General features: G+C 68.7%; 51 protein-coding genes and 10 pseudogenes (1 of these 61 cut by a window edge). 35 read left to right on the forward strand and 26 right to left on the reverse strand.

Annotation, left to right across the window (positions count from 1 at the left end; translation table 11 throughout):
* Positions 1-209: 209 nt before the first annotated feature.
* From ACWDO5_RS11265 to ACWDO5_RS11310, 10 genes and pseudogenes are all read left to right on the forward strand, one after another.
* Positions 210-392 carry an SHOCT domain-containing protein gene (locus ACWDO5_RS11265; protein WP_450530069.1) on the forward strand — a complete coding sequence of 61 codons (183 nt, stop codon included), beginning with the start codon at positions 210-212 and terminating at the stop codon, positions 390-392.
* A 205-nt stretch (positions 393-597) separates the two neighbouring features.
* Positions 598-936: pseudogene (locus ACWDO5_RS11270) on the forward strand (chloride channel protein); the annotation flags it as partial.
* Positions 937-1,078: 142 nt separating this feature from the next.
* Positions 1,079-1,243, forward strand: a complete 165-nt coding sequence (locus tag ACWDO5_RS11275; protein ID WP_450530124.1) for a hypothetical protein — start codon at positions 1,079-1,081, stop codon at positions 1,241-1,243.
* Positions 1,244-1,372: 129 nt separating this feature from the next.
* On the forward strand, positions 1,373-1,807 hold the full coding sequence (locus tag ACWDO5_RS11280; RefSeq protein ID WP_450530117.1) for a DUF7144 family membrane protein: 435 nt from the start codon (positions 1,373-1,375) through the stop codon (positions 1,805-1,807).
* 44 nt (positions 1,808-1,851) lie between these two features.
* The gene (locus tag ACWDO5_RS11285; protein ID WP_450530118.1) at positions 1,852-3,351 is read left to right on the forward strand and encodes a gluconokinase, GntK/IdnK-type; all 1,500 of its coding nucleotides are present in this window, start codon (positions 1,852-1,854) and stop codon (positions 3,349-3,351) included.
* A gap of 103 nt (positions 3,352-3,454) precedes the next feature.
* The gene (locus ACWDO5_RS11290; RefSeq protein ID WP_450530070.1) at positions 3,455-4,405 is read left to right on the forward strand and encodes a cyclase family protein; all 951 of its coding nucleotides are present in this window, start codon (positions 3,455-3,457) and stop codon (positions 4,403-4,405) included.
* Positions 4,406-4,557: 152 nt separating this feature from the next.
* Complete coding sequence (locus ACWDO5_RS11295) at positions 4,558-6,138, forward strand: GMC oxidoreductase (protein ID WP_450530071.1); 1,581 nt, start codon at positions 4,558-4,560, stop codon at positions 6,136-6,138.
* A 215-nt stretch (positions 6,139-6,353) separates the two neighbouring features.
* Positions 6,354-7,193, forward strand: a complete 840-nt coding sequence (locus tag ACWDO5_RS11300) for an SDR family oxidoreductase (RefSeq protein WP_450530072.1) — start codon at positions 6,354-6,356, stop codon at positions 7,191-7,193.
* A gap of 34 nt (positions 7,194-7,227) precedes the next feature.
* A complete protein-coding gene (locus tag ACWDO5_RS11305) occupies positions 7,228-8,712 on the forward strand; it encodes a cytochrome ubiquinol oxidase subunit I (RefSeq protein WP_450530073.1) in 1,485 nt (494 codons plus the stop codon).
* On the forward strand, positions 8,709-9,764 hold the full coding sequence (locus ACWDO5_RS11310; protein ID WP_450530074.1) for a cytochrome d ubiquinol oxidase subunit II: 1,056 nt from the start codon (positions 8,709-8,711) through the stop codon (positions 9,762-9,764). The genes ACWDO5_RS11305 and ACWDO5_RS11310 overlap by 4 nt, the downstream gene beginning before the upstream one ends.
* A 57-nt stretch (positions 9,765-9,821) precedes the next feature.
* Here the strand turns inward: ACWDO5_RS11310 and ACWDO5_RS11315 are convergent.
* Positions 9,822-10,001 (reverse strand): annotated as a pseudogene (locus ACWDO5_RS11315) (DUF2252 family protein); the annotation flags it as partial.
* 103 nt (positions 10,002-10,104) lie between these two features.
* Positions 10,105-11,952 carry a glycoside hydrolase family 15 protein gene (locus ACWDO5_RS11320; RefSeq protein ID WP_450530075.1) on the reverse strand — a complete coding sequence of 616 codons (1,848 nt, stop codon included), beginning with the start codon at positions 11,950-11,952 and terminating at the stop codon, positions 10,105-10,107.
* Between the two features lie 376 nt (positions 11,953-12,328).
* Between ACWDO5_RS11320 and ACWDO5_RS11325 the strand changes: the two genes are divergently transcribed.
* Entirely contained in the window at positions 12,329-13,642 is a 1,314-nt protein-coding gene (locus ACWDO5_RS11325; RefSeq protein WP_450530119.1) for a DUF2254 domain-containing protein, read from the forward strand.
* 154 nt (positions 13,643-13,796) lie between these two features.
* Entirely contained in the window at positions 13,797-15,158 is a 1,362-nt protein-coding gene (locus tag ACWDO5_RS11330) for a hypothetical protein (protein ID WP_450530076.1), read from the forward strand.
* A gap of 120 nt (positions 15,159-15,278) precedes the next feature.
* Here the strand turns inward: ACWDO5_RS11330 and ACWDO5_RS11335 are convergent, their stop codons facing one another.
* Positions 15,279-15,470 carry a hypothetical protein gene (locus tag ACWDO5_RS11335; protein ID WP_327326814.1) on the reverse strand — a complete coding sequence of 64 codons (192 nt, stop codon included), beginning with the start codon at positions 15,468-15,470 and terminating at the stop codon, positions 15,279-15,281.
* A gap of 141 nt (positions 15,471-15,611) precedes the next feature.
* Here ACWDO5_RS11335 and ACWDO5_RS11340 point away from each other — a divergent pair, with 141 nt between their 5' ends.
* Complete coding sequence (locus ACWDO5_RS11340; RefSeq protein ID WP_450530077.1) at positions 15,612-16,745, forward strand: glutathione-independent formaldehyde dehydrogenase; 1,134 nt, start codon at positions 15,612-15,614, stop codon at positions 16,743-16,745.
* Positions 16,746-16,860: 115 nt separating this feature from the next.
* On the opposite strand, the gene ACWDO5_RS11345 is transcribed toward ACWDO5_RS11340, so the two are convergent.
* From ACWDO5_RS11345 to ACWDO5_RS11355, 3 genes are read right to left on the reverse strand one after another with little or no spacing between them, the layout of a single operon-like run.
* Entirely contained in the window at positions 16,861-16,989 is a 129-nt protein-coding gene (locus ACWDO5_RS11345) for a hypothetical protein (protein WP_450530078.1), read from the reverse strand.
* A gap of 55 nt (positions 16,990-17,044) precedes the next feature.
* Positions 17,045-18,469 carry a HAMP domain-containing sensor histidine kinase gene (locus ACWDO5_RS11350; protein ID WP_450530079.1) on the reverse strand — a complete coding sequence of 475 codons (1,425 nt, stop codon included), beginning with the start codon at positions 18,467-18,469 and terminating at the stop codon, positions 17,045-17,047.
* On the reverse strand, positions 18,466-19,200 hold the full coding sequence (locus ACWDO5_RS11355; RefSeq protein ID WP_450530080.1) for a response regulator transcription factor: 735 nt from the start codon (positions 19,198-19,200) through the stop codon (positions 18,466-18,468). Before ACWDO5_RS11355 ends, ACWDO5_RS11350 begins: the two co-directional genes overlap by 4 nt.
* A gap of 168 nt (positions 19,201-19,368) precedes the next feature.
* Here ACWDO5_RS11355 and ACWDO5_RS11360 point away from each other — a divergent pair, with 168 nt between their 5' ends.
* The 3 genes from ACWDO5_RS11360 to ACWDO5_RS11370 are packed head-to-tail and all read left to right on the forward strand — an operon-like array spanning position 19,369 to position 21,946.
* Positions 19,369-20,733, forward strand: coding sequence for a ferredoxin reductase family protein (locus tag ACWDO5_RS11360; RefSeq protein ID WP_450530081.1), 1,365 nt, complete (start codon positions 19,369-19,371; stop codon positions 20,731-20,733).
* Positions 20,734-20,745: 12 nt separating this feature from the next.
* Positions 20,746-21,186, forward strand: coding sequence for an FMN-binding protein (locus ACWDO5_RS11365; RefSeq protein ID WP_450530082.1), 441 nt, complete (start codon positions 20,746-20,748; stop codon positions 21,184-21,186).
* A 34-nt stretch (positions 21,187-21,220) separates the two neighbouring features.
* The gene (locus ACWDO5_RS11370) at positions 21,221-21,946 is read left to right on the forward strand and encodes an FAD:protein FMN transferase (RefSeq protein ID WP_450530120.1); all 726 of its coding nucleotides are present in this window, start codon (positions 21,221-21,223) and stop codon (positions 21,944-21,946) included.
* 204 nt (positions 21,947-22,150) lie between these two features.
* Here the strand turns inward: ACWDO5_RS11370 and merB are convergent.
* Positions 22,151-22,372, reverse strand: a pseudogene (gene merB / locus ACWDO5_RS11375) (organomercurial lyase); the annotation flags it as partial.
* 197 nt (positions 22,373-22,569) lie between these two features.
* Here merB and ACWDO5_RS11380 point away from each other — a divergent pair.
* Positions 22,570-22,899 carry a hypothetical protein gene (locus ACWDO5_RS11380; protein ID WP_450530083.1) on the forward strand — a complete coding sequence of 110 codons (330 nt, stop codon included), beginning with the start codon at positions 22,570-22,572 and terminating at the stop codon, positions 22,897-22,899.
* Positions 22,900-22,920: 21 nt separating this feature from the next.
* Here the strand turns inward: ACWDO5_RS11380 and ACWDO5_RS11385 are convergent, their stop codons facing one another.
* From ACWDO5_RS11385 to ACWDO5_RS11395, 3 genes are read right to left on the reverse strand one after another with little or no spacing between them, the layout of a single operon-like run.
* Entirely contained in the window at positions 22,921-24,012 is a 1,092-nt protein-coding gene (locus ACWDO5_RS11385; RefSeq protein ID WP_450530084.1) for an ArsO family NAD(P)H-dependent flavin-containing monooxygenase, read from the reverse strand.
* Positions 24,009-25,112 (reverse strand): ACR3 family arsenite efflux transporter, encoded by a 1,104-nt coding sequence (gene arsB, locus ACWDO5_RS11390; RefSeq protein WP_450530085.1) that lies wholly within the window; start codon positions 25,110-25,112, stop codon positions 24,009-24,011. The genes ACWDO5_RS11385 and arsB overlap by 4 nt, the downstream gene beginning before the upstream one ends.
* Positions 25,109-25,423, reverse strand: coding sequence for an ArsR/SmtB family transcription factor (locus ACWDO5_RS11395; protein ID WP_450530086.1), 315 nt, complete (start codon positions 25,421-25,423; stop codon positions 25,109-25,111). The genes arsB and ACWDO5_RS11395 overlap by 4 nt, the downstream gene beginning before the upstream one ends.
* A 92-nt stretch (positions 25,424-25,515) precedes the next feature.
* On the opposite strand from ACWDO5_RS11395, the gene ACWDO5_RS11400 reads away from it, so the two are divergent.
* Both ACWDO5_RS11400 and ACWDO5_RS11405 read left to right on the forward strand, forming a co-directional pair.
* Entirely contained in the window at positions 25,516-25,929 is a 414-nt protein-coding gene (locus ACWDO5_RS11400; protein ID WP_450530087.1) for an arsenate reductase ArsC, read from the forward strand.
* Positions 25,926-26,177: pseudogene (locus ACWDO5_RS11405) on the forward strand (FAD-dependent oxidoreductase); the annotation flags it as partial. The gene ACWDO5_RS11400 and the pseudogene ACWDO5_RS11405, both read left to right, overlap by 4 nt.
* Positions 26,178-26,884: 707 nt before the next feature.
* On the opposite strand, the gene ACWDO5_RS11410 reads toward ACWDO5_RS11405, so the two are convergent.
* The 4 genes from ACWDO5_RS11410 to ACWDO5_RS11425 form a co-directional block, all read right to left on the reverse strand.
* Positions 26,885-27,523, reverse strand: coding sequence for a VHL beta domain-containing protein (locus ACWDO5_RS11410; RefSeq protein WP_450530088.1), 639 nt, complete (start codon positions 27,521-27,523; stop codon positions 26,885-26,887).
* A gap of 171 nt (positions 27,524-27,694) precedes the next feature.
* A complete protein-coding gene (locus ACWDO5_RS11415) occupies positions 27,695-28,099 on the reverse strand; it encodes a DUF6262 family protein (protein ID WP_450530089.1) in 405 nt (134 codons plus the stop codon).
* On the reverse strand, positions 28,089-30,062 hold the full coding sequence (locus ACWDO5_RS11420) for a tyrosine-type recombinase/integrase (protein ID WP_450530090.1): 1,974 nt from the start codon (positions 30,060-30,062) through the stop codon (positions 28,089-28,091). The genes ACWDO5_RS11415 and ACWDO5_RS11420 overlap by 11 nt, the downstream gene beginning before the upstream one ends.
* 355 nt (positions 30,063-30,417) lie before the next feature.
* Positions 30,418-31,503 (reverse strand): tyrosine-type recombinase/integrase, encoded by a 1,086-nt coding sequence (locus ACWDO5_RS11425; RefSeq protein WP_450530091.1) that lies wholly within the window; start codon positions 31,501-31,503, stop codon positions 30,418-30,420.
* 139 nt (positions 31,504-31,642) lie between these two features.
* Here ACWDO5_RS11425 and ACWDO5_RS11430 point away from each other — a divergent pair.
* The 3 genes and pseudogenes from ACWDO5_RS11430 to ACWDO5_RS11440 form a co-directional block, all read left to right on the forward strand.
* Positions 31,643-33,409 (forward strand): annotated as a pseudogene (locus ACWDO5_RS11430) (Tn3 family transposase); the annotation flags it as partial.
* A gap of 511 nt (positions 33,410-33,920) precedes the next feature.
* Positions 33,921-34,928 carry a tyrosine-type recombinase/integrase gene (locus ACWDO5_RS11435; protein ID WP_450530092.1) on the forward strand — a complete coding sequence of 336 codons (1,008 nt, stop codon included), beginning with the start codon at positions 33,921-33,923 and terminating at the stop codon, positions 34,926-34,928.
* Positions 34,810-37,233 (forward strand): tyrosine-type recombinase/integrase, encoded by a 2,424-nt coding sequence (locus ACWDO5_RS11440; protein ID WP_450530093.1) that lies wholly within the window; start codon positions 34,810-34,812, stop codon positions 37,231-37,233. The genes ACWDO5_RS11435 and ACWDO5_RS11440 overlap by 119 nt, the downstream gene beginning before the upstream one ends.
* A 46-nt stretch (positions 37,234-37,279) precedes the next feature.
* On the opposite strand, the gene ACWDO5_RS11445 is transcribed toward ACWDO5_RS11440, so the two are convergent.
* A complete protein-coding gene (locus tag ACWDO5_RS11445; protein ID WP_450530121.1) occupies positions 37,280-37,873 on the reverse strand; it encodes a hypothetical protein in 594 nt (197 codons plus the stop codon).
* 156 nt (positions 37,874-38,029) lie between these two features.
* On the opposite strand from ACWDO5_RS11445, the pseudogene ACWDO5_RS11450 reads away from it, so the two are divergent.
* Positions 38,030-38,299: pseudogene (locus tag ACWDO5_RS11450) on the forward strand (Tn3 family transposase); the annotation flags it as partial.
* 19 nt (positions 38,300-38,318) lie between these two features.
* Here the strand turns inward: ACWDO5_RS11450 and ACWDO5_RS11455 are convergent.
* Positions 38,319-39,044: a dienelactone hydrolase family protein gene (locus tag ACWDO5_RS11455; RefSeq protein WP_450530094.1), complete on the reverse strand. Its 726-nt coding sequence runs from the start codon at positions 39,042-39,044 to the stop codon at positions 38,319-38,321.
* Positions 39,045-39,304: 260 nt separating this feature from the next.
* Between ACWDO5_RS11455 and ACWDO5_RS11460 the strand changes: the two genes are divergently transcribed.
* Positions 39,305-40,294 (forward strand): recombinase family protein, encoded by a 990-nt coding sequence (locus ACWDO5_RS11460; protein ID WP_450530095.1) that lies wholly within the window; start codon positions 39,305-39,307, stop codon positions 40,292-40,294.
* On the opposite strand, the pseudogene ACWDO5_RS11465 reads toward ACWDO5_RS11460, so the two are convergent.
* Positions 40,236-41,150, reverse strand: a pseudogene (locus tag ACWDO5_RS11465) (erythromycin esterase family protein); the annotation flags it as partial. The gene ACWDO5_RS11460 and the pseudogene ACWDO5_RS11465 overlap by 59 nt on opposite strands.
* A 19-nt stretch (positions 41,151-41,169) precedes the next feature.
* Between ACWDO5_RS11465 and ACWDO5_RS11470 the strand changes: the two are divergent.
* The 3 genes and pseudogenes from ACWDO5_RS11470 to ACWDO5_RS11480 all read left to right on the forward strand — a co-directional run bounded on the left by ACWDO5_RS11470 (position 41,170) and on the right by ACWDO5_RS11480 (position 43,084).
* The gene (locus ACWDO5_RS11470; RefSeq protein ID WP_450530096.1) at positions 41,170-41,961 is read left to right on the forward strand and encodes a TioE family transcriptional regulator; all 792 of its coding nucleotides are present in this window, start codon (positions 41,170-41,172) and stop codon (positions 41,959-41,961) included.
* A gap of 369 nt (positions 41,962-42,330) precedes the next feature.
* A pseudogene (locus tag ACWDO5_RS11475) lies at positions 42,331-42,714 on the forward strand (tyrosine-type recombinase/integrase); the annotation flags it as partial.
* Positions 42,715-42,853: 139 nt separating this feature from the next.
* Positions 42,854-43,084, forward strand: coding sequence for a hypothetical protein (locus ACWDO5_RS11480; protein ID WP_450530097.1), 231 nt, complete (start codon positions 42,854-42,856; stop codon positions 43,082-43,084).
* Positions 43,085-43,447: 363 nt separating this feature from the next.
* Here the strand turns inward: ACWDO5_RS11480 and ACWDO5_RS11485 are convergent, their stop codons facing one another.
* Complete coding sequence (locus ACWDO5_RS11485; protein ID WP_450530098.1) at positions 43,448-44,095, reverse strand: class I SAM-dependent methyltransferase; 648 nt, start codon at positions 44,093-44,095, stop codon at positions 43,448-43,450.
* Positions 44,096-44,159: 64 nt separating this feature from the next.
* Positions 44,160-44,807 (reverse strand): TetR/AcrR family transcriptional regulator, encoded by a 648-nt coding sequence (locus ACWDO5_RS11490; protein WP_450530099.1) that lies wholly within the window; start codon positions 44,805-44,807, stop codon positions 44,160-44,162.
* A 125-nt stretch (positions 44,808-44,932) separates the two neighbouring features.
* Between ACWDO5_RS11490 and ACWDO5_RS11495 the strand changes: the two genes are divergently transcribed.
* On the forward strand, positions 44,933-45,907 hold the full coding sequence (locus tag ACWDO5_RS11495; RefSeq protein ID WP_450530100.1) for a quinone oxidoreductase family protein: 975 nt from the start codon (positions 44,933-44,935) through the stop codon (positions 45,905-45,907).
* Between the two features lie 361 nt (positions 45,908-46,268).
* On the opposite strand, the pseudogene ACWDO5_RS11500 reads toward ACWDO5_RS11495, so the two are convergent.
* From ACWDO5_RS11500 to ACWDO5_RS11515, 4 genes and pseudogenes are all read right to left on the reverse strand, one after another.
* Positions 46,269-46,340 (reverse strand): annotated as a pseudogene (locus tag ACWDO5_RS11500) (hypothetical protein); the annotation flags it as partial.
* Positions 46,337-46,495 (reverse strand): hypothetical protein, encoded by a 159-nt coding sequence (locus ACWDO5_RS11505; protein WP_450530101.1) that lies wholly within the window; start codon positions 46,493-46,495, stop codon positions 46,337-46,339. The gene ACWDO5_RS11505 and the pseudogene ACWDO5_RS11500, both read right to left, overlap by 4 nt.
* A gap of 112 nt (positions 46,496-46,607) precedes the next feature.
* On the reverse strand, positions 46,608-47,063 hold the full coding sequence (locus ACWDO5_RS11510; RefSeq protein WP_450530102.1) for a YbaK/EbsC family protein: 456 nt from the start codon (positions 47,061-47,063) through the stop codon (positions 46,608-46,610).
* Between the two features lie 90 nt (positions 47,064-47,153).
* The gene (locus ACWDO5_RS11515) at positions 47,154-47,720 is read right to left on the reverse strand and encodes a helix-turn-helix domain-containing protein (RefSeq protein ID WP_450530103.1); all 567 of its coding nucleotides are present in this window, start codon (positions 47,718-47,720) and stop codon (positions 47,154-47,156) included.
* Positions 47,721-47,852: 132 nt separating this feature from the next.
* Here ACWDO5_RS11515 and ACWDO5_RS11520 point away from each other — a divergent pair, with 132 nt between their 5' ends.
* From ACWDO5_RS11520 to ACWDO5_RS11540, 5 genes are all read left to right on the forward strand, one after another.
* On the forward strand, positions 47,853-48,413 hold the full coding sequence (locus ACWDO5_RS11520; protein WP_450530104.1) for a GNAT family N-acetyltransferase: 561 nt from the start codon (positions 47,853-47,855) through the stop codon (positions 48,411-48,413).
* A 945-nt stretch (positions 48,414-49,358) separates the two neighbouring features.
* Entirely contained in the window at positions 49,359-51,296 is a 1,938-nt protein-coding gene (locus ACWDO5_RS11525; RefSeq protein WP_450530105.1) for an MFS transporter, read from the forward strand.
* Positions 51,296-51,793: an Hsp20/alpha crystallin family protein gene (locus ACWDO5_RS11530; protein WP_450530106.1), complete on the forward strand. Its 498-nt coding sequence runs from the start codon at positions 51,296-51,298 to the stop codon at positions 51,791-51,793. Before ACWDO5_RS11525 ends, ACWDO5_RS11530 begins: the two co-directional genes overlap by 1 nt.
* Before the next feature lie 95 nt (positions 51,794-51,888).
* Entirely contained in the window at positions 51,889-52,317 is a 429-nt protein-coding gene (locus ACWDO5_RS11535) for a DUF2267 domain-containing protein (RefSeq protein ID WP_450530107.1), read from the forward strand.
* A 27-nt stretch (positions 52,318-52,344) separates the two neighbouring features.
* Positions 52,345-53,694 (forward strand): FUSC family protein, encoded by a 1,350-nt coding sequence (locus tag ACWDO5_RS11540; protein WP_450530108.1) that lies wholly within the window; start codon positions 52,345-52,347, stop codon positions 53,692-53,694.
* Here the strand turns inward: ACWDO5_RS11540 and ACWDO5_RS11545 are convergent.
* Positions 53,646-53,749: pseudogene (locus ACWDO5_RS11545) on the reverse strand (BBE domain-containing protein); the annotation flags it as partial. The gene ACWDO5_RS11540 and the pseudogene ACWDO5_RS11545 overlap by 49 nt on opposite strands.
* Before the next feature lie 91 nt (positions 53,750-53,840).
* Positions 53,841-54,302 (reverse strand): ArsR/SmtB family transcription factor, encoded by a 462-nt coding sequence (locus ACWDO5_RS11550; protein WP_450530109.1) that lies wholly within the window; start codon positions 54,300-54,302, stop codon positions 53,841-53,843.
* Between the two features lie 367 nt (positions 54,303-54,669).
* Here ACWDO5_RS11550 and ACWDO5_RS11555 point away from each other — a divergent pair, with 367 nt between their 5' ends.
* Together ACWDO5_RS11555 and ACWDO5_RS11560 are read left to right on the forward strand one after the other, a co-directional pair.
* Positions 54,670-54,837 (forward strand): hypothetical protein, encoded by a 168-nt coding sequence (locus ACWDO5_RS11555; RefSeq protein ID WP_450530110.1) that lies wholly within the window; start codon positions 54,670-54,672, stop codon positions 54,835-54,837.
* A 58-nt stretch (positions 54,838-54,895) separates the two neighbouring features.
* Positions 54,896-55,615 carry a DUF1775 domain-containing protein gene (locus ACWDO5_RS11560; RefSeq protein WP_450530111.1) on the forward strand — a complete coding sequence of 240 codons (720 nt, stop codon included), beginning with the start codon at positions 54,896-54,898 and terminating at the stop codon, positions 55,613-55,615.
* 338 nt (positions 55,616-55,953) lie between these two features.
* Here the strand turns inward: ACWDO5_RS11560 and ACWDO5_RS11565 are convergent, their stop codons facing one another.
* A protein-coding gene (locus ACWDO5_RS11565; RefSeq protein ID WP_450530122.1) for a cation diffusion facilitator family transporter crosses the window boundary here: on the reverse strand, positions 55,954-56,410 show its 3' portion. The gene runs 617 nt beyond the window's last position; the window shows 457 of its 1,074 coding nt (coding positions 618-1,074); the start codon falls outside the window, past its right edge; it ends in the stop codon at positions 55,954-55,956.

Below are 56,410 nucleotides of genomic sequence, written 5' to 3' on the forward strand. Positions count from 1 at the left end.
CCCGCTCACCGCTTGACCGGGTGCGGCCCTCTCCGCCGGCCGCCCGTGGTGGCCCGCCGAGAGGGCCGCAGCCGCCGGGACACCGGAAGTGCGAAGCCCTCCGCGGGGTGTTGCAATGGCCTGGAGGGCTGTCCGCCGGCTGAAAGCAACGCCGCGCGGACCGTCCCCGCGGCGGTCCGCGCCGCACGCACCGTGGGAGATGAGTGAACATGCCCGGGAAGGACAACGAGCAGAAGGCCGCCGCCCCGGCCCCCGAGGGCGCGTCGCCGACTTCCCCCGTCGACGACATGAGCAACAAGATCGACAGGCTCAAGCAACTGAGCGACCTGAAGGCCCAAGGGGCGCTGACCGAAGAGGAATTCAAGGCACAGAAGCGCCAGATTCTCGGCTGACACCGGACATGGGGGACTGGGAAGGGACGACCCCATGACGGAGCCGAGTCCGCGGCCGGCCGCACCCGGCGGCGGAACGCAGCCGCAGGAGGCGGACCGGCTGCGCGACATGTTGCGCAGCCCGGGTTATCTCAAGGCACTCGTGTTCCGCGCCCCATCGGTATTCCGGTGTCGCTCGCCGCTTTCTGGTTCCTCGTCGCGCTCCATGAGCTGGAGCAACCTGGGCCCGGAAGCTCCGCTGATCGCCCTCGGCGGTGGCCTGGCGCTTCTCTTCAGGCACCTCGCCCGCGCGCCGGCCACCCCGCAGAGCACGGTGCTCCTGAGCGTGGCCGGGGCCGCGGCCGCCCTCTCGGCGATCTTCGGGAACCCGCTGATCGCCGCCGTGCTGCTCATGGAGGTGGCGGGGGTCGGCGGTCCGCAACTGTTCGCGGTCATGTTGCCGGCGCTGCTGTCCAGCGGGGTGGGTTCGCTCGTGTTCACCGGCTTCGGCAACTGGACCGGCTTCTCGACCGGCAGTCTGTCCCTGAAGCTGGGCGCACCTCCGCGTCTCGACGCCGGAGACGTGCTCTGGTCGGTGCTGATGGCCGTCGCGATCGGTGCCGCCGTGCGTCTGGGGGTCGTACCGGGACTGGCCGCGGGCATGGCGGCCAGTCCCGGCCAGTGCCCTGCGGCTGCCGGTCAGCAGCGTGGTGCTCGTCGTCCTGCTGCTCGGCAGCGCCGCCATGATCCCCGTGGTGATCCTGGCGGCCGTCGTGGCGTTCGTGACCACCGAGCTGCTTCCTCCCGGCCGCGCTGCTGCGCCGGTGGGCAAGCCCGCCGGATCTCCGCCCGCCGACGCCGGACCGGCCTGAGAGCGGCGTCAGGCCGCCGCGGAACAGTCCCCGAGGTGCGAAGCGGATCGCATGGGCCGATGTTGGAGGTAACCCGATCGGCCGCACGGGAGACCGTCCGGCCGGTCGTACGAGATGAAGGAGCGCACCATGACGAGTCATGTGAGCGGAACCCGGGCGGGCGCCGCATCGCGGAGTTCGACGAAGAGCGGCCTCGGCAGCGGGTGGTTGGTCTTCGCCGGTGTCCTGATGGTTTTCGGCGGTTTCATGACGCTCTTCGCGGGCATCGCCGCCATCGCCAACGACGACGTGTTCGTCGCCACCAACAACTACGTCTACCAGTTCGACCTCACCGGTTGGGGCTGGATCCATCTCATCCTCGGCGTCGTGATCGTTCTCGCCGGTTTCGCCCTGTTCCAGGGCACCACGTGGGCGAGGGTCGTCGGTGTGGTGCTGGTAGGTCTGGGCATGATCGCGAACTTCCTGTGGCTGCCCTACGCGCCGTTCTGGGCGATCGTGCTGCTTGCCATCGACGGCTTCATCATCTGGGCGCTGTGCGCGGCTCCGAGTCCATCGGAGAGCTGAGGCGCGGGACTCCACCGGCTCCGGCGCGTGCCGGAGCCGCAGGGGTGCCTGCGGCCTTGGTGCTCGTCATCGGCGCGTCGGGATCGGGTAAGTCCACGGTGGCCCGGCTGCTCGCCGGCCGACTCGGCCGGACCTTCCGGGACGCGGACGATTTCCAACCCCCGGCCAACCGCGCCAAGATGGCGGCCGGTGAACCGCTGACCGACGCGGACAGGCCACCGTGGCTGAACGCCATCGCCGCCTGGATGGACCAGCAGATCGCGGCACGGCAACCGGCCGTCGTCACTTGCTCCGCGCTCAAGCGCGCCTACCGGGACCAACTGCTCGGCGGAAGGCCCGGGGTGCGCCTGGTGTACCTGCACGGTTCGCGGGAGCTCATCCGCTCCCGACTGGCCGCCCGGCCCGGCCACTTCTTTCCGGCCGGATTGCTGGACAGCCAGTTCGCGGATCTTCAGGAGCCGGAGCCTGACGAACACCCATGCGTTGTGGAGATCGACCAGCCGCCGGAAGCCGTCGTCGAGGCCATCGTCTCCTTGCTGCGCGTGGATTCTGCCCAGGATCACCCGCCCACCGGCGTGGCAGCGGCCCGCACCGCCCCGACCGAGGAGCCGCTCATGCCCCCACCCGCGACAGGGGAACAGTGGCAGCTGCGCCACGGCGGGCAGACGGCCGTCGTGGTCGAGCTGGGCGGAGCCCTGCGCCACTACGAGGTGGACGGCCGGCAGCTGCTGGACGGGTTCACCGCCGACGCACGGATCACCGGCGGCCGAGGGCAGCTTCTCGTCCCCTGGCCCAACCGGGTGGGCGGCGGGCGCTACCACTTCAACGGTCAGGGCCTGCAACTCCCGCTGACCGAGCCGGAGAAGCACAACGCCATCCACGGACTGCTGCGCTGGACCCCGTGGCAGCTGCTCGCCCGCAGCGACGACGGAGTCAGGGTGGGCACCACGCTCTTCCCGCAGCCGGGATATCCCTTCCACCTGGAGGTATTCGCCGAGTACCGGCTGGGTCCTGAGGGGCTCGAGGTCACCGTCACCGCGACCAACGTAGGGGACACCGCGGCACCCTTCGGTGTGGGCCAGCACCCCTATTTGACGGTGGGCACCGGTCCGGTGGACACGGCGCTGCTGACCGTGCCTGCCCGCTACCGGCTGCGCACCGACGAGCAGGGTCTGCCGACCGGCCAGGAACCGGTCGAGGGCACTGAGTACGACTTCCGCACCCCTCGCCCCATCGGCGAGGCGCAGCTGGACACCGCCTTCGGCGGACTCGACCGTGACGGCTCCGGCCGGGCCGCGGTGCGGCTGGCCCACCCCTCGGGCCTCCATGGCATCGACCTCTGGCTCGGTGAAGGCAGCCGATACGTACAGGTGTACACCGGTGACACGCTGCCCGAGCCCGAGCGGCGGCGGCGCGGTGTCGCCGTGGAGGCCATGTCCTGCCCGGCGGACGCCTTCCGCAGCGGTACGGATCTCACCACCCTCGAGCCGGGCGGCAGTCATGTGCTCCGGTGGGGACTCGGCCCGTGGGAGACCAGCGGCTGAGGCCGGCGCCGCTGTCGCGGCCCCCGACCGGCCGATCGACAATGAGGCCGATCGACAATGAGACGGCCGTACGCACAACTCGTCGGCGGGAGGCAGCATCGTCATGACCCCGCGCACGGAACCACCGGCCCCGCAGTCCCTGACCACGGACGCCTTCCGGGCGCTGTACGAGCAACTGCGCGACGGGGCTCGGCGCAGTCCCGACGACCGGCTCGGGGCGCTCGGCCACCTGACGCCCGAGCGCGTGGTGGCAGCCGCCGCCGAGGTCCGGTCCGGCCGTACGGTGTCCCTCGCCGCGCCCATCGAGACCCGGCCCGGGCCGGACAATCCTGAACCCGCGGACCACCGGATGACCGGAGCCGCTGCCGGTGGCATCGGCGCGGGCGGGCTGCACTTCGCCGTCGACCGGTTCGCGATGAACGTGCACGGGGACGCCGACAGCCATCTCGACGCGCTCTGCCACGTGCTGTTCGACGGTGAGCTCTACAACGCGGTCCCCGCGAGCAGTGTGACACCGGACGGCGCCGGTTCACTCTCCCTCGACGTGGTTCGGGACGGCATCGTCGGCCGCGGGGTGCTCCTGGACATCCCACGACTGCGCGGCGTGCCCTGGCTGGAGCCCGGCGATCATGTGACGGCCACCGACCTGACCGCCGCCGAGGCCGCCCAGGGGGTCCGGGTCGGCCCGGGGGACCTGCTGCTCGTCCGGGTGGGTCACCGCCGCCGGCGCCGCGAACTCGGGGCTTGGAACACGGCGCAGGCCCGGGCCGGCCTTCATCCGACAGCGGTGCGGTTCCTGGCCGAGCGGCAGGTCGCGGTGCTCGGCTCGGACGGCAACAACGACACCGCCCCCAGCGCGGTGGCGGACATCGCCTTTCCCGTGCATGTGCTGGCCATACACGCCATGGGGCTGCACCTGATGGACTATCTGCAGTTCGAGGAGCTGGCTCCCGCGTGCGAATGCGAGGGCCGTTGGAGCTTCCTGTGCGTGGTGGCCCCGCTTCGGCTGCCCGCCGCCACCGGCTCTCCGGTGAATCCGATCGCCGTCCTGTGAACGCGGCCCGACGGCCGCGGCAGCGGCGGTCCGGTCGCCGTGAACCGAAAGGGCGGATAAGTTCGAATGGGTGGGACGGCTGCTTTTCCGCAGCGCGCAGTAACAGGTCCCGGCGGGAGCGCAGGGCCGCGAGCGCAAGGACGGTGGTCGCCGTGGGCGATGCCCCTCACTACGACGTCATCATCATCGGTACTGGCGCCGGCGGCGGTACGCTCGCCCACCGGCTCGCCCCCTCCGGAAAACGCGTGCTCATCCTCGAGCGCGGTGACTTCCTCCCGCGTGAGCGGGACAACTGGGACTCCACCGCCGTGTTCGTCAAGGGCAAGTACCGGGCCCCGGAGTTCTGGTTCGACAAGCACGGCAACGAGTTCCCGCCCGAGGTCAACTACTACGTCGGAGGCAACACCAAGTTCTACGGCGCCGCCCTCTTCCGGCTGCGCCCCGAGGACTTCGGCGAACTCCGCCACCACGACGGCATCTCGCCCGCATGGCCGATCCGCTACGAGGACCTGGAGCCGTACTACACCCAGGCCGAACACCTCTACCTGGTGCACGGGCGGCACGGCGAGGATCCCGGCGAGGGGCCGGTGAGCGCGCAATACGCGCACCCGCCCGTCGAACACGAGCCGCGCATCCAACAGCTCAGCGACGACCTCGAGAAGCGCGGACTGCATCCGTTCCACCTGCCCATCGGCGTCAATCTGAGCCAGGACGGAAACGGCCGGGCGACCCATTCCAGCGTCTGTATCCGCTGCAACCGGGTGGACGGCTTCCCGTGTCTGGTGCGTGGCAAGTCCGACGCCCAGGTGATCTGCGTCGAGCCCGCACTGCAGCACCCGAACGTCGAGATGATCACCAACGCCCGGGTGGCCAGGCTGGAGACCGACCCGGCCGGGCGCAGCGTCAGCACGGTCGTCACCCGGCTCGCGGATGGCTCCGAGGCCCGGTTCGAGGCGGACGTTGTGGTCGTCGCGTGCGGGGCGGTCAACTCCGCAGCTCTGCTGCTGGCATCGGCCAGCGACCGGCACCCCCGAGGACTGGCCAACAGCTCCGACGTAGTCGGCCGTCATTACATGCGGCACAACAACCTGGCGTTGATGGCCTTGTCGAAGGAGCCCAACGACACTCAGTTCCAGAAGACCCTCGCCCTCCACGACTGGTACTTGGGAGCGGACGACTGGGACTACCCGCTGGGCGGCATCCAGATGCTCGGCAAGTCGGACGCCGAGCAGATCCACGGCGAGGCCCCGCGCTGGGCCGGAGCCGTGACCCCGGATCTGCCGTTCGAGGTGATGGCACATCATGCCGTCGACTTCTGGCTGTGCGGCGAGGATCTGCCTCTTCCGGACAGTCGCGTCACCCTGGATGCGGACGGCAGGATCCACCTGTCCCTCGACGAGAAGAACAACGTCGCCGGGCTGAAGCGCCTGCAGCACAAACTGCGGGGAATGCTTGGCCACTTGGGCATGCACGAACACCAACTGCTGTCGCACAGCATCTATTTGCACAAGGGCATGCCCATCGGCGCCACCGCGCACCAGGCCGGCACTGTCCGGTTCGGCGACGACCCGAGCAGCTCTGCCCTGGACGTCAACTGCAAGGCTCACGACCTGGACAACCTGTACGTGGTCGACACGAGCTTTTTCCCGAGCATCGGTGCGGTCAATCCGTCGCTGACGGCCATGGCCAACGCCTTGCGGGTCGGCGACCACATCGTTGACCGGCTGACCTGACCTGACCTGACCTGACCGGCTGACCTGACCTGACCGGCTGACCTGCCCGCCGGCCGACGGCTGGGCCGACCGGGCGAAGATCGTCGGCCCAACGGCCCAACGGGAACTCGCAGAGCGTGCCACCCCCCGTCCGCCGGTGGTTCTGTGACGAGCCGGGCTCGACCGGCGCTGCGGCCCGCGGGACCGGGGGCCATGCACCGAGGAGGCAGGCAATCGTGAATCCCACCGCCGGCGCAGCACAGGGCGTAATCCCAGCGCAACTGCTGAAAGGCCAGAAAGCGCTGGTCACCGGCGCCAATTCCGGTATCGGCAAGGCGACGGCCATCGGTCTGGGCCGGGCAGGCGCCGACGTGGTCGTGAACTACGTGGCCGACCGTGAGGCCGCCGAGCAAGTGGTCAAGGAGATCACCTCGTTCGGTGTGCGTGCGGCGGCGTACGAGGCGGATGTGTCCAAGGAGGACCAGGTCGTCGGCATGGTGGACCGGATGGTCCAGGAGTTCGGGACGATCGACATCCTCGTCGCCAACGCCGGTCTGCAGCGCGACGCCCCGTTCATCGAGATGACCCTCGCCCAGTGGCAGAAGGTGCTGGACGTCAACCTGACGGGTCAGTTCCTGTGCGCCCGTGAGGCGACGAAGGAGTTCCTGCGGCGCGGGGTCGTCCCGGAGGTGTCGAGCGCGGCAGGAAAGATCATCTGCATGAGCTCGGTCCACCAGCTCATCCCGTGGGCAGGGCATGTTAACTACGCCTCCTCCAAAGGCGGCGTACAGATGATGATGGAGACACTGGCGCAGGAACTCGCACCGCAGAAGATCCGAGTGAACGCGGTCGCCCCGGGAGCCATCAAGACGCCGATCAACCGTAGCGCCTGGGAGACGCCGGACGCCCAGGAGGATCTGCTGCGGCTCATCCCCTACAAGCGCATCGGCGACCCCCAGGACATCGCCAATGCCGTCGTCGGCCTCGCGTCCGACCTTATGGACTACGTAGTGGGGACCACCCTTTACGTGGACGGCGGGATGACCCTCTTCCCCGGATTCGCCACCGGCGGCTGACCTCTCCTGAACGTCGCGAGCAGCAAAGGCATGTATGCACACCACGCTCCACCTGCTGGCGGACGCCCCGGCTCAACTGCTTCCGGCCAGACAGCTCATGGCATTCACCCTGGCCTCCCACATCATCCTGGTGCCCTTGGGGGTGGCGCTGCCGCTCCTCACCCTGGTGATGCACTATCGCGGCCTGCGCCGGAACGACCCCGTCGCCCTGCTCCTTGCCAGACGCTGGTCGGCCGTCATGGCGGTTCATTTCGCGGTCGGCGTCGTCACCGGCACCGTCCTGTCTTTCGAGTTCGGCCTGCTCTGGCCGGGCCTGATGGGCAAGTGGGGTGACGTCTTCGGCATCGGATTCGGTATCGAGGCCTGGGCCTTCTTCCTCGAAGCGGTACTCATTGCCATCTATCTCTACGGCTGGCGCAGACTGAAGCCGCGGACCCACTTCCTGCTTGGCCTGCCGCTTCCCGCAGCCGCACTGCTCGGGGCGTTCGGCATCCTGGCGGCCAACTCGTGGATGAATACGCCCCGAGGCTTCTCACTCGACTCCGACGGCAACCCCGTCGACGTCGACATCTGGTCGGCGATCTTCACCCCGATGTTCGGACCGCAGTACTGGCACTTCGTCGTGGCGATGCTGGTGACCGCGGGATACGTCGTCGCCGGCGTCTACGCGGTCGGCTGGCTGCGGGGCCGCAGAGACCGCTACCACCGGCTGGGTTTCACCCTTCCCTTCACCGTTGCCGCGGTGTTCACCCCGGTGCAGCTCATGCTGGGAGACTCCATCGCACGGTCGGTCTTCCACAAGCAGCCGGTGAAGTTCGCGGCGACGGAGATCGTCTGGGAGACCGACACCCATGTGCCGGAGTACTTGTTCGGACGCCTTCACCCGGACGGAACCATCTCCGGCGGCATCAAGATCCCCCAACTCGACTCCATCCTGGCCGGGTTCAGTCCCGACACCAAGGTGACGGGACTGGCGTCCGTACCGGCGAACGACCGGCCGACGGCCACTCAGGCCACCATCGCCCACTGGGCCTTCGACATCATGGTCGTGATCGGCTCGCTGCTGGTACTCCTCGCCCTCTGGTACGGCCTGGTCTGGCTGCGGCACCGCCGGCTGCCCGCCTCCCCGTGGTTCTTCCGCAGCGCGGCCTGTGCGGGAGTCGCCTCGGTCGTCGCCGTCGAATGCGGCTGGATCACGACCGAAGTGGGACGCCAGCCCTGGATCGTCTACCAGAACATGCGGGTCGCGGAAGCAGTGACATCGACCCGCTCCACCAGCCTGTGGATCATGCTCGGTGTGGTGATCGTGGTGTACGTGCTGATCTTCGGCTCACTGCTCGCCGTACTGCTCAAGATGCGTACCCGCTGGAGACTTGCCGACGAGGGCCGGGAGGCCGGGGAGCCGGGCGAGGGACCGGAGACGGACACGCCCTACGGGCCCCGCTCCCGGCCGCCCGCCGACGAGGCACTCGCCTCCCGTGGCGCCGGGTCCGGAGCGGACGCGGACGGGCTCTCATGACCGCGAACGTCATCGCCGCTGTACTGCTGCTCGCGGTGGCCGCCTACGCCTGCGCCGGCGGCACCGACTACGGGGCCGGGTTCTGGGACCTGGCCGCCGGCGGTGCGGAACGCGGCAAGCGCCCCAGATGGCTGATCGACCACGCCATGGCACCCGTCTGGGAGGTCAACAATGTCTGGCTGATCTTCGTCTTCGTCATCATGTGGACCGGATTCCCGACGCTGTTCCAGACCGTGTTCTCCGCGATGTGGCTGCCGCTGGCGCTCGCCGCCATCGGCATGGTCGTGCGCGGCGCCGGGTTCGCGCTGCGCAAACCCGCCCGGCGTCTGGCCCGTCGGCGCATCTTCGGGGCGGTGTTCGCCGTCGCCTCGCTGCTCACCCCCTTCTTCCTCGGCGCGGCCGTAGGCGGCATCGCCTCCGGCCGGGTGACGCCGGGAACCGAAGCCTCGACGGAAGCCTGGTCCAACCCCACTTCCATCCTCTTCGGGCTGCTCACCGTCGCATCGACGGCCTTTCTCGCAGCCGTGTTCCTGGCCAGAGACGCCGCACGCTTCGGCGCGCCCGACCTCGTCGGCTACTTCCGGCTGCGGGCGCTGGGCAGCCTCGCCGTCGTAGCCGTGCTGGGAGGGGCCGCGCTCGCCGTCACTCACGGCGACGCCCCCTATGTGTGGAACGGGCTCACGGGCGGCCTCGGCCTCGGGTTCGTCGTTCTGGCCGGAGTGTGCGCCGTCGCCACGGGCTGGCTCCTGCTCCGGGCGTCCGGGGCCTGGTCCCGCATCACGGCGGTCGGCGTGGTCGCGGCGGCCGTCATCGCTTGGGGGGTCGCCCAGCGCCCCTACCTCATCCCCACGTCCCTGACCGTGGCGGACGGCGCCGGCGCTCCCACGACGCTGCGCTGGCTCGGCGTCGTCACGCTCGTCGCCGTAGTACTCGTCGGGCCTGCCGTCGTCCTGCTCTACTGGCTGGACACCCACGGCGAGCTGGAACCCCTCACCGACGCCGACCTGCAGCGGAGCGCGCCCGGCGTCGCCGGCACGGCCGACGGCGACTGACCATCCGGCGCCCGCGGCAGGGTACGGAGGTACGCGGCAAGCCGTGTGCAGCGGCTGTCATGCGGGTGCGGCGGCCACCCGGCCGGCCTGTACCGCGTCGACCAGGGACCGGTGGTCGCGCTCGTTCTGGTCCGCGTAACTCTCCGCGAACTCCGTCAGCGCACGGTCGAAAGCGTCGCCGCCTCCCAGGTACGCGGCGATGGCGATCCGGTCCCCGGAGCGGGCGTGAGCGCGGGCCCCGCGCGCGGGTGACACCGTCGTGCTCCTCGGCCCCGGGCCGCCGGGCCCGTGATGCCGGTCCGACTCGTCCTGGGCGGCTGACCGTCGTACCCGGCGGCACCTATGACCCGTTGCCGCCGGCCCGGTTCAGCGTCGCGTCCAGGGTGATGGCCGCGTCAATGAGAGCGAGATGGGTGAACGCCTGTGGGAAGTTTCCCAGCTGCCGCCCGGTCAGGTCGATCTCCTCCGAGTACAGGCCGAGGTGATTGGCGTACGTCAGCATCTTCTCGAGGACGAGCCTGGCCTGATCGGTCCGCCCTGCCCGCGCCAGCGCGTCGACGTACATGAACGTGCACAGGGAGAAGGTTCCTTCGGAGCCGCGCAGGCCGTCGGGCGATGCCTCGGGGTTGTACCGGTACACCAGGCTGTCGGACACCAGCTCCCGGTCCATCGCGTCCAGCGTGGAGATCCACATGGGATCGTCCGGGGTGATGAAGCCCACGGTGGGCATCCGCAGCAACGACGAGTCGAGCACATCACTTCCGAAGTGCTGGACGAAGGCCTTGCGCCCGGCATCCCAGCCCTGTGTCAGGATCTGCTCGTAGATCTTGTTCCGCTCACCGGCCCAGCGCTCGACCGCGGCCGGCCGGCCGCTGGCGGCCGCCAGTCGCAGCGCACGGTCGAAGGCGACCCAGGACATCACCCGGCCGTAGGTGAAGTTCTTACGACCGCCACGGGTCTCCCACAGGCCCTCTCCGGGCTGGTCCCAGTGGTCGGTGAGCCATTCGAGGAGGGTGAGCAGCGAGGTCCAGCCCTTGTGGTCCAGCCCAATTCCGCGCTGGTGGGCGAAGTAGATGCTGTCCAGCGCCTCGCCGTAGATGTCCAGTTGCAGCTGGTCCGCGGCGCCGTTGCCGATGCGCACCGGGGCAGAGCCCTGGTACCCCTCCCAGTGCTCCAGGATCTCTTCGGTGAGGTCGGACGAGCCGTCGACCCGGTACATGATGTTCAGCGGTCCCGTGTCACTGGCACTGCCCGCCCTCTCTTTCACGCGGTCGCGCAGCCAGCCGATGAAGGAGGTCGCCTCCTCCTTGAACCCCAGTCCCAGCAGGGCGTACACGGAGAACGAGGCGTCGCGGATCCAGGTGAACCGGTAGTCCCAGTTGCGCTCGCCGCCCAGTTGTTCCGGCAGTCCCGCCGTCGGGGCGGCGACCAGAGCGCCGCTGGGTGCGTACGTCATCAGCTTCAGCGTCACGGCGGAGCGCTCCACCGCCTCCCGCCACCGGCCCGAGTAGCGGGACTGGCTCAGCCAGGACCGCCAGTACCGGACGGTGTCGTCGAAAAGCTTCTGGAACTCGGTGAGGCGGATCTCGCGTGGCGGTCCGTCGGCGGACGACTCCATGACCAGACCCCGCTCCTGACCGGCCTGCAAGGTCAGCGAGAAGTGCAGGTCCTGTTCGCCTGTGAGGGAGTTCACCAGCCGCTCGTCCTGCGGTTCCCGGACCGCGTGCACGGTCAACTCCAGTTCCTCCGCGGCGAACACCGCCCCGTGCTCGGTGAGGTGCAACTTGTGCGGCTTACGGCCGTAGTCGAACCGGGGGGCGATCTCGACCTCGAAGGTCATGCTGCCGCGGACGCACCGCAGCATGCGGACCAGACGATGGCGAGGGGTGGCCGTCCGCCCGGTCACCGGCATGAAGTCGACCACCTCGCCGGCACCCGCCTCGGTCATGAACCGGGTCACGAGAACCGCGGTGTCGGGAAAGTACAACTGCTTGGTCGCGTAGGTCTTCTGGGCCGGGGCGACCGTGAAATGCCCGCCCTTCTCACGGTCCAGCAAGGCGCCGAACACGCTTGGCGAGTCGAAGCGTGGACAACAGAACCAGTCGATGGTCCCATCGGTGGTCACCAGCGCCGCGGTCTGCAAATCACCGATCAGGCCGTGATTCTCGATCAGCGGGTAGTCGTCCATCGTGAGTCCCTTTCGGCCCGTGCCGAAAAACGCACCGCGTGCGCAGCCATCAGTACGGCTCCCTCGCATCGCGCATGTGAATCACCCATTTGCCGTTGCGCCGACCCGGTGCCACCCGGTGCCACCCGGACAGCTTAAGCAAGGAATTCCCCACGGGCCTGCCGAGGCGACGACGGCCCTTTGAGCGACGGAAACACGGCGCAGGATCGTAAGTGCGCAACACGGCGGAGCCGGACGGATTCCTGTCTCTGCGCCCGCCGAGGAGCGGCATTACCGTGGACGCGAAGGCCTGATCTCAGAACTGAACCCGGAGGGTGCCCGTGCTGTCGAGCCTCGCGCCTGTGCCCAGCAGGGGAAGGGTCCGCGCGTGCGGACGATGATGTCCTGGGCGACCGCGTTCCGGCTGCGGCAATACGCCAAGGCCAGCTTGTGGATCGTCCCGCTGTTGGGATTTGCACTCGGGGTGATTCTCGCGGAGTGTGCCGTGGCCGCGGACGCGGACTGGCTGCCGACAAACTGGCGGTATTCGGCGACAACGGCGAGCGGTGTGCTGAGTGCCATCGTCGGGGCCATGGTCGCCCTGCTCGGATTCGTCGTGACCATCGGCGTACTCGTCGTCCAGCAGGCCACGGGAACGCTGTCCCCCCGGTACATGCGCCTGTGGTACCGGGACCGTCTGCAAAAGGCCGTTCTGGCCACCTTCACCGGGACGTTCGCGTTCGCCTTCTCCCTGCTGCGCACCATCGAGTCGGACTCCGTCCCCGACCTGGGAGTCACCTTGGCCGGGATGCTCGTCGCCGTCAGCCTCCTGCTTCTGCTGGTCTACCTCAGCCGCTTCACCCACAACCTCCGGCCGGTGGCCATCGCCGACCTGGTCGGACGGATGGGGGAGGAGATCCTCATCCGCCGGGCGGCCAAGACCGGCGGCGCCGCGCTCCTCGACGATGAAACCGCGCTGCCGGGCGGCCCGGTGACGCGCATCCGGTCCGAACGCGGCGGAGCCATCCAGGCGTTCGACATGGCCGGGCTGACCCGCGCCGCGGTCCGCCACGACTGCACCTTCGTGGTCATCCACCCCGTCGGGGACTTCGTACCGCCCGGCGCCACCGTCGTGGAGGTCCATGGCGGGATCTCGGCGCCCGATCCGCGGCGGGTGACCGGACTCGTCGCCCTCGGCGCAGAGCGGACCATCGAGCAGGACCCCGCCTTCGCCCTGCGCATTCTCGTCGACATCGCCATCCGAGCCCTCTCCCCGGCAGTGAACGACCCCACGACCGCCGTCCAGGTGCTGAATCACATCGAGGCGTTCCTGTACACCGTCGGCAGGACCGAACTCCGCCGCCGCTATGTGCTCGGCGACGACCGTGGCCGACCGCGACTGGTGGTGCCGAGCCGGGGCTGGGAGGACTACCTTCAGCTCGCCGTCACCGAGATCCGTGAGTACGGGGCGAGGTCCACCCAGATCTGCCGGCGGCTGTGCGCTGCTGGAAGGCCTGCTGGATACCTTGCCGGCCGATCACCTGCCGGCGGTCCGCACGGAGCTCGAGCTCCTGGAGGAGGCGGTCGAGCGGGAGTTCACCGACCCTGTCCGCCGCGCCACGGCGCGCACGAGCGACCGTCAGGGCATCGGAGGCGGGCACCGACCGGCTGCACCGCCCGGATGAGCGGGCGGCCGCATCGGTCGATCTGAGCCCGGCCCGCCGCGGGGTGCCCAAGCGTCCGTCTGCCCTGACCAGGTGTGCCGCGTGGCGAGGCATGCACCCAAGCGGCCCAGGACAGCTCGCGTGTGCCCGGTCCGCGGGGGTCTGCTGGTATCCACCCATCCGTACGGGGAGGACGCGCGAATGCCCGACAATGGAGCGACTGGCCCAAACGCAGGCGCGGAGCACGCCGGGGCGCCGGGCGCGGACGACGCGCGCGCCGAAATGGAGCAGCTGCGCACTCGCGTCGCGTCGCTGGAGTCCGACGTGGCGTCCCGGGTTCCCCACCACCGGTGGAGGTCCTTCTTCGCGGCGCTGCTCATCGTCATCGGCTGCGTCCTAGCACCTCTCGGCGCCGTTGCGGCGTGGGCGGCGGACGAGGTCGGCGACACGGACCGGTACGTCGATACGGTCGCACCTCTCGCCTCCGACCCGGACATCCAGGCGGCCGTGGCGAACCGGGTCACCAACGCGGTGATGGAACACATCGACCTGGCGACCCTGCTGGAGGGTGCGGCCCCTGCGGACCGGCCCCTCCTGCAGAAGGCGCTCGGCATGCTGGGCGACTCGCTGGAGAACGCCGTCCGCAGCTTCGTCCACGACAAAACGCAGGAGATCGTCGCCTCCGAGACCTTCGAGAGGATCTGGACCGACGCCAACCGCCGGATTCACGCAGCCGTGGACAAAGCCCTGACGGGCAGCGCCGACAGCGCGGTGAAGATCAACAACGACTCGGTGACCGTCGATCTGGGCCCGGTCGTCGACCAGGTCAAACAGCGCCTCGTCGACGAAGGAATGACGGTGGCCGCAAAGATCCCCGAAGTGCACACCGACTTCACGATCCTGCGAGCCGACAACATCGGCAAGGTCAAGACCGCCTTCCAGCTCCTTGAGCTCGCCGGGTTCTGGCTGCCGGTGATGGCGGTGGTGCTGATCGCCGCCGGCGTCCTGCTCTCCGTCCACCGCCGGCGTACCCTCGCGATTTCCGCACTCGCCTTCGCCTTCGCCATGCTGATCCTCGGCATCAGCCTGGCCGTGTTCCGCGTGGTGTATCTGAACGAACTGCCGGAGAGTGTCTCGCAGCCTGCCGCCGGGTCCGTCTACGACACACTGACGCGCTACCTGCGCACCACGGTCCGCATGACCGTGGTGCTCGGCGTAGTGATCGCGCTGGCCGCCTGGCTGACCGGGCACGGCCGACGGGCAACGCTCGTGAGGCAGTTGTGGAATGCGGGCATCGGGGCGGTGCGCTCCACCGCCGACCGCGCGGGTCTGCGAACCGGGCCGGTCGGCCCCTTCGTCCGCCGCTACCGGACATGGATCACCTGGGTGCTGGTCGCCGCGGCCGTCCTGACCTACCTCCTGTGGAGCTACCCCACGGGCTGGGTCGTCGTCGGCATCGCGCTCGGGCTGCTCCTCGCGCTGGCAGTGGTGGAATTCCTGGCAGAGGGCGAGGCGGACGGAAGCACACCGGAGGTGGCGTCACAGGACTTGCCCCCACGGTGAACGTGGGGTCCCTCCAGCGGCCCGGAGGTCCCTGCCGTGCTGATAGCGCTTACGGCCTGGAAGTCCGTGGTCACCGTGGGTGATCCCGGGTCGGGGCTCCCTGGCGTGGGCGCGCCGGGGTCAGCGGTCGGCGATGTCCTCACGGAGGCCGTCCGAGAACTCCCACCACGACAGCGGAAGCCAGTCGCCGTTGACAAAGGCATCGACAGTCGCACCGCGACCACGTACAGCCACCGTCGTTCCGGGCGGGTACGTGGTGCCGGACAGGCCGGGTACAGGGACGAGTAGGGTCCCGAGCCGTTGTGCTGCCACTTCTCGCCCTCCTTTTCTCGGTACGACATCAGGGCGGGTCTTCCTGTCGAGATTACCGGGTTGTCTCTTGGCGCAGTCCGGAGAATCATGAGAGATAGGTCACGCGGAAATCACTGCATCGCCAAGCGGAGGGTGGCAGCCATGAAAGCCGTCGTGTACAAGGGACCGTTCACCGTGGCGGTCGAAGAGGTTGAAAAGCCCAAGATCCAGCACCCGAACGACGTGATCGTACGGATCACCTCCACCGCGATCTGCGGCTCCGACCTGCACATGTATGAGGGTCGTACCGCAGCCGAGCCCGGCATCGTCTTCGGCCACGAGAACATGGGAATCATCGAGGAAATGGGGCAGGGCATCACCTCGCTCAAGAAGGGCGACCGCGTGGTCTTGCCCTTCAATGTCGCCTGCGGGTTCTGCACCAATTGCGTCGAGGGATTCACCGGATTCTGTCAGACCGTCAATCCCGGCTTCGCGGGCGGCGCTTACGGATATGTCGCCATGGGGCCCTGGCCCGGCGGCCAGGCGGAATACCTGCGCGTTCCCCACGCCGACTTCAACTGCCTGAAGCTGCCGCCGGGAAACGAGCACGAGACCGACTTCATGCTGCTTGCCGACATCTTCCCCACCGGCTACCACGGCTGTGAACTCGCCCAGGTGCGCCCGGGCGAGAGCGTAGCCGTGTACGGCGGTGGGCCGGTCGGGCTCATGGCTGCCTACTCGGCCCTGCTGCGCGGCGCGAAGAAGGTGTTCGTCGTGGACCGGGTTCCCGAGCGGCTGGAGAAGGCCCGGGAGATCGGCGCGGTTCCGATCAACTTCGCCGAGGGCGATCCCGTGGAGCAGATCAAGGAGCAGACCGAGGGTGTGGGCACGGACAAGGGTGTGGACGCCGTCGGCTACCAGGCGACGGCGCGCGGCACTGACCGCGAGGAACCGGCGACCGTCCTGAACTCGCTCGTCGGCACGGTCCGGGCCACCGGAGCGCTCGGCGTGCCCGGTCTCTACGTCCCGGCCGACCCCGGAGGCCCTGACGAGCAGGCCAAGCACGGCATGCTCCTCGTCTCGATCGGCAAGCTCTTCGAGAAGGGCCTGCGGTTGGGGACGGGGCAGTGCAACGTGAAGCGCTACAACCGGCGCCTGCGGGACATGATCATCGAGGGCCGGGCGAAGCCGAGCTTCGTCGTCTCGCATGAACTGCCCCTGGACCAGGCGCCGACGGCGTACGACAAGTTCGACAAGCGGATCGAGGGCTACACGAAGGTGGTGCTGCACCCGTAGCGGAAGGTCCCACGGCAGCACGTATGAGCGGGGCTCCCACAACCGGCTGAGTGCCAGGTGTGCGCGGGCCCCGCCTTACCGCCGCCGATGAACCAGCGCGCCCGCGCCATTCGGGTCATGCGGCGGGCTGTCGGGAGGGCGCCCGTCCCTGTATGAAGACCTGGGCCGGCCGGTGTTCCTCGATGCTGTGCATGATCTCGAAGGTGTCGCCCATGCCGTGCAGCAGGTGAACGCCGTGGTTCACGTCGTCCACCTCGTTCCGGCCCGGACGGGGGCGTCCTGACGTGCGGTGGACGGGGTCAGTGAGGGAGTGTCACCTGGAAAGTGGTGTGCCCGGGGCTGCTGTTGACGTTGACGGTGCCGCCGTGTGCGGTGACCACGGCGTGGACGATGGCGAGGCCGAGGCCGGTGCTTCCCGTACTGCGTGAGCGGTTGTGGTCCGCACGGACGAAGCGGCCGAAGACTTCGGGCTGCAGTTCTCCGGGGATTCCCGGTCCGTTGTCGGTCACCGCCAGGCAGACGGCGGTGTCCTCGGCCGTGAGCGATACGGTCACTTCGGTGCCGTCCGGTGTGTGGGAGCGGGCATTGGCGAGGAGGTTGCCGATCGCCTGCTGGAGGCGGTGCGCGTCGCCGCTGACGGTCACGGGTTCTTCGGGGAGGTCGAGGTGCCATCGGTGGCCCGGCCCGGCGGCCCGTGCGTCGATTGTCGCGTTCAGGACCAGCAGGGTCAGATCGACCGTCTCTTGTTCGAGGGGTCGTCCCGCGTCGAGGCGGGCGAGGAGAAGCAGGTCGTCGACGAGCCGGGTCATGCGCTGCGACTCGGACTGGATGCGCTCCAGGGCGTGGCGGACCTCGGCGGGGATCGGGTCTTGGCGGCGCAGGGCGAGTTCGGCGTGGCCGCGGACGTTGGCGACCGGGGTGCGCAGTTCGTGGCTGGCGTCCGCGGCGAAATGCCGCAGCCGTTCCTCGCTCGCCTGGCGTCGGGTCAGGGCGTCCTCGACGTGGCCGAGCATGTGATTCAGTGCGGTGCTGACCTGGCCGACCTCGGTACGCGGATCGGCGTCGGGCAGTGGGCCGGGCATGGCGACCTCGCCGCTGGCGAGCGGCAGTCCGGCGACGTTGGCGGCTTGTGCGGTGACCCGCTGCAGGGGGCGCAGGGAGATCCGTACCCACACGGCGCCCGCGATGCCGGTCGCCACGAGGGCTGCGCCGAACACCACGGCCTCGACCGCTCTCAGCCGGTCCACGGTCTCTTCCACATGGTGAAGCGGCAGGCCGGTGATCAGGATGTCGCCGTCGTCGCCTTTGACTGCGTTGACACGGTAGGCGCCGAGTGCAGACAGGCGGATGTCGTGGCCGTGCCCATCAGCCGGTACGCCCGCCAGGGCATGGCGGTCGTCCGCGGTGAGCGGGATGCCGCGCTCGGCCGCGTCGGCGACCACTGCCGCCTGGGTCACAGCGCCGTTGAGCAGCCTGGCGCCGACGGTGGACTCGGCCTGCCCGCGCGTGTCGGGGCTGTTGTCGGCATCGGGTCTGGCTTCGTGTTCCAGGCTGGCGGCGAACCGGCCGCCGGACGCGGTCAACTGTTGGTCCAGGCGTTCCACCAGGAACCCTTTGAGGGCAAGTGCCGTGGTGACACCGACAGCGAGGCACGCCGCGGCGAGCAGCAGGACGAGTACGGCCGTGAGCTGGCCACGAAGGGTGTGCGGGGGCGGCCGTCTCACGAGGTCTCCGGCTTGAGGACATAACCGACACCCCGGACCGTGTGGATCATCGGGGTGCGGTTGGCGTCGATCTTCTTGCGCAGATAGCTGATGTAGAGCTCGACGATGTGGGCGCGACCGCCGAAGTCGTAGGCCCAGACCCGGTCGAGGATCTGGTCCTTGGACAGCACACGGCGCGGGTTGCGCATCAAGAACCGGAGCAGTTCGAACTCGGTCCGGGAGAGCTCGATGACCTCCCCGGCGCGCCTGACCTCCCTGGCTTCCTCATCCATCATGAGGTCGCCGACCGTCAGCCAGTTCTGGCCCGGCGCCGCGGCCATTCCTGCGCGGCGCAGCAGCCCGCGCAGGCGTGCCAGGAGTTCCTCCAGGCTGAAGGGCTTGGTGACGTAGTCGTCACCGCCCGCCGTGATGCCGGCGATCCGGTCCTCAACCGCGTCGCGTGCGGTCAAAAACAGCACACACACGCTCTGAGCCTCGCGCCGCAGTTCGCGCAGAACCTGCAGGCCGTCGATGTCGGGAAGCATCCAGTCCAGTACGACCGCATCGGGCCGGAAGTCACGCGCCGTCGTGAGCGCAGAGGCTCCGTCGGGGGCCGTACGGACCTGCCACCCCTCGCCGGTCAGCACACCCGCAAGCACTTCGGTCAGATCGGGTTCGTCGTCGACAACGAGGACCCGCACCGGTCCCCCGTCGGGGCGGCGCAGGAGGGGCTGGCTGCGGTGGTCGTCCATGGTCTGTCCAGCATCCCCCGGAGCCGCGCCCGGTGGGCTGTCGACTTTCTTTGAGTTTCCTCTGAATCCTCGCTGAGCGGGGCTCTGAGCCCGCGATTCACAAGGAACTCAGAGGTTTGGTTGTGACGCTGGCCGCCCATCGCCGGAGCGAGCCTTGCGAGGAGCCTCATGGCCACCCAGTTCACCTCCGCCACGAACGCGAGCCGCGGTATGCGCCACCGCCAACCTCGGCGAGACGTCGTGCCTCTTCTTGCCCAGCTGGCGATCTGGGCGGGGGGCGCTGCCGTGCTGGCCCTGTGGTGGAGCGACACCACTTCCGTCGTCGGGCCCGCGGGCTGGCTCACCAACGCGGGACGTATCACCGGCCTGCTCGCCGGCTACGCCTGTGCGGTCCTGCTGGCCCTGATGGCCCGCATCCCGCTCCTTGACCACAGCATCGGCAGCGACCGGCTGGCCCGCTGGCACGCCATGGGCGGCCGCTGCACCATTTCGCTTGCCCTCGCCCACACCTTGCTGATCATCTGGGGCTACTCCTTGAGCTCCCACACGAATGTGGTGAGCCAGACCTCAACCCTGGTCCTGGACTACCCGGAACTCCTCAAGGGCACCGCCGGCTTTCTGCTGTTCCTCGTCACCGGCATCCTCTCCGCCCGTGCCGCCCGCCGCAGGATGCGCTACGAGACCTGGCACTATCTGCACTTCGCCACCTACCTGGCGGTCTTCCTCACCTTCGGCCACCAGCTCGCCAACGGCGCGGACTTCGTCGGCAACGGCTCCGCACAATTCGCCTGGTACACGCTCTACATCGGCGTCGCGGCCCTGGTCGCCTGGTACCGCTTCGCCGTCCCCCTGCGCCGCGGCATGCGTCACCACCTGCGGGTCGCCGCGGTCCGTCCCGAGGCCCCCGGCGTGGTCTCGGTCCACCTCACCGGCGAACATCTGGAAGAACTCAGTGCCGAGCCGGGCCAGTTCTTCCGCTGGCGCTTCCTCGCCCCCGGACTGTGGTGGACCGCCAATCCCTACTCCCTGTCCGCCCCCGCGCATCCCCGCTTCCTGCGCATCACCGTGAAGACGGCCGGTGGACACAGCGCCGCGCTCGCACAGCTCGCCCCCGGCACCCGGGTGTGGGCCGAGGGCCCGTACGGGGCATTCACCGCCGCACGCCGCACGGCCCCCAAGGTCCTGCTGCTCGGTGGCGGCGTCGGCATCACACCCTTGCGCACGCTCTTCGAGACGATTCCGGGACAGGTGACGCTCATCTACCGCGCCAGACGCCCGGAGGACCTCGCCCTGCGCCCCGAACTCGACGCTATCGCCGCCCTCCGCCAGGCCGTCGTTCACTACGTCGTCGACGAACCGGCCCAGTACTCCTCGCCGCTCACCGCGCAGGCCCTGAGACGGCTGGTCCCGGACCTGGCCGCGCACGACGTCTACCTCTGCGGCCCGCCAGGCATGACGGAGGCCGCGATACGCGCCCTGCGCGACGCCGGCGTACCGCACCGCCGTATCCATCACGAGTCGTTCACATTCTGAAGGAGAACCGCCGTGCGCCGAGGCATGCTCATCACCGCCGCGACCAGTGCCCTGATCGTCGCGCTGCTGTCCCTCAAACCACACCAGCCTCCTGCCCTGGCCGGCGTGACACCCCGCCCAACAAGCACGTCGACCCCGAACACCACGACGAGCGCCCCGCCCGGCGCGCAATCCGGAACCGGCACGTTCACCGGCGATCCCATCTACACGCGGTACGGGACCGTGCAGGTGGCCGCCACCCTCGCGAATGGCAAGCTCACAGCCGTACGAGTGGTCCAAGCGCCCAACGAGAGCGGCCGGGACCAGGAGCTCTCCTCATACGCGCTACCGCGCCTGACCCAGGCAGCCCTGGGTGCCCAGAGCGCGCACATCGATGCCGTCTCCGGAGCCACCTACACCAGCGAGGGCTACATCCAGTCCCTGCAGAGCGCGCTGGACCAGGCCGGTGCCTGACAGTGGGCGTGGCCTGCGCCATGTCGAGCACGTGATGGGCACGGTGTTCTCCTTCGACATCCGCGACAAGGCCACCTCCGCGATCCACCGTGCCCTGGCCGAGGCCGTACGCGGACTGCACCACGTCGACGCCGTGTTCTCCACCTACCGCCCCGACAGCGTCATCAGCCGACTCGCCCGTGGCGCAACCGGCCTCCACGCCTGCCCGCCAGAGGTCCATGAGGTCCTCGCCCTGTGCGCGGGGGCAGCCCGGATCAGCGACGGCTGGTTCAGCACCACCCCGGGCGGCACCCTCGATCCCTCCGGACTGGTCAAGGGATGGGCGGTCGAAGGCGCCTCCCGACTCCTTCATGAGGCCGGTGCACTCAACACCTGCGTGAACGGCGGCGGCGACCTCCAGCTGCGCGGCGAAGCCGCCCCCGAAACCCCCTGGCGCATCGGCATCGCCCACCCCTTGCACCCCGCGGAGCTGGCCACGGTGGTGAGCGGACGCGACCTGGCCATCGCCACCTCAGGAACTGCCGAACGCGGCCCCCACATCCGCGACCCCCACAACGGCGAACCCGCCACCAGCCTCGCCTCCATCACCCTCACCGGCCCCCGGCTGACCACGACGGATGCCTACGCCACCGCGGCATTCGCCATGGGCGACGCAGCACGCACCTGGGTGGAATCGCTGGACGGATACGAGGCGCTCGCGATCACACCCGACGGGCAGGCATGGCATACCTCGGGTTTCACCAGCACGCAGTGCTGGTGAGTTGCGGACGGTGCCGGGAGACGTGGGGCGGTGAGCGCCGCAAGCATTTGACCGCCCAGGATGGTGCCGCAGCACTTGCCTGGGCCGGTGGATCAGTCGTCGGACAGCAGCGGACCGAAGGTCTGACGCCCGAGCTCCACGGCGCGCCTGGTCGATGACTCGACCGGTGACGTCCGGGTGCCGATTTGCCCATGCGGTTGCGGAGGCAGGGTCGGTGAAGAAGTTCAGTGCATCGCAGCAGACTGCGGCTGCGGGCCCTGAGCATGCGCGACGTCCGACGAATACAACTGCCGTCGCCGGCTCCCATGATGCTTGTCCGTCCTCGACGATGACGGTGACCGGCTCGCCGGTCACCGGGTCGGACGAGGAGATCATCAGGTCCTTTCCCAGCATGGCTTCGATGCCCAGTGCGTCGATGGCGCACATTGACCACACCTCGGGGCCGTCGGTGATCCGGACACGGTGCCGCGTGGGCTGGGCAGAGAACGGATACGCCGCCCTGATCCGGCCACATCCTCACCCGGCAGACCTGATGTTTCGGCTCTGCACGGTTCGCGGGGGTTGCATTCCGTACCCAGGTACAGATTTACCGTCGCAGACGAGAGAAGAGAGAGGGTCCGGCGATGACATGGGTGCCGGAGGTCTGCACACTGCCGACTGAGGAGCAGCCGCTTCGGGTGGCGGAGTTCGACGGGCTGTTCGCCGACGCGTTGCAACGCATCGAGCGCGTCGAGCCGGGGAGGCTGCGACTGGTGCTGGACGGGACGGCGGAGGAGCGCGCACGGGAGCTCGCCCAGCGTGAGAGCAGCTGCTGCTCGTTCTTCACCTTCAGCCTCGACCGTGACTCGTCCCGCCGGGCGCTGATGGACGTGGCCGTGCCGGCCGAGCACACCGCAGTGCTGGACGCGCTCGCCGTCCGTGCCGCAGCCGCGGCAGCGAAGAGGGCATCGTGACGGCCGAGGCGGGGGCCGTGATCATGTACGCGCCGCGCGGGCACTGACACGCGTCGGGACGCACAAGAGATCGGCGATGGCGCGGGCGGCGTCGCGCGCGGGGCGGCCGACGCCGATGAGGGTGGCGGAGGCAGGGCCGGTCCAGTCGCCGTAGCCGAGGAGGTGGAGCCGCGGTTCTTCCTCGGCTTGTGTGCCGATGGTGGGGATGTGGCCACGCGGCCCTCGCAGGCCGAGCGGGGCGAGGTGGGAGAGGGCGGGGCGGAAGCCGGTGCACCAGATGACCGCATCCGCCTCGGCGCTCGTGCCGTCGGCCCATTCGACTCCGGCCGGGGTGAGGCGACTGAACATCGGCTGAGCTTTGAGGAGTCCGGCGTCGCGGGCCTCGCGTACGGGCGGTACGGCGACGATGTCACCCAGCGACGCCACGCCCCCGGTGTCGGTCGAACCTTCGTCGAGAGCGCGGCGGCGTGCGGTGGCCGCGTCGAAGAGGGCACGGCCGTCGATGTCGTCGGCGAGGAAGCGGGGCGGGCGCTGGGCGACCCAGGTCAACTCCGTGTCGTACACGAGGTCGGCGGCGATCTGCGCGCCGGAGTTGCCGCCGCCCACCACGATGACGCGCTGTCCCGCAAGGTCCTGTGGTCTGCGGTATTCGATGGTGTGCAGCTGCCTGCCGCGGAACACCTCCCGGCCGGGCACGGCGGGCAGGAAGGAGCGCCACCAGGTACCGGTCGCGCTGATGACGGAACAGCCGTGCCACGTGCCCGAGTCGGTTTCCACACGCAGAAGTTGACCGTCGGGGTGCACACCCTGGACGCGTACAGGCCTATGGATCGGCAGCTCGTAACGCTGCTCGTATGTGGTGAGGTAGTCGACGGCATGGGCGGCGTCCGGATAGACCTCGCCGCTCTGTACGGGCATGGGGCGCCCCGGCAGCGAGGAGTACGCGGCTGGGGAGAACAGGTGCAGCGAGTCCCAGGAGTGCTGCCAGGCGCCGCCCGCCCCGGCCTGGGCGTCGAGGATGACGAAGTCCAGGCCGAGCCGGCGCAGGTGGTAACCGGCGGCGAGCCCTGCCTGGCCGCCGCCGATCACCACCACATCGACGCGTGACGTCATGAACTCAGCTGAGGGGCAGCGAACTTGTTGCGCCAGGCAAGGGAGACGTACACGAGCGCGACCAGGACCGGGACCTCGATGAGAGGGCCGACGACGCCGGAGAGGGCCTGGCCGGAGGTGACGCCGAAGGTGGCGATGGCGACCGCGATCGCCAGCTCGAAGTTGTTGCCCGCCGCAGTGAAGGCGAGCGTCGCGGTGCGGTCATAGTTGAGGCCGATGGCCTTGCCGAGGGCGAAGGTGCCGAACCACATGAGGGCGAAGTAGACGAGCAGCGGCAGCGCGATCCGGGCAACGTCCAGCGGCTGCGAAGTGATCGTCTTCCCCTGCAGGGCGAAGAGGATGACGATCGTGAACAGCAGACCGTACAGCGCCCAGGGACCGATCTTGGGCAGGAAGTTGGACTCGTACGACTCCCGGCCCAGCTTCTTCTCGCCGATATGGCGGGTGAGGAACCCGGCCAGCAGCGGGACGCCGAGGAAGATGACGACGTTCAGCGCGATCTTCCACATGGAGATGTCGAGCTGCTGGCCGTCACCCAGGCCCAGCCAGCCGGGCAGCAGGTCGAGGTAGAACCAGCCGAGCAGGCCGAAGGCGATGACCTGGAACACAGAGTTCAGCGCCACCAGTACGGCTGCGGCTTCGCGGTCGCCGCACGCCAGGTCGTTCCAGATGATGACCATCGCGATGCAGCGGGCGAGACCGACGATGATGAGGCCGGTGCGGTACTCGGGGAGGTCCGGCAGGAAGATCCAGGCCAGCGCGAACATGATCGCCGGGCCGACGATCCAGTTGATGACCAGCGACGACACCATGAGCTTCTTGTCGCCGGTGACGGCGTCGAGCCTGTCGTAGCGGACCTTGGCCAGGACCGGGTACATCATGATGAGCAGGCCGACCGCGATCGGCAGCGAGATGCCGCCGATCTCGACCTTGGCGAGGGCGTCATTCAGGCCGGGGATCAGGCGGCCGAGGCCCAGTCCCAGTGCCATGGCGAGCAGGATCCACACGGCCAGGAAGCGGTCGAGTGTGGAGAGCTTTGCGACGACCGAGTCTCCACCGGGCTCTACGCGTGGGGTGGTGGTCGGTTCAGTGCTGGTCACGGACAGGCCCTCTTCGTGTCGGCGGCTTGGGTGGCACGGGCGGCCGTGGCGAGGTCGGTGAAGGAAGCCGCCACGGCTTCGATGACGTCCGGTCGGAGCTTGTAGTACGTGAAGCGTCCGCACGGCTCCGTTTCCACCACCCCGGCCTCGCGCAACACGCGCAGGTGGTTGGAGAGGTTGGTCTGCTTGGCACCGGTCTCCTCGACCAGATGCGAGGTGCAGAGCGTCTCGTGGGCGAGCAGGGTCACGATCTGAAGCCTGAGCGGATCGGCCAGAACCCGGATCAGGTCAGTGTCGACTGACGTCATCATGGGCTGATACTGTCACATCAGTGGCTGCTGACGCCACCGGGTGCTGATGTCACCTGTGCCTGATTCCGTCGCGAGACAAGAGAGTCCTCCTGATGTCCGACAAGCCCTCTGTGCTGTTCGTCTGTGTCCACAACGCCGGCCGCTCCCAGATGGCCGCCGCCTGGCTCAGCCACTTGGCCGGAGACCGCGTCGAGGTCCGCTCCGCCGGCTCCGCTCCCGCAGACCAGGTCAACCCGGCGGCGGTCGAGGCGATGCGCGAGGTCGGCATCGACATCACGGCCGAGACCCCGAAGATCCTTAACATCGACGCGGTCAAGGCGTCGGACGTGTGCATCACCATGGGCTGCGGCGACACCTGCCCGGTCTTCCCGGGCAAGCGGTACCTGGACTGGACGCTGGAGGACCCGGCCGGTCAGGGCGTCGAGGCCGTACGACCCATCCGTGACGAGATCAAGAAGCTCGTCGAGGGCCTGATCGAGGAGATCGCACCGGAGAAGACCGCATGAGCGAGATCCGGAACGTCATCGCCGTTGGTTCGGGTCCCGCCGGATATACCGCCGCTCTCTACACGGCTCGCGCAGACCTCAAGCCGCTGGTCTTCGGTGGTGGGATCTTCGTCGGTGGCTCGCTCACCACGACCACCGAGGTCGAGAACTTCCCCGGCTTCCCAGACGGCGTCCAAGGTCCCCAGCTTATGGAGGACATGCGCGCCCAGGCCGAACGCTTCGGCGCCGAGATGATCGACGACGACATCGCAACGAGGTCTCCGGTGGCTTGGTTCTTCTTGGTCGATGAACCCTCTAGGCCCGGGCGTAGCTCCCGCGAAAAATCAACGGTTAGCCGCGTGGTGCAGGCCCACAGCAGTCTTGTCGGTACCCGGCCCGCCCTGTACGCACAGCGAGCGCTGCCGGTTCGGCGCGGACATCGCCCGCTGCGTAGCCCGGATGCCGTCGACGAGTAGCCGACGACGCCCGATCGCCACCTGGACCAGTACTGTCAGTCGTTGCTGAACGCTGGGGGAGCCTAGCTCGGCCTCGGGGAACATCGGTACAGCCGTTGGCGCTGAGAACGATCATGGTCAGCTAGCACACCGGTTGAGGGCTCCGCCGGGGTTCGCGGAAAGATCGCCGGGCGGGTAGCGGCGCTGGCTACGGTCCCCTCGTGCCGGTGGAGTTTCTGACTGATGAGCAGGCCGTTATCTGGACCTTTCAGGGCCGTAGGGTGTACCGGCCTGGGAATTCGCCTGGCATGCAGTGTTAGCCAGGGAGACCGGCAGGGGCGTTTACTCAGTCCGGGCAGGCTTCCTTATGCTGTCCGCACGCTGGTTGAGGGTTCGTTCACGATGTGTCGAATCGGCTGGGGAGCTGATACTGATTGCGCCGGCAGAGGGAAGCCGAGGCGGTGCCCCGCCCTGGCCAACTGCCACGATGTCGACGTCAGCACAACCAGGCGCCCCTTCCATCACGCGTACGGATGGTCGGGAAGGTCGGTGCTACGGATCTTGGCGACCGCCGGCTGCGAGAGCGGCTCGACGACAGCCACGTCGTGCCCCTCAGCGTTCCTCAGTAAAAAGGGATGCCCGAGATAGGTGGTCATCACCAAATCCGTGCCGGGCTGGATAGTCCCGTAGTCTCGCAACTCGCCACCCCAGTCGACCCAGTTCAATTTCAGCGGGACCTCGGTTTCATTGATGAAACGGACTACGGTCTGCCGTGTTCCGTATTGCGAGCGTAGCCGCCGCAAATCCACATCACGTGTAAGGGTGATGTTCGGAATAGAGGCTGAGGTGGCTGGCACCAGATACCTCACAGCCGTCGTGAAGCCCGCCTGTGCCAGTATGCCGAGGCTCAGCAGGCAGAGATCCATCAAGCTCGCATCAAGAACTATTCCAGCTGCAGAGGCAAGGGCAATGACAACAATCAGGACAATCACTGGGCCCGCGCGAACGGCAGTGCTCCACCTGTGAGCCTCGCGTCGCTCACTTTCCCCGGCTGACTCCCTGAATTTCGATATGTAGCCATCGGCCTTGGGGATCAGCAGAGAATTAACGAATCCGGCAAACGCGATGATTCCCCATAATGATGCGAGTACAGATTCCATTTGATCTCCTGTCAGAGATTGTTGGGGACTGGCTCCGGTCTCATCCGATGGGCCGACGGTCGGCGCACTCGTACGTGGTTGCGTCTGGATTGAGCATGTTGCCCCTTGCTGTCGTCCAGAAGCGAGCCGCGGCTTCGAGGCAATGCTGCCCGCCCACGCGCACTGGGCTACTCATTTAGCCGGGATGCCTCGGCGGAGGTCGCGGAACTGGCCGAGGGCGACGGCGAGTTCGTTGCGGAGCCGTTCGTTCTCCTCGTTCAGTTTCCGGTTGGCGTCCCGTAGCGCTCGGACGACCGTCTCGTGTGACTTGGTAGTGATCCGCTGGTGGTTAGGCAGGGCCGGTCGCCCCGTGGCGGGCTGATTATTGGCGAGGTCACGCAACCGGGCCAGCAGCGGGGCTTGGGCGTCGTCATAGAGGAAGGTTCGGGAGACCCCGGCCCGCGTGGCGACGCCGGCGACGGTCACCGCGCCGCCGTCGTGTTCCAGCGCTTGCAGGACGCCTTGGACGCGCTCGATGCAGTCCAGGCGGCGTTGTTGTGCGGCTTCGGCCAGGTGGGACGAGTTGTCAGCCCGCATCTGCTTCCTCCTTCGTCTCGCCTCGGCCGCCGGGGACGCCGTCCGACGCCGGGGAAAGCCCGTCGTTCTCCTGGTCGGTGATGCGTGCGATGACGTGCTCGACCGCGGCGGCCAGACGGGAGTTGACGTCGGCCGCGCGGGCACGGTCGGCGGCCGCGGCGTCGGCTTGCAGCTCGCGGGTGCGGGCCAGGGTGTCGCGGTGGATGGACAGGAACTGCCGGTCGCTTTGGAAGTCTTCGCAGAAGTAGCAGCCGTCGGCCGCCGTCTTGGGGCATGGACGTGAGATGTGCCGTCCGCACCAGCCGCCGGCGACGGCGTGGAGGCGGCGACCGATCTTCTCGGCGAGCCACTCGACGCCGGACAGGTCGCTGTCGCGGTGGATCTTGACGGCCTCGCCCTTGAGGTTGAAGCGGACCTCGTACTTCTCCTCGTACTCGCGGCGAAGCGTGTCGTCCGCGATGCGCGAGTAGTGCTCCTGCATCTGCCAGGAGGTGTGGCCGAGGACCTCGCGGATCGTGCGTCCGGACACGCCCGCATTCGCCATTCTGGTGCCCAGCGTGTGTCGGAACTGATGCCAGCTGACGGCGGCGGCATCGCCGTTGGAGTCGATGAGGCGGATCCGCTTCAGCCAGGCGTCGAATCGGGTGTCGACGGTGCCGTAGGGCATCGGATATTTTCCGTCCGGGTTCCCGCTGACCTTGGGGAACAGCCACTGGCAGGTCCGGCCGAACCGTTCCCGGACCCGGCCGTGCTGTTCGCGGATCGCGTCCACCACCACGCGGGAGGCGGGGATGGCCCGGTAGCTCTTGTCCTTGCTCTTGTAGTGGACCAGGGCCCAGCGGCCGGACGGGGTCTTCTTCAAGCAGTCGGTCTTCAGGGTGAGTGCTTCGCTGATGCGCAGGCCCTCGTCGCGGCAGATCAGCACCAGCGTGCGTGTCTCGGCATCCAGCAGGGCCAGATTCTCCTCGGACTCGATCTGCTCCATCAGGTGCTCGTCGATGAAGTTGGCCTTCAGCCCGCGCGGCCGCGGGTATTCGTCCCGATGGATCCGGGCATCAGCGGGCAGCACGGGCTGCCAGTCGTAGCGGCGCCACGTTTCGAGCAGGGTGGAGACCGTCGACAACAGGCGGCTGCGGCTGCCCGGGGTCACGGGTAGGCCGAAGTACGGCCCCTTCTGTTCCACCATCCTGCGGCCGACCCAGCCGATGAAGGTCTCCAGCAGCGGCCGGTCCAGGACTGCCGGTTCGTTCTGCCGGTCGGGGCGGGTCTCCGCGATGAACCGGGAGAACAGGACGAAGTCGTTGAGGTTGCGTGCGGCTGTCCGTAGTTCCGTGCGCGCGAGCCGCAGCCTCAGGTAGCGTTTCGTCGTCTGCCGCAACCAGGGCTGGGTGATGCCGGTGAAGTCCAGTGGGGCGACGCGCTGCCGTTCCTCGATGCTGTAGCCGAGCCGGTCCGGGCGCCAGACGTCCCGGTCCCACTCCTCCGCAGGCCCTTCGAGGTCGCCGAGGGCCTCCAGCAAGTCCGTGAAGAGCTGGGGGACAGTGGTGTAGTTCAGCGACAGGTGACGCCAGTGGTGAGCGGGGCGGTCTCGCACCGACGCGACGCCCTCGGCGATGACGGTGTTGACCGCGCGGACCCAGGAGCTGGGGACCACCTTGGATCGCCGCTCGTCGGTGCGGAGCTGGAGCAGGTACTGGAACTCCAGCGCCAACAGCGGTGGCAGGCCCGTGACAGAGAAGCTCGGGACGTTGCGGAGCTTCAACTCGGTGGGCAGGTCGGCCAGCGGAGGCCGCCCAATCTTCGTCCAGCGGTAGTGGTGCCCGTCGCAAAGGTCGCTGCGGCTGGTCTCGTAGCCGCAGTCGGGGAAGCCGCACCGCCTGGTAGCCGGGCGGGAGAGGACCGGCGCCACGGCGGCGTACTGCCGGACGCTGATGCGCTGTCCCCGCGAGTGCAGGCCGTTCAAGTCGGCCAGGTGCGGGTCACACAGGCACGAGAGTCCGCCGGAATACCGGCATCCGCTGACCAGCACGGTGCCACGTCCAGACTCAGCCCGGCCGGCCAGTTCGCCGGATCCGCCATCCACGCCTCCCGCTCGGGTCGACCGGCCTTCCGCCAGGCCGCATCGTGCGCGGCGCACAACCCGTGCGAGGCGTTCTTCCTCAAGCACGAGGTGATCAGACACGGGGTCGGGGCCAGGAAATGCCCGGTGGGTGGCACGAAGCGCTCGACTCGGAACTCCGGCCGCACCACGCCAAGCAGGGCCGCAGCCCGCGGATCCCCAGAGAACGGGACAACGGTGGCCAAGCGGCCGTCGGCGCTCACCACGAGCCCCTGAAACCGACGCGGTCCAGCTCGCCGGCCAGGTCGTCCGTGTCCAGGTGGCCGTAAGTATCCGCCGTGGTGTGGACCGAGTGGTGCGTGAGCAGCTCACACGCCACTTCCAGCCGCACGCCCGCCCGCAGAAGCGCTGTCGCATGAGTGTGCCGGAACAGATGTGGATGGAAGTCGACACCTGCGCGCCGTCGAAGCCGCTTGACCAGGCTCATCGCCGCCCAGTACCCCATCGGCGTGCCGACGGTGCCGTTCCACAGGTTCACGAACACGTAGTCGCAGTCCAACTCGCCGTACTCGGCGAACAGGTAGTCCGTGTAGAGGTCGAGCAGCGTCTGCCGGACGGGGATCTCCTTCGGGTCGTGGCTCTTGCTGCGGGCGCGGTTGGCGTTGTCCTCCCGGGGCCGTAGCGTCAGCGTCCGCCGGTCCGTGTTGATGTCCTCGTGCCGCAGGCCCAGAGCCTGCCCGATCCGGCAGCCCGTCTCGAACATCAACGCCATCAGCAGCCGGTCCCTCAACCGCTCACACGCGTCGAGGATTCGCTGCACCTCGGCATCCGTCAGCGTCGCCGGCCGTCGCTTGACCTGCTTCAGCCGTACCGGCCGACGGGTGACCTGCCGTTCCGCGATGCCGGCAAGGAACCCGCCGTGGTCGCCGACCGAGGCCGCTCGGCGGTGCGTCAGCTGGGCTCCCATACCGACACCGCGGCGCGCGAGAAACTCGTAGAGCATGTAGACGCTGTTCAGCGCGCGGTTCACCGTGGACGGTTCCCGGGTGGGCCCATCGGCGTCCGCTGATCGCAGCCGTCCCGGCTGGACCGGGCGCCGCAGCCACCCGGCGAACTGGTCGACATGCTCCGGGGAGGCGGCCAGCAGGTCGACGTCCAAGAGCTGGAGGAAGAGGAGCCACGCCTTCAGGTCGAAGGCACGGGCCCGGAGAGTGTTCGGCGAATGCTCCCGGTCCGTGCACAGAGCAAGGTAGTCGTCCACCATCTCAACAACCCGGCCCTCGCCATCCACGACGGTGTACGTCTCATGGCGCATCCCGGTCCCCCCGACCCGTCGCACGTACATCCCCGGCCCTCCCTGCCCATTGGGTTCCACGAATGGAGCAACGACCGTCACGGACAGCGGTCACGATGGTGTGTCAGGCACAGGCGCAGACACACCCTCGGGCGCCACGTGCCGTACGTCGATGACACCTCAAGACCGGGTACAGGTAAAGGCACCGCGTGCCGCCGTGATGACCGCCGCGGCCACCGTGGTGACCCTGGTGCCCGAGGACGAGAACACGGCCGACATCGCGATGCGGGCCGCGCTGGCGACCCGGTACGCCACGGTGCGCCCGTTCCTTGCGCTGCTCGGAGAGTCGAAGGCGTTGGACGCGGCGAGCGCCGGGAAGCGGGTCCTGGCCGGGGTGCGGGGTCTTCCGGCGCTGGCGCGGCGGAAGGTGGGGGTGAAGCCGCTGCTGCCGCGCGAGGTGGACGACAAGTTGGTGCCGCCGGCCCGGCGCAAGGCGGTGTACGCCAACCCCGACCTGCCGCAGGGCGCGGTGGACCGGGACGCATACGTGGTGTGCGTGCTGGAGCAGCTGCACCGGGCCCTGAACAACCGCGATGTGTTCGCCTCGCCCTCGCACCGCTGGTCCAACCCGCGCGCCCGTCTGCTGGACGGGCCCGACTGGGAGGCGGTCGAGGAGGACGTGCTGGCCGGGTTGAGCCTGGACATGCCCGTCGCCGAGCACCTGGCGGAGCTGGTGCGCGGCCTGGATGCCGGGTGGAAGCAGCTCGCCGAACGGCTGGAGGAGGCGGGGCCGGCGGCGAAGGTCTCCATCGAGGTGCAGGACGACGGGCGGGTGAAGCTGAACGTCGACAAGCTCGGCGCGCTCGGCGAGCCGAAGTCCCTGACCTGGCTGCGCAAACGGGTCGGGAAGATGCTCCCGAAGATCGACCTGCCGGACCTGAACGCCTGGACCGGGTTCCTCGACGCCTTCGTGCACCTCGGGGACGGCACCACCCGGATGAAGGACCTGCCCACCTCCATGGTCGCGCTGCTGGTCTCCGAGGCGTGCAACATCGGCCTGGCCCCGGTGGTCAACCCCGGCTACGAGGCGTTGACCCGGGCCCGGCTCGTGCACGTCGATCAGTACTACCTGCGGGCCGACACCATCGCCGCGGCGAACGCCGCGCTGATCGCGGCCCAGGCCGAGATCCCGATCGTGCAGTTCTGGGGCGACGGGCTGCTCGCCTCCGTGGACGGCCTGCGGTTCGTCGTCCCCGTCCGGACCGTGAACGCGGCACCGTCGCCGAAGTACTTCGGCTTCAAGCGGGGCATCACCTGGCTCAACGCGGTCAACGACCAGGTCGCGGGCATCGGGCAGATGGTCGTGCCCGGCACCCCGCGCGACTCGCTGCACATCCTGGACGCCCTGCTGAACCTGGACGGCGGGGTGAAGCCGGAGATGGTGGCGACCGACAACGCGTCGTACTCCGACATGGTGTTCGGTCTGTTCAAGATCCTCGGCTACAACTTCAGTCCGCGGTTCCGCGACCTGGACGACCAGCGGTTCTGGCGGGCCACGATGCCCGGCGTCGAGACGGGCACATACGGCGTGGTGGAGGACCTGGCCCGCAACCGGGTCAACCTGAACAAGGTGATCACGCACTGGCCGGACATGCTGAAGGTCGCCGGTTCCCTGGTCACCAACCAGGTCCGCGCCTACGACCTGCTGCGCATGTTCGGGCGCGAGGGGCGCCCGACCCCACTGGGGGCGGCGTTCGCGGAGTACGGGCGGATCGCGAAGACCGAGCACCTGCTGCGCGTGGTGGACCCTGTCGACGACACCTACCGCCGGCAGATGAACCGCCAGCTCACCGTGCAGGAATCCCGCCACAAGCAGGCCCGGGACGTGTGCCACGGCAAGCGCGGCACCATCCACCAGGCGTACCGGGACGGGATGGAGGACCTGTTGACCGAACTACTGGGGAGTGAGCCGACGAGGCCCCGCAGGTCGACGCACGGTGACGAGAACGGTCCTCAGCCCGGCCAGGCTGCTGCCGAGGCCGCCCCGCATCGGCGTCCTGATGTGCTGTCATCACGAGTCGTAGAGACCACGGTGACTCACGGAGGATCAGGTGCAGGAGAGTGCAGAGTTACGGGACGTCACGGTCCTTGCGGTGCCAAGGGTCGGCCGGGTCGAGGAGACCGGCAACCCAACCCTTCCGTACCGATTGCTCGACGCGGACGGGGCCGAAGTAGCGGCAGTCAGCGAGTTCCTGCGCGACATGCTCGCCAACGACGACAGCCCGGCCTCTCTCCGCTCGTACGCGTACGAGCTGCTGGCCTGGTTCCGGTTCCTGTGGGCCATCGAGGTGGCGTGGGACCGGGCGGGCCGGGCGGAGGCCCGGGACTTCGCGCTGTGGCTCAAGACGGTCAAGAAGCCACCACGGCCCCGTCGCCCGGACGCTCCGCCGCCCGGGTCGATCAACCCGGTGACCGGCAAACGGTACGTAGGTGAGAACTACGCGCCCCGCACGCGGCGGCACGCACGGGCGGTTGTCCGTAGCTTCTACGAGTACCACCGCGACATGCACGGCCGGCCGCTGCTGAATCCGTTCCCGAAGGCCAAGCGGGCTGAGGACGAGCACCTCAACGCTCACCACAACCCCATGCACGCCTTCAAACACCCCGCCCGGCGGGCCCCCTACCAGCCGAAGGAGCCCCGGCGATCCCCGCGCGGCATCCCCGACCAGGCGTTCAACGAGTTGTTCGCAGCCCTGCCCTCGCATCGCGACCGCGCCCTGGTCGCCTTCTACATCTCCGCCGGTCCGCGAGCCTCGGAATTGCTCGGCGTGACCCGCGACCGAGTCAGCCCCGGAGACCAGACGATCGGCGTCATCCGCAAGGGCTCCCAGGCTCTGCAGTGGATCCCGGCTTCCAGCGACGCATTCGTATGGCTGCGTCTCTACCAGCAGCAGATCCGCCCGGAGGCCCTCGACGGGCCAGAGGAACCGCTGTGGTGGACCCTGCGGCGCCCGCTCCGGCCGCTGAGCTACGACGCCGCGCGCATGGTGTTCACCCGGGCCAACGACACCTTGGGCGCGAACTGGACGCTCCACGACCTGCGGCACAGTGCGGCGAAACGCATGATCCGCGACCCCAAGCTGTCACTCACCGACGTCCAATGGGTCCTTGGCCATCTCCACATCAGCACCACCGAGCAGTACCTCGAACCTGCCGAGGATGAAGTCGTCGCGCACGTGCTGGCCCACCACGCCCGACGGGCCGCCGAGCCGGTCAAGCCGGTGATGCCTGCCCCGGGCTACCGATCCGAGGTCCTCCAGACACTGCTCGTTCCGCCGCCCTCGGTGGAGGCCCGGCATGACCGTCGAGACAGTAGCCGTCCGGTCCACCGCCTCCATCCGTCACGCTCCTTTGCCGGCGGGGCAGGAGCCGCGCGAGGTGCCGACGACCTGGTGGCAGACGCAGGAGACGCGTGAGCAGGTGCTGGAACGCACGCTCGCCCTGCCCTTCACCGCGGACACGGACACCAACCAGCGCACACGCCGACGGGGTCTGGTGAAGCTGCTCGACTGGCTGGAGGACCAGCCCGGCCGCACCTGGCAGGAGCGCTGGCTGGCCAGCGGGGCCGAGGAAGCCGGCCGGGAATGGACTCGTCTGCCGATGCAGTGGCTGACCGAACGTCATCGGGAGCGCAAGTACGACCGCGCAGATCTGTCCTGCGGCATGATCCCGCTGCTGGGCGGACAGGTCGTACGCCCCGCCTACCCGTGGCTGCTGCGACAGCGTCCTGCCCAGCTGCTGGCGCACATCCGCAGCGTCACCGATCCTGACGGGTTCGCGGCGCTCAAGGACCAGTACGCGGCCACCGGCCACTCGGGGTCCAACGACTGCAACAACGCGCTCAATCGCGTCACCTGGATCGTCGCCAGCAAGGGCGGGACCGTCCAGGACATCACCATCGGCGACTGCGTCGAGCTCCAGCACGCCATCGGCGAACACCAGACCAACGGCTACCACGGCAAGCACCTCTTCTACGGCCTCCTCGCGGCACTCGGCGTATTCGGACCCGACGCCCCCGCACGGCTCAAGACAGTGATGCTGCCGGGGCAGCTGACGCCGGCGGCCCTGGTCGACCGGCACGGCATCGCCTGCACCGCGATACGCGACCTGTTGGTGGACTACCTCACCGAGCGCGCGGTCGACATCGACTACACCACGCTGGAGGACATGGCCCGCGCGCTGGCCGGACTGTTTTGGCGAGACCTGGAGAAGCACCACCCGGGCATCGATTCGCTCCGGCTGGACGCCGATACCATCACCGCCTGGCGGGAACGGGTCCGGATGGTCCGCGACCGGCACGGCATTGCCCTTCGCCCGCGGGTCAACGTGCACACCGTGTTCACGTGGGTCAGGGCGTTCTACCAGGACCTCGCCCGCTGGGCCGCCGATGAGCCGACGCGCTGGGGCCTATGGGTGGCGCCGTGTCCTATCCGCGACAGCGACACCGATCACGGAAAGGTCCGGCTCCGACGCAAGGCAGCCATGGACCAGCGCACCCGCACTCTGCTGCCAGCCCTTCCCGCCCTGGTCAGAGCTGTCGAACGTCAGCTCAAGGACGCCCAAGCGTGTCTCGCCGCGGGGCGAGAGACTCCAGCCGGGGCCACCTTCATCACTCAGGCCGGCGAGACTCTCCTCCGCCGAGCCGGGGTATCAACCCGCGTCTATGCGGACGACCCGGCGGCCGGGCGGCGGCGGGACCTGACCATGGAAGAGGAGCGCGCGTTCTGGGCCTGGGCCATCGTCGAGGTCCTCCGCCACACCGGCATGCGCATCGAGGAGGCGCTGGAGCTCACCCACCACAGCTTCGTCGCCTACCAGCTCCCCACCACCGGCGAGATCGTGCCCATGTTGCAGGTCGCCCCCTCCAAGCTCGACCAGGAACGACTGCTGCTGGTCTCCCCAGAACTCGGCGAGGTGCTGACGGCGATCATTCACCGCGTCCGGCGCGGGCAGGCAGCCATGCCCCTGGTCTCCGCCTACGACACTCTGGAACGACTGTCGAGTGCACCGATGCCCTTCCTCTTCCAGCGCCGCTACGGCCCTGAGAACCGAGCCATCCCGCGCAACTACATCTACACCTGCCTGGGCGACGCCCTCGTCTCCAGCGGGCTGACCGGGCCTGGCGACATGCCGCTGCGATACACACCGCACGACTTTCGAAGAATCTTCGTAACCGACGCCCTCCGCACCGGTCTGCCTCCCCACATCGCCGCCCGCATCTGCGGTCACCGGACGGTCGACACGACTCTCGGATACGCCGCGATCTACCCCGAGGACGTCATCAACCACCACCGGGCCTTCATCGCCCGACGCCGGTCGCTGCGGCCCGGCGAGGAGTACCGCGAGCCCACGGCCCAAGAATGGCAGGACTTCCTGGCCCACTTCGAACTGCGGAAGGTCGCCCTCGGCACCTGCGCACGCGACTTCGGCACCCCCTGCATCCACGAACACGCGTGCATCCGCTGCCCCGTCCTGCGGCCCGATCCTGAGCAGATGCCCAGACTGGAGGAGATCCGCGCCAACCTGATTGACCGCCTCCAAGAGGCCAAGGAACAGGGCTGGCTCGGCGAAGTCGCCGCGATCGAAGCCAGCCTTGCCGCCGCCGAACTGAAGCTCACCGCAATGCGCGACATGTCCGCCCGCCACGCGACCGTGCACCTTGGGATGCCCGACTTCCGCACCAGCGCCGGCCGACTCCCCCCGAACTCCGGCAGTGACTGACGACCATCGCACCACCGGCCGCCTCGCACAGGATCACGCAGTGGATTCAGCTGTGAGGCGGCAAAACCTCGATGACCGTGGCCGTGCCGGCAACAGGCCGGGCCTCGTGCATCGTGATCACGTCACCGCACTTCAGATGCCTCCACTGCTCGGGGCTCAGAGGGGCCAGCCGAACGTCGGCGGTCTCTCCCGGGCCGAGCTCCTCCGCGAACTCCACCCACACCCGTGCGACGCTCAGCTCTCGTTCTCCATCGGTGGTGCGGTTGCCGATGTCCCACATCGGTCTGAGTCGGCCGTCCCCGGCAAAGGCACTCCGGCGTCCGCCCTTCTTTGCCTCTGGGAGACTCAGTGTCGCCCTGACCGTGCCGTGCCGGACTTCCCAGCCCCGCCACTCACACCAGCGGCGGCTGCGGTCGAGCATCATCTGCCGGGCGGCCTCGGCGAGAAGCTCCCAGAAGTCCAGGGAGATCGGATGGACATCTCCGAACTCGGTGAGAAGGCCGAGCACCATCTCCCACTCCTGGCGCCTGATGTCCTCGCGAACATCCCCGACCGTCACGCCGTTCTCTGTCATTGCGTCCTCGGGCAACAGGTCAACGGCTTGCCGAAGGAGTGTGAACGCGTCATCCATGAGCCGGATTCTCCCCGGCCTTGGGCACCTTGTCACAGCCGAGCACCAGGACCCACCGGCGCGACACGCCCGGATGCTCCTGGGTGCGAAGATTTCCGCCCACTACTTTCGGCAACTCGGCTGCGGTCCGGCCCACCAGGCTGTCAGCTGGGCTAGTTCGGATAAGACCAGCTCGGCGCGCTCGGCCTGGTCCTCAACGCCATCGTGCTCTGGACAACCCGCTACATCGACGCCGCCGTCGCCCAGCTGAAAGCCGAGGGCCACGAGATACGGGACGAGGACATCGCCCGGCTCTCCCCGCTCAAGCACCGCAACCTGAACCTGCTCGGCCGCTACAGCTTCACGGCCTCGACCCCGGCCGCCGGCGCCCTGCGCCCGCTGCGCGACCCGGAGGCGTCGGAGCTGGACGAAGACGACGACGGCGGGCAGGAGTGAGTATCAGGAGCCGATCGGATCAATCCGTGACGGGCAGGCACTCGGCGAGCAGAGCGACGACGTCACGCCAGGCTCGCTGTGCGTGCCGTGGGTGGTAGCCGACGCCGGGACGCACGGTGTGGTCGACCGGTGGATGGTGGAAGGCGTGAAGGGCTCCCCCGTAAACCACGAGGCGCCAGTCGACGCCCGCAGCCTCCATCTCTGCGGTGAACGCGTCCCGTTGGGCGGGCGGCATGATCGGGTCTTCCGACCCGACCCCGGCCCATACCGGGCAGCGAATGCGCGCCGCCTCGCCCGGTCGGCCCGTGGTAGGTGCGTTGACTGTCCCGATCGCGCGCAGGTTGACGCCATCGCGCCCGAGTTCCAGCGCGATGGCGCCCCCGGTGCCGTAGCCGACGGCGGCTATCCGATCGGGGTCGGTCCGCGGTTCGGTGCGCAACACGTCGAGCGCCGCATGGCCGATGCCTCGCATCCGGTCGGGGTCGGCGAGCAGCGGCATGCAACGGGCCAGCATCTCCTCGGGGTCCCCCAAATAGCGCCCACCGTGAAGGTCGAAGGCCAGCACTACATATCCCAGCTCGGCGAGAGCATCGGCCCTGCGGCGCTCGACGTCGCTGAGCCCCGTGCCCTCTGGTCCGAGCAGCACCGCGGGCCGGCGGTCGACACCGGCCGGGAGCGCGAGGTGCCCGATCATCGTTAAACCGTCGGCCGGATACTCGACTGTACGCGTCGTAATCGTTGTCATGAGTCCGGACGGTAATGACCGTTGCGCCCGCTCGGGGTGGTGTTCACCGATGGCAGACAGCAGTCTGTCCCGACTACAACACCCGGACGCGTCGCCCTCCTGTCGGCAAACGATCGTTTAAAGACAGGGCGGCCGGACGTCCAATGGACCCGTGGATTTCCGGGATCGGTAGGGCCCGAATCCAATCAGATCCGATGGTGATTGCTGACAGGGTTTGACGACAAGTAAGGTCCAATCCTCCGCGTGAAAGGGCACTCCGGGTGGCGAACCTCGTCTACAAGCGGGTCTCGACCGACCAGCAGTCCACCGCCCGCCAGGACCTCGTCCTGGACGAGGCCGGGATCGAGGACCCGGTCGTCTTCGAGGAAGACCCCGGCACCTCCAGCCGCCTCCATCCGCTCCAACGCCCGAAGTTCCGCGAACTGCTCACCTACGCGCGGCCCGGCGACACCGTGCACATCTCCGAGATGTTCCGCCTCGTACGCGGCAATCAGCACATCCTCGACGTGCTCGACGTCCTCCACCGCGACCGCCTGGCCCTGCGCATCCACGACGGAGCGTTCTCCGCGATGGACCTCACCGCCCGCCACCCGCGCACAGGCGAGTTGCTGTCCACCGTGAAGTTCATGGTGCAGACCCTCGCGGCCGCCGGCGAACTCCAGCGCGACCTCCAGCGCGAGCTGACCTACGACGGACTGCGCGCCGCCGAGGCCAAGGGCAGCAAGGGCGGCCGCCGCCCCGCCGTGGCGGCCGAAACAACCGGCGCCGTGCGCACCGCGTATCTGGAAGGCCGCTCCATCGCCGCCCTCGCCCGCGACCACGGCGTCAGCCGCGGCGCCATCCGCACGGCTGTCGCCGACCTCCTGCCCGAGCACACGGCCGCCGACCCGGACGCCCCCGCCCCAGAACTACCGGTCACCCTCGACATGCCGGGCGGTCGCCGACTTCCTCCGTACCGTCGACCTGGAGCCCGCAGAGCGGGCCGCGCTCGACCAAGGGACAACCGTTCGGCGCGGCCAGGGCTACACCCTGCGCGTCACCGCCGTCCCGGCCGTGCACCGTCACTTCCTCGCCCGCTGCCAGCCGCTCGACGGCGGCCAGGGTGTCCCGGCTGTTCCGGCCCAGCGCAAGGCCCGCCGCGAGTACGAGAACCGCGTCAGCACACTCGCGCCGATCGGGCCATGATCAATCTCAGCGCCAACCGCTGCACCGATGTTCCCCGAGGCCGTAGCTCCGCCGGGCGTCCTTGACGAACACGATCCCGTCGTTGCTGGCCAGGTGCGCCGGGTCCAGCGGGGAGTAGCCATACCAGGGGGACACGCGGGGGGCGGGCGTCGCGTCGGCGAGCGCGGCGGCCAGTCGGCGGGCGTCGACGATGTAACGCTGCTGCGGGAGCGCGTACAGCAGCCCCTCGACGGTGTCCGGGGGCGGGGCGTCCACCCCCTGGTGGCGGATCGTGCCGAGGGCCGTGGCCAGGAAGGCGTACCCCTCGCCCATGTGGGCGCTGACGATCGCGCCGGCGCTCCACCATTCCAGCGGCAGGTCGCCCATCCGCATCGTGCTCTTGTTCCGCTGGAGGTGGCCGTTGTGGGCGTTCACCAGCGTCGGGTTCCGTTCGGCGATGGCGAGCAGGTTGGCGGCCATCATCGAGTCCCGCAGGGCCAGCAGCCGCGCCATGCGGCTCGGTGACGTGTCGGCCATCCAGAAGTGGTAGCGCAGCAGCCCGGTGGCGGTGCGCCCGTACAGGCGTGCCCGGTGCCAGTCGTCCGGTGAGGACGCCGCGATCAGCTGTGGCGTCTGCGCGTCGAGCAGGGCCACCAGATCATCGGCGAGCAGCCGCAGCTGTTTGGCGTCGGCCGTCTGCCCCACGGACTGGGACGGGTCCATCATCGCGGCGGGATTGGTCCACCGGTCGTCAGCGCTGAGCAGGCGGTCGAGCGTTTCCGCGGTGCAGGGCAGCAGGTCGGCGTCAACCCAGGCGGTGAGGTAGGCGTGGAGTGCGGTGAGGGCCTGCCGAGGGCTCGCGGCGCCGGTGATCTCCAGCGGGCCGTCGAACCCGGCGAACCGCAGCCGCTCGGACCCGGGCCGGCCGTCGTTGAAACTTCTCGTCGATATCGGCAGGACAGTGAGGCGAAACCTTCAAAGCAGTGGCCAACTCAGGCCGGTTGACCTGGCGCGCAGGCACGGTCTGTCCACGCAGGCGATCCGCAACTACGAGGCGGCCGGGATCCTTCCGGCCGCTGAACGCACCTCGCATGGCTACCGCACCTACACGCCGCGGCACGCGCAAGCCCTGCGCGCGTTCCTCTCGCTCGTGCCCGGACACGGCCACCAGACGGCCACGGCGATCATGCAGGCGATCAACCGGGACGCCACCGAGGACGCGCTTCGGCTCATCGACGAAAGTCACGTCCAGCTTCTCGACGACCGCCGCACCCTCCAGGCCGTCGAAGCCGCGCTTCGCGACCTCAATCCCGTACCGCAGGAACGCGGCGAAACGTTCGTCGGCCCCCTGGCGAGAAGGCTCGGCATCCGCCCGGCCACCCTGCGCAAATGGGAACGCGCTGGCTTGGTCCAGCCGCGCCGCGACCCGCAGACGGGCTACCGGGTCTACAGCGCGGCCGACGTACGCGACGCCCTCCTGGCCCATCAGCTCAGACGGGGCGGCTACCTGCTCGAACAGGTCGCCCCGCTGATCGCCCAGGTCCGTTCCGCCGGAGGCATCGCGCCGCTCGAGTCGACGCTGCGCGACTGGCATGCCCGCCTCTCGGCCCGAAGCCGCGCCATGCTCACCGGCGCCGCCGCACTGGACGCCTACCTCAACTGCCGACCGGCCCCGCCCAGAGACAGGCCGAGCGCCTGCACCACCGCCTCGTCAACCACGGATCCGATTCAGCCACCCAGTAGCTCCCGCTGATCGGCGCCGTCGTCCCTCAAACGGTCGTCGTTTTACCTCACAGTCCCCTTTCGGGCTGGAAACTACGAATGGGCCCTCTACCGGAGACCTCGCCGTGTATCGATCACCGACACGCCGACAACGTCATTGAGACAAGCTCGACTTCGAGACACGGCCTAAGCGAGCAGCGTCGTGTCGACGCAGCAAGGTGATCAGGGCCCGGCTTCGGGGGTTGGCACGGAACCCGGAGAGCTACCGGCCCAGTCTTCCGCGGCGCATCCCGCGCTCGATTCCTGACGGCTGGTTCAACGAGCTCTTCGCCGCGTTGCCTTCCAATCGCGACCGGGCCCTGGTCGCGTTCTGGATCTCCACCGGAGCCGGGCCTCGGAGCTGATCGGCATCCGTCAGCGCGACGTCGACCCCGGCCAGCAGTTGATCAGTGTGGTGCGGAAGGGCTCGCGGGCGGTACAGCAGGTACCGGCGTCGGCGGACGCGTTCGTGTGGCTGCGCCTCTATCAGCAGGAGGTACACGGCCAGGTGCCACGTGGTCGTACGCGGCCGGTGTGGTGGACACGACGACTCCCGATTCGGCCGCTGACCTATCACGGTGCCCACCGCATGTTCGAGCGGGGCAACGCCTCACTCGGCGCCGACTGGACCCTTCACGACCTGCGGCACAGCGCGGCCGCGCGCATGGTGCGCGACCCGGAGTTGACGTTGGCCGACGTGCAATGGGTACTCGGACACGTTCATTTGTCCACCACGGAGGTGTATCTGACGCCGCACAAGGACGAGGTCGTGGCCGGGGTGCTGGCCCATCAGGCACGTCAGGCCCACCAGCGCAACGAGCCGGTGCCGCCGCCTCCGGCGCCGGGCTACAACCCGGCATGGACGTCCTCTTTGGGCGGTCGTCGTGACCGCCCTTGTCAAACACGTGACGCGCAGGCCGTTGGAGGTTCCGAACGCGACGGCGGAGCAGGCCCAGGTGCGCAACAGCGAGTTGCGAGCACGCTTTCCGGCCCGGGTGGCCGAGCCGTGGTGGCCACACACCGCGCAGCCGTTGGAGGAGACGCTGCGGCGGTTGACCGCGCCGCCGTTCGTCCGGCGGTCAACGGCACCCGAGCCGGGCGTCGACGCGGGGTGAACAAACTGCTGAGCTGGCTGGCAAGCCTTCCGGGAGACACCTGGCAGCAGCGGTGGACGGCCAGCGGCGCGGAGGATCTTCCCGGTGCCACCTGGGTGGATCTTCCGCTGCAATGGCTGCGCGACCGTGGGCGCTCGCCGTCGCATGACCGCGAAGACCTCTCCTCGGGGCTGCTCATGCTGATCTGCGGAGACGTCATCCGCCCCGATCTGCCGTGGATGCTCACCCGCACGCATCGGTATCTCGCCTCCGCCATGGCCGAGGTCCGGGACCCCGACGGGTTCGCGAGTCGACGCCTGGGGCCTGACGGCTCCGCGTCCGGCAGGTTGGATGCGGTCATGTGTTCGGTCAGGCTGCCCCTGCCTAGGCTTTGCGGGCGAGCAGTTGAATCTCCTGGAACTGCCGTCGGTCGGTGGGCTGAGGCTCGCGAACCATCCGGGCTACCTCGGCCAACCCCGACTTGCGCAGCATCGCGGCGAGGTGATCAGGCGACCACCGATAGGCCGGCGCGACTGTGTGATCGAAGACCTGCGTCGGGTGAGACGGATCATCGCTTGCCGAAAAGCCGACCAGTAGGTGGCCGCCAGGTGCCAGCACGCGGCGGAACTCCGCCAAGATGACGGGGAGTTCTTGCGGCGGAGTGTGGATGATGGACCAACGTGAGAGTGCGCCGCCCAGCACGCCGTCAGCGATGTTCAACGCGGCCATCGAGCCCACGTCGAACCGCAGGCTCGGATAGGCCTGTCGAGCCAACTTGATCATCGCAGGAGCGGCATCAACACCAAACGCCGCCAGCCCCAACTCGTCCAGATAAGCGGTGATATGGCCAGGTCCGCACCCCAGGTCCGCGACCTGACCGTCCCCACTCGCACTTACGACCTCGGCGAAGGCACTCAAGATCGCGCGGTCCAGGGGCCTGTCACGCAGCGTGTCGCGGAACTGCTGCGCATAGGTGAGGGCAGCAGCGTCGTAGGCCTCGCGGGTGGCACTGAGGGCATCGTGTTCGACCATGCTCGCGACAGTAGTTCCTGGCACTGAGGCGAGCCGCGAGAATCACGGTCTTCCCTCCCGCAACTCACCGCTGCGGGGCGTTCGGGTGGCGGCCGTTCCTCGGCTCGGTGCTGCCCGCCGAGGCGTTGAGCAAGGCGGTCGCCAGGGTGCGCAGCGAATCGGCGAGGCGCTGGCCGGCGCCCTGCTCCAGCAGGCGCAGGATCGGGTCGCTGTGCAGGGTGGCGAGCAGGATATGGGCCAGGAGTTCGGCGTCCAGGTCCGAACGCTCCTGGCTGATCAGCGAGGTGATGTGGCCGTGCCAGAACTGGTAGACGGGGTGCGCGCTGCGCGGATCCTCTTCGGGCTTGTGTGCTGTCGTCACGGCGTGGCCGAGCGCGGCCAGGAGTCCCTTGTTGCGGGCGACCACGCCAACGACGGCGTCGAGGAAGGCGAGGAGGCGCTCTCGTGGTGGGGCACCCGGGCCCAGCGGCGGTGGCCCTGTCGTGACGGCTTCGTGCAGGGCAAGGGCCCGTTCTGCCATCAGCGCCCGCATAAGGCCCATGCGGTTGCCGAAGCGGTGGAAGATCGTGCCCTTGCCGACGCCGGCTGCGGCGGCGACCTGTTCCATCGAGATCTGCTCGGGCCGGTGCCGCGCCAGGAGTTCCTCGGTCGCCAGCAGGATCGCGTGCCGATTTCGTGCCGCGTCGGCACGTTCGCGGCGGCCTTCTGTCATCGAGTCCTCACCCCGCATGGACAACTGGACCGACGGTCCAGTACGGTCGCCGGAAGCTGACCGGAAGTCCACTTTAGCTCCCGGCGGTGGCACCCCTTGCCCGTTGGCCCCTCAGGAGAGTCATCATGCGACGAGTCCGCTACTACGAATACGGCGATCCGGACGTCCTCACGATTGAGGAGGCCGAAATCCCCACGCCGGGGCCGGGCCAGGTGCTCATCCGGGCCGAGGCGATCGGGGCCAACTTCGTCGACACCAAGTTCCGGCGCGGGCCGTCCAGCGGGGCGATCTTCCAGCGCCCCCTGCCCGGCAAACTTACCGGCGACGTGGTGGGCACCGTCGAAGCCGTCGGACTTGGCGTCGACACGCAGCAGGTCGGCCGACGAGTCGCAGGGCTGGCCGAGGACGCGTTCGCCGACTACATCGTCGCCGACGCGCAATGGCTCGCCCCGATACCCGACGGACTCGACCTCGGTGCAGCCAGCATGCTGCCCATGGGCGCCCCGGTTGCACTCCGGACCCTGCGCACCGGCCGGCTTGCGTCGGGTGAGACGGTACTGATCCACGCCGCGGCCGGCGGTATCGGCCACCTGGCCGTACAACTCGCCAAACTGCTCGGCGCCGGCACAGTCATCGCCACCGCCGGCTCACCGGCCAAACTCGACTTCGCCCGAAAGTGCGGCGCCGACATCGCCATCGACTACACGGACAGCGACTGGCCCGACCAGGTCCGCAAGGCCGCGCCGCGAGGCGTGGACGTCGTTCTCGACTCCGTCGGCGGCGAGACCCTGCAGCGGAGCTTCGACGTACTGGCTCCGTTCGGCCGGATTGTTATCTACGGAGCTGCGAGCGGCGAGCTGACCAGCCTGCCTGTCACCAACCTCTTCGCCCTGAAGTCCGTGGCCGGGTTCTCCCTCATCGCATGGCGCGCGGCCGACCCCGAGCAGGCCCGGCAAGAAATGACCGAGGTCGCCGAATACTCGACGACCGGACAACTGCACGCGGCCGTGCACGCCCGCCTCCCGCTCGCCGAGGCAGCCGCAGCACACCGGCTACTCGAAGACCGGTCCCAGCTTGGCCGCGTCCTCCTCCTGCCCTAAAAAGACGCGACACGCCGAATCTCACATCAGCACGGGAATCTCCATGGTCACCTTCAGTCAACGGCAGCGGCCGCGATGCCGAGGAAGCCGCTTCAAGATCAGTTCGGTTAAGCAGGCGCTCGTGGACGCAGTCGGTTCCGTAGGCGCGTCCGCAGTCGCCCAGGGCCAGTTTCCTCCGCTCGAAGTGACCAAGGAACTCTTGCCGCTCCTCCGGAGTGACGGCCCGATACTCCTCGGTTGGCCGCGGCGACCGGCGACGCGCGATGAAGGCCCGGTGCGCCTCGATTGCGTCCGTCGGGTAGATCGCGGCGTAACCCATGGTGGTGTTGATCGACGTATGACCTGCGATCACCTGGGCGATGTGGGGAGGCAGGCCGTTGAGAATCGCATCGGTGATGAAGATCTGTCTGAAGTCATGCGGCTGGAACGTCAGGGGGGCGCCAGCTGGGTCGGTAAGTCCTGAAGCTTCGAGTGCGAGCCGGCGTACTCCAGCGTGGGCTCGAAGGCGGTGCCGTCACCCAGGGCCAGGGCGAACGGTGCCATCAGCAGCGCCCCGTACGCCATGGAGTACCCGGTGCTCTGGATCACTGGGATGCCGGCGGCCAACCACTGGCCGTGATCGGCAACTTGATCAGGCGTGAGGTAGTGACGTCACCTGGCTCAGCCAGAAAGCGGGCGGCTGAGCACCGCCCCGCTTGTCTTACTCGCTGGAGACCACGGCGGACTCACCGCCGGTCAGCTTCAACAACTCAGTGAACGTCGTGCGGAACACGGTGTGGGGCATGCCTGCACCCGCCCACACGTGATCGTGCTCATCCAACGTGACATCGACCAGCGTGCGAACAGGGTGCGGATGCCCCACGGGCGCTACGCCCCCTACCTCTTGGCCCGTCACGGCGAACACGAAATCGGGGTCGGCGCGCCGGATCTTGCCGCGGCCCACACCCAGAAGACGGGCGAGCAGCCGGGTATGCACCCGGTGGGCTCCGCTGGTCAGCACGAGCAAGGGCTCACCGTTGACGGCGAAGACCAGACTGTTAGCGATCGCGCCCACCGTGCACCCGAGCTGCGCTGCCGTCTCCACGGCGGTAGGTGCCGGAGCCGGAAGCTCGACCACCTCTTCAGCGCTACCGTTCTCGCGCAGGACAGCGCGCACGCGTCGTACTCTCTCGTGCAAGAACAACTCCCCTGTCGTGTGCTGCACAGCCGAGGGCTGTGAGCAGTTTCTGATCTCATCTCTGCCAGGTCATGGAAGCGACGGCGTTCCTGTCGGATAGAGCACGATCAGGGTTGCCTGGGTCGTCGGAGCAAGACACTCGTACGAGTGGGGCTGGTCTGCCGAGAAAGCGATGAAATCCCCGGCCTCAAGCTTCACGAGGTCGTTCTTGGGGCCGACAGTGATGCTGCCCTGATGAATGATCAGGTGCTCCATGACGCCGACGCCGTGCGGTGGGGACTCATACACGCCCTGCCGCATGCGCATGTCGTAGATCTCGTACATCGTGGCGCCGCCCGTCATGCGGTGCACGAGCCTGAGATCAAGCCCGTCTCCTCTCACTGTCGTGCCTTCGTTGGCGCGTGTGACGCGCGCTGCGGGAGCGCTTTCGGAGGTGATGAGGTCGGTGAGCGTCACCCCCAGATGGGTCGCCAGCGACATCAGCGTCTCGATGGTGGGATTGCCGCGTCCCAGCTCAAGCTGCGACAGAGTCGCTTTTGCCACCCCTGCTTGCCGCGACAGCTCGTTCAGCGACAGCCCGCGCCCTTGGCGGATCCGGCGAACGTTGATCGCGACCGACCTCATCACGTCCGTCACGGCGTGACCGTATCCCAACCAATCGCGTACTGGCAAGGTGACCGATTGGCCATTTTAACGACCAACTGGCGTCGCCCCGTGAGAAGATCCCTTCGCAGTCTGCGCCGGCTTTCGACGACATGGAGGGTGACGATGTACGCGATATCCCTGGGCAACGACGGCGCGGAGCTGCGCCCGCTCGAGCCGTGGCGGGCCGAGGAGTTCCTGGCCCACATGGACCGGGGACGGGAGTTCATCGGCCGGTACATCGCGCTACCGGACGTCGTCACGGACCTGGAGTCGAGCCGCTCGTACCTCCAGGCATACGCGGAGAAGGCGGCAGCCGACGCCGGGCGGATCTACGGCATCTGGACAGACGGCAAGCTGGTCGGCGGAGTCCTCTTCCGGACGATGGACGTGGGTCAGGGCACCGCCGAGGCGGGCTGTTGGCTGGAGCCGTCGGCGGTGGGCAAGGGGCTGGTGACCCGGGCCACGCGCGTGATCATCGACTGGGCCATTGAAGAGCGGGACATCCACCGCGTGGAGTGGCGGGTCAAGGCGGCGAATGAGGCCAGCATCGCCGTGGCCCGGCGGCTCGGGATGACGAAAGACGGAGTGCTGCGGGAAAGCTACCTGTACCGGGGGAAGCGGCACGACATAGAGGTCTGGTCAGCACTTGCGCCGGAGTGGCGGGCGGGCAAGCAAGTGTCTTAGCGAGGCACATCGTCGACACCACCCGCCAGGCAGGCCCGCGCCCGTGACGGCCGGCGGGACCACAAGCCCGCCCGACGCCGCGCTGTTCATCCGCCGCTGGACCGATCGGGTGGCCGACGCTCGCACCCGAGCGCCGTGTGGGCCGCCCTGGTGAATGGCCGTCACAGCGTCGGCCGACCCGATCGCAGACAGCGCACTTACGTGTCGCCGTCTTCACCGTCGCAAGCACACCGGCCCCGGCGCCTCCGCCTGCGGAGGTGAAAGCCCTCCCGTCAGTCGACCTGCGAGCGCAGTCGGGCTTCCGTGCGGTGCCGCCAGGCAGTCATCGGTACGTCTTCCTCCGTCAACTCCAGCAGGACTCTCGCTTTCGGCACAAATGCCATAAAGTGGGTCCTGGCCGTCACCTCCGCACGACGCGGTCCCCAGGCCGGTCCCCACGGGGACCGCAGACCGCGACGAGGCTCCGATCAGAGCTTGAGGTGAGGACATGGACTCCGACCCGCTTGCCCGTCGCGCGTGCCGCGACCGGGGATGCCGGCATCGCGCGGCGTGCCCGTGCAGCGGCGCAGCACCCGACGCATCAGCGTGCCGGAGGCTCCACACCTGGTCCCGGAGTCTTTCGCCGCCCGCGCAGGGCACGCAGCAACCGCAGCGGAAACAGCCCGACAAGCGGGGCTCGACGGCCGAGGTCCTCCCGGTCTTCGCGGTCGAAGGCCCGCGCATAGCGCCGGGCGTCCTCGGCTGCCGGATACTGCTTGGCGCCCCCAGCGCCGCATCCGCGGGCGCAGTCCCAGCGCATCGTGTCGCCCTCGCTCAGGAAGCGAAAGCGATGTCCGAGAAGCCGGCAGCGCAGCATAGTGATCCACTTTATACGGAGGGAGATATTCCGGCCCGTTCGCCCGCTCTTCCACCGAATTGCCGATGTGGAGTACGGGGAGGAACGCCGTGACCACCAGCACCGAACTGGGCACTGTCACAACGCGCGTCCCGGCTCGTCTTGACCGGTTGCCGTGGTCACGCTTCCACTGGCGGATCGTGATCGGCCTCGGGACCGTCTGGATCCTCGACGGGCTCGAAGTCACCATCGTCGGAGCCGTGGCCTCCCGTATGACCGAGCCGGGCAGCGGCATATCCCTCACCAGCGCCGACATCGGAACCGCCGCTGCGATCTATGTGGCGGGCGCCTGCATCGGCGCACTCCTCTTCGGCCATCTCACAGACCGTTTCGGCCGCAAGAAGCTGTTCATGCTGACGCTGGGGATCTACATCCTGGCCACGGTCGCGACCGCGTTCGCCCAGGATGCCTGGTACCTCTTCCTCGCCCGGTTCATCACGGGCATGGGCATCGGCGGGGAATACGCCGCCATCAACTCGGCCATCGACGAACTGATCCCGGCACGCAACCGCGGCCAGGTGGACCTCGCCATCAACGGCAGCTACTGGGTCGGCGCCGCGCTCGGCAGCCTGGCCGCACTCGTCCTCCTCAACACCGAACTCCTCGCGGCAGACCTGGGTTGGCGGCTGGCCTTCGGCCTCGGCGGCATCCTCGGACTGGGGATCATGCTCGTGCGCCGCCACGTTCCGGAAAGCCCACGATGGCTGTTCATCCACGGACACGAGGAGGAAGCCGAACGCATCGTCGACCAGATCGAAGCCGAAGTGCGGGAGGAGACGGGCCAGGAGCTTCCCGAACCGAGCGAGGCCATCACCGTCCGCCAGCGCGACGTCATCCCCTTCACCGAGATCGCCCGCGTCGCCATCCACCGCTACCCGCGCCGCGCGACCCTCGGACTGGCCCTGTTCATCGGCCAAGCGTTCCTGTACAACGCGATCGTCTTCGACCTAGGAACGATTTTGAGCGGCTTCTTCGGCGTCGCATCGGGCTCCGTCCCCTACTTCATGGCCATCTTCGCGATCGCCAACTTCCTCGGACCACTCCTCCTCGGCCGCATGTTCGACACCGTCGGCCGGAAACCCATGATCACCGCCACCTACCTCGGCTCGGCAACCGTCGCCGTCGTCCTCGCCATCCTGCTGATCAACGGCTCACTGTCGACATGGGGATTCTTCCTGCTGGTCGCGTTGACCTTCTTCGTGGCCTCCGCGGGAGCGAGTTCCGCCTACCTGACAGTCAGCGAAGTCTTCCCCATGGAGACCCGCGCACTGTCCATCTCGCTGTTCTTCGCGATCGGCACCGCCGTCGGCGGCATCACCGGCCCGCTGCTGTTCGGCCAGTTCATCCACAGCGGCAACTCCGAACTGGTGGCTCTAGGCTTCATCATCGGAGCAGCGGCCATGGCCCTGGGCGGTCTGGCGGAAATCTTCTTCGGCGTCCGCGCCGAGCAGCAGTCCCTCGAGAACATCGCCCGGCCCCTCACCGCCGAGGAAGCCGAAGCGGACTGGCAAAACGAGCCCTCCCCGGCGGCCGCCCGCGAGCGCGCCCGCCCCGAGGGCGTCCGACGGGCGGCCCGCGAGCGGGATCAGCGGATCGCCAATCGCAGGGCCGGCCGTCAGGAACGCGAGCACGGACGCCGGTACCGTCCCGGAACCGGCAGTTCGTTCTACTCACCGGGCATGGTCGGCACCACGGGCACGGCGAGCCGGTCCGCGGCCGCGGCGGACCAATCCCTCGACGACGAGATCGAGCAGATCGCCAAGGCCCTCGAAGAGCACGGACCGGCGCGGCGCGACGAGCTCAAGCGGACCGTCAGAGGCCGGTCGTGGGGCCCCGGACGATTCCGCAAGGCCCTGCGCGAAGCCGTCCGGGAGTCGCGCGCGAAGAGCCTGCCCGATGACTTCTACGCTCCGCCGGGCCGGTTCGCCGAACCCGGCGGAAGGCCCATGCAAACCCCGAACAACCGAGATGACGGAGGTGATGGGTGATGACCGCACCCGTCCGACGACAGCGTGCGAGTGGAACGATGGAGCGGCCGGCCCTCCGGGCGCGGAATCCACTGGCGGAGTTCGACGACCTGATCAGCCAGATGGGCGGGCTGCTCGAGTCCACCGTGGGAGGCGCGGTGCCCAGCGTGGGCGTGCCGGCGTGGACCCCGCTCGCGGATGTCACCGAAACCGACGAGGCCTACCAGGTCGACGTGGAACTCCCCGGCATCAAGAGCAAGGACGTCGACGTCGAGGTGAGCGGCCAGGAACTGGTCGTCTCCGGAGAGATCAAGGAACGTGAGCGCAAAGGCGTCCTGCGTCGCGGCACCCGCCGTACCGGCCGCTTCGAGTACCGGATACTGCTGCCCGGCGAAGTGAACACGGAGGGAGTCAAGGCCCATATGGCCGACGGCGTGCTCACGGTCACCGTTCCCAAGGCGGAGGTCGCAAAGCCCCGCCATATCGAGATCACCGACAAAAGCGGTAGCGGCGGCTGAGACCGCCGGACCCGGCCTTTGCTACGGCCCTTGCGGCCCATGGGCCGCAAGGGCCGTGGGCCCGGCGCCGCCGCAGGCAGCGGAAGGACCACGAGATGGTTGAGACAGGCTTTTCCTCGTTCGACACCATGGTGGACAAGGCCAACCGGCTCCTCAAGGAGATCGAGCAGGCGTACGGATGGCCCAAGGAGCGCCGGAAGCAGTCGTATGCCGCCCTGCGCGCGGTTCTGCACCCGTTGCGGGACCGCTTGACGGTCGAAGAGATCGCGCAGTTCGGTGCGCAGCTTCCGACTCTGATACGCGGCATCTACTACGACGGGTGGAAGCCCTCCGAAACGCCCGTGAAGATGGACAGGGAGGAGTTCCTCACCCGCGTCCGTCAGGAGTTTCCGTACGCGATCGAGGGGAACACCGAACAGCTGGTGCAGACCGTACTGGGGGTCCTGAAGGGCCACGTCAGCGATGGGGAGTGGGCGGACGTCAAGGCCGCCATGCCCAAATCGCTGGCTACCGTTCTGCCGTAGCCACTCCGCCCCGTACGGCACCCCGGCATGGTACGCGCAGCCCCTGCTCCGATGGTGGGCCTGGTCAGGCGGCGCAAGGAGCCCGTCGTCGTACAGACGCTGCGCTCGACCGTCGCCGCTGTCCTCGCCTACCTCGCGGGACTGTGGCTGTCCGACAACCCGCAGCCGCTGCTCGCCCCGTTGACCGCGGTGCTCGTCGTTCAGGTCACCCTGTACGCGACCCTGACCACAGGGATCCGACGGATTGCCAGCGTCGTCGCGGGTGTGCTGATCGCCGTGGCATTCGCCGCGGTCGCGGGACTGACCTGGTGGAGCCTGGGACTGCTCGTTCTCGCCTCCCTCGCCGTCGGCCACCTGCTGCACCTCGCTCCGTGGGTGGAGGAAGTGGCCATCACCGGAATGCTCGTGCTCGGTGTAGGCGGAGAACCGACCGAGGCGGTGGGCCGAGTGGTCGAGACGCTGATCGGCGCCGCCGTCGGTGTCCTGCTCAACGTACTGGTCGCCCCTCCGGTCTACGTCCAGCCGGCAGGGGTAGCGATCAGGGACCTGGCCGGGCGGCTGCGTCTGCTGCTCCTCCGCGTCGGCGACGAACTGGGGCAGGACGCCTCCTCCACCCGGGCCGCGGCCTGGGTGGAGGAGGCGCGCCGGCTGGACCACGAGACCACGGACGTGGACAGGGCGCTGGCCCGGGCGGAGGAAAGCCTGCGGCTCAATCCACGGGGCCGCCAGGCGCTCGGGGCGAGACTGATCCTGCGCAGCGGTCTGGACACGCTCGAGCACTGCGTGGTGAGCGTGCGTTCGCTCTGCCGCTCCTTCGCCGAACTCTCCGAACTGCGAGGAGGCGACAGACCGGTGTACTCCGGGGAGGTGGCGGCGGGACTGCAGCAGCTCCTGCACCACCTCGCCGACGCGGTCGACTGCTTCGGTCGCCTCGTCGCTGCCGAGGTTGCTTCCCAGACCGCGCCGCGCACCGCCCCAGCCGTCACGCCGGTGAAGTCGGATCTCGCGCAGGCACTGGCGGGCACCCGCGCGGAACACGACCGGATCGCAGCGCTGCTGCTGTCGGAAACCGAGCGCGAGCCCGGCGCCTGGGAACTGCACGGGGCGCTGCTGACCCATATCGAACGGCTGATGAGCGAGCTGGACGCCGCGAGGCGACCCCAGCCGCTGGACGCCGAGAACAGCCGCGCGGCACGGAGTTGGCAGGCATGGCCCGGGCAGGTCGCCGGAAGCCTGCTGCGACGGCTGCGGCCGAGCGTACGCACCATGAACGACACCGTCCGGCAGCGCTTGCGGCACCGCCGGCCGAGCTGGGCCCGGAGGGCTTCTCAGGGTGCGGTGTTGTGGTTCAGGCGGAACAGGTTGCCGGGGTCGTAGCGTCGCTTGATCGCCGTCAAGCGGTCATAGTCTGACGGTAGTTGGCCCGGACCCGCGAGCCGGACCACCCCTCACGAGGATAGGAGCGGGCAGCTCCGACGGGCACTCTCTTCGCACATCCCCGTCGCCTTCCGGGCACTGCGGGATCAGCCCAAGTGCAAGGAGATCTGGGTGGTCGGCGCCGACAAGTGGCGCAACCCGGATGGACCTGCCGCAGGACTTCGAGTTCCGGCGGGCGGAGAACTACCGGGAGTTGCGCAAGCCGCTGGATGCCGCGGTCTTTGTCGACGAGCTGCGTGAGCAGATGACGGCCGAAACGCTGTCGTCCGGCCGGAGCCGCTTCTTGGGTGCGCGGAGCCGGCCCGGCATCCGCCCGGGTGTGGGGCCAGATCGCTTCCACGCCGACCGCGGATCTCCCGCCGGACCAGGCCCGCGCGTTCGAGTACCGCGATGTGCTTGGACACCGCGTTCAGCGACATCGGCAGCGGCCGGGCGATGTCGGTGACGCGAGCCTCGGCGCGCCGGAGCCGCTGAAGGATGTCGCGCCGGGTCGGGTCTGCGAGTGCCGCGTACGTCAGGTCGAGGACCGACGGCGAACGTTCAACCATGTTGCTACCGCCCGGTCCAGTTCGACGTACTGATGCACCTCGGCGAGCGCCTCATAGCCGACGGACGCGGCCGAGATCCCAGCTCGTCCTCGTCTCCTGCCCCGCTGGTCAGGTTGCTGTAGCAGTCGGGGTCGGACAGCATCCGGGACAGTGCGTGGGAGAGTCTTCCGCATCAACTCCCTTCTGTTTAGGAGCGGTTGGGGCCACGGCTCGGCTGTGGGCCAACCGCCGTTTGGCACATGTGTCTGCCTGGGAGAGATCGCAGGAAGCCCCAGGGGTCGCCGGCCCGTCCAGCAACGGGACGACGATCATCCGGCTGGGCGCCCGGCTCTAGCTGTTCCCGCCTCCCCAGTGGGAGAGTGCTGCGATGCCGTTCAGGGGGGAGTACGAGTTCGTGGCAAGCCTCGATGACCGTGGTGGTTGCGGCGCGACGCGGGCTGCCGGGGCGGGGCGGCCGCCGCCCGGCAGCGTGGTGCTCACGGATGTGGTGGTCAGGCGAGGTCCTCCGAAGGCGGCGCTGGTTCCCGCCTTCTGACGACCTGCCCGGTCGGCTCGCTGCTGCCCGGCTTCTCATGCCTGCACTGGAGACTCCCATGTCCCGTATCCGTACGACCACCCGCCGTCTGGGCACCGCTTTGACCGTCGCGACCGCCGCCGTTCTGCTGACCGCCGGGCCTGCCGCCGCGCACGTCGAGGTCGCGGCCGACAAAGCCCAGGCACTCGCCGAGGACGTCACGCTGAGCTTCAACGCCGAGTCGGAGTCCGTCAAGGCGGGCATAGTCGAGCTGCGCGTCGTCCTGCCCAAGGGCATGTCACCTGCCGACGTCGCCTACGGCCAAGGCCCCAAGGGCTGGACTTTCACCGCAAACGACGAGGGCTACACGGTCAAGGGTCCGGCCGTCGCCGTGGGGAAGGGGGCCGAATACTCCGTCACCGTACGGCAGTTGCCCGACGCCAAGGCGTTGGCATTCAAGACGCTCCAGACCTACAGCGACGGAAGGATCGATCGCTGGATCGAGCTGAGCGAGTCCGGCGGCGGCGACGAGCACGGCCACGGCAGTCCGGCCCCGGTGCTGAAGCTCGCGGCTGCGGCGCCCGGCGCGAAGCCTGTGCGCCCCGGCCCCACCGCGTCCCCAACCTCAAGCGAGACGGCCCTGTCGCCGAGCCCGTCGAAGACACCGTCCGCCACGGAAGAGAAGAAGGATGGCAATGGGCTGTCGGCCGGTGTCTGGGTGGGCATCGGCGCGGCCGGCGTGGTCGCCCTCACGGCCGTGGGCTACGCGGTGCGCCGCCGCTCCTCCGCCGGCGCGTAACGCCCGATCGGCATCTGAGCGGCGTACGCGGCCCTGCTGTGCTGCCGCTGCGGCAGCACAGCAGGGCTCATGCGGTCCGCAATGCGCCCGATGTCCCCGGTGCGCCGACCAGACCGCCACATGACGTACGCCTCACCCTGCTACCGCCGCAAGTTCGGGGTGGCGGGTGAGATCGTCCCGCCGACGCAGCCGCGTCAGGGCCGTGGCGCACACCAGCCCGGTCGCGGCCGGCGTCGCCCACGGAAGAGTTCGTGTGCGGCATGGCTCCTAGGGCGTGCCGAAGGGCCGGCGCCGCCGGCGCAGGCCCGCGACCGGGTCGTCGGTCGAGCGCGGGCAGTTCAAGCAGCGTGATGGGCCAGGACCAGATGAGGGTCGGGGGCGCCGGGCACCGGGGCCGGGTCGGCGTGGACCAGGGCCGCGGTCAGCTTCGGTACGGCGTGCAGCAGTGCGTGCTCGGCGTCGACGGTCACCTGGTGTGCCTCGCGAACGGTCAGCTCGCCGTCGACGACGACCGCGACCTCGGCGCGCAGTCGGTGGCCGATCCAGCGCAGCCGCAGCTCGCTCACCTGCCGTACGCCCGACACCTCCTGCAGTGCCTGTTCCGCGGTGTCGACGAGGGCGGGTTCGACTGCGTCCATGACCCGTCGGAAGACCTCCCGGCAGGCATCGCGCAGCACCAGCAGGATCGCGGTGGTGATGGCCAGGCCCACGATCGGGTCGGCGAGCTGCCAGCCGACCGCGGCGCCGCCCGCGCCCAACAGCACGGCGAGCGAGGTGAATCCGTCGGTACGGGCG

It is taken from the genome of Streptomyces sp. NPDC000880 (assembly GCF_053599675.1).

Coding starts and splice junctions, on each gene's coding strand:
- ACWDO5_RS11325 (WP_450530119.1), top strand. CDS start 12,329: ATGATGTCCTGGGCGACCGCGTTCCGGCTGCGGCAATACGCCAAGGCC.
- ACWDO5_RS11415 (WP_450530089.1), bottom strand. CDS start 28,099: ATGCGGGCTGACAACTCGTCCCACCTGGCCGAAGCCGCACAACAACGC.
- ACWDO5_RS11520 (WP_450530104.1), top strand. CDS start 47,853: ATGTACGCGATATCCCTGGGCAACGACGGCGCGGAGCTGCGCCCGCTC.
- ACWDO5_RS11310 (WP_450530074.1), top strand. CDS start 8,709: ATGACCGCGAACGTCATCGCCGCTGTACTGCTGCTCGCGGTGGCCGCC.
- ACWDO5_RS11360 (WP_450530081.1), top strand. CDS start 19,369: ATGGCCACCCAGTTCACCTCCGCCACGAACGCGAGCCGCGGTATGCGC.
- ACWDO5_RS11410 (WP_450530088.1), bottom strand. CDS start 27,523: ATGGAATCTGTACTCGCATCATTATGGGGAATCATCGCGTTTGCCGGA.
- ACWDO5_RS11540 (WP_450530108.1), top strand. CDS start 52,345: ATGGTACGCGCAGCCCCTGCTCCGATGGTGGGCCTGGTCAGGCGGCGC.
- ACWDO5_RS11535 (WP_450530107.1), top strand. CDS start 51,889: ATGGTTGAGACAGGCTTTTCCTCGTTCGACACCATGGTGGACAAGGCC.
- ACWDO5_RS11560 (WP_450530111.1), top strand. CDS start 54,896: ATGTCCCGTATCCGTACGACCACCCGCCGTCTGGGCACCGCTTTGACC.
- ACWDO5_RS11370 (WP_450530120.1), top strand. CDS start 21,221: ATGGGCACGGTGTTCTCCTTCGACATCCGCGACAAGGCCACCTCCGCG.
- ACWDO5_RS11305 (WP_450530073.1), top strand. CDS start 7,228: ATGCACACCACGCTCCACCTGCTGGCGGACGCCCCGGCTCAACTGCTT.
- ACWDO5_RS11340 (WP_450530077.1), top strand. CDS start 15,612: ATGAAAGCCGTCGTGTACAAGGGACCGTTCACCGTGGCGGTCGAAGAG.
- ACWDO5_RS11455 (WP_450530094.1), bottom strand. CDS start 39,044: ATGACAACGATTACGACGCGTACAGTCGAGTATCCGGCCGACGGTTTA.
- ACWDO5_RS11320 (WP_450530075.1), bottom strand. CDS start 11,952: ATGGACGACTACCCGCTGATCGAGAATCACGGCCTGATCGGTGATTTG.
- ACWDO5_RS11400 (WP_450530087.1), top strand. CDS start 25,516: ATGTCCGACAAGCCCTCTGTGCTGTTCGTCTGTGTCCACAACGCCGGC.
- ACWDO5_RS11495 (WP_450530100.1), top strand. CDS start 44,933: ATGCGACGAGTCCGCTACTACGAATACGGCGATCCGGACGTCCTCACG.
- ACWDO5_RS11355 (WP_450530080.1), bottom strand. CDS start 19,200: ATGGACGACCACCGCAGCCAGCCCCTCCTGCGCCGCCCCGACGGGGGA.
- ACWDO5_RS11555 (WP_450530110.1), top strand. CDS start 54,670: ATGCCGTTCAGGGGGGAGTACGAGTTCGTGGCAAGCCTCGATGACCGT.
- ACWDO5_RS11265 (WP_450530069.1), top strand. CDS start 210: ATGCCCGGGAAGGACAACGAGCAGAAGGCCGCCGCCCCGGCCCCCGAG.
- ACWDO5_RS11280 (WP_450530117.1), top strand. CDS start 1,373: ATGACGAGTCATGTGAGCGGAACCCGGGCGGGCGCCGCATCGCGGAGT.
- ACWDO5_RS11490 (WP_450530099.1), bottom strand. CDS start 44,807: ATGACAGAAGGCCGCCGCGAACGTGCCGACGCGGCACGAAATCGGCAC.
- ACWDO5_RS11550 (WP_450530109.1), bottom strand. CDS start 54,302: ATGGTTGAACGTTCGCCGTCGGTCCTCGACCTGACGTACGCGGCACTC.
- ACWDO5_RS11530 (WP_450530106.1), top strand. CDS start 51,296: ATGACCGCACCCGTCCGACGACAGCGTGCGAGTGGAACGATGGAGCGG.
- ACWDO5_RS11425 (WP_450530091.1), bottom strand. CDS start 31,503: ATGTACGTGCGACGGGTCGGGGGGACCGGGATGCGCCATGAGACGTAC.
- ACWDO5_RS11440 (WP_450530093.1), top strand. CDS start 34,810: ATGACCGTCGAGACAGTAGCCGTCCGGTCCACCGCCTCCATCCGTCAC.
- ACWDO5_RS11395 (WP_450530086.1), bottom strand. CDS start 25,423: ATGATGACGTCAGTCGACACTGACCTGATCCGGGTTCTGGCCGATCCG.
- ACWDO5_RS11485 (WP_450530098.1), bottom strand. CDS start 44,095: ATGGTCGAACACGATGCCCTCAGTGCCACCCGCGAGGCCTACGACGCT.
- ACWDO5_RS11385 (WP_450530084.1), bottom strand. CDS start 24,012: ATGACGTCACGCGTCGATGTGGTGGTGATCGGCGGCGGCCAGGCAGGG.
- ACWDO5_RS11290 (WP_450530070.1), top strand. CDS start 3,455: ATGACCCCGCGCACGGAACCACCGGCCCCGCAGTCCCTGACCACGGAC.
- ACWDO5_RS11330 (WP_450530076.1), top strand. CDS start 13,797: ATGCCCGACAATGGAGCGACTGGCCCAAACGCAGGCGCGGAGCACGCC.
- ACWDO5_RS11380 (WP_450530083.1), top strand. CDS start 22,570: ATGACATGGGTGCCGGAGGTCTGCACACTGCCGACTGAGGAGCAGCCG.